Origin of the sequence: Cohnella terricola (assembly GCF_007786475.1) — a bacterium.
Classification (GTDB): Bacteria; Bacillota; Bacilli; order Paenibacillales; family Paenibacillaceae; genus Cohnella; species Cohnella terricola.
In genome coordinates this window covers 180,401-238,071 of record NZ_VNJJ01000004.1, presented here as the reverse complement: position 1 = coordinate 238,071, position 57,671 = coordinate 180,401, and the positions used below count along the sequence as shown (strand labels likewise).

Below are 57,671 nucleotides of genomic sequence, written 5' to 3'. Positions count from 1 at the left end.
GCCAACTGTTATCTCATACCGGACGAGATGAGCGACGTGGAAGCCGCTCTTGTCGAGCCGCTGGGATGCGTGCTTCACGGCTTTAAGAAAATCGATATCCGCCCCAACCACACGGTTCTTATTATCGGCGGCGGATTTATTGGGCAGCTATTCTTGCAGCTCGTTCGGAGCCAGGGTGCTAAACATATAATTGTAAGCGAGCCTGTTGCGGAGAAACATGAGCTGTTGAAAAAGCTTGGTGCAGACGAAGTCATTCGACCCCATGCAGAAGCGGCGCCTCAACAGCTTGCCGGATTTGCCGATGTTGTAATAGAGTGTGTCGGACGTAAGGAGTCCATGGAGTTTGCCGTATCCGGAGCGAGGAAGGGCGGCCAGATCCTCCTGTTCGGAGTATCATCCCCGGAGACGACGATGACGATATCCCCTTTTGAGATTTTCACGAAGGAACTGACAATTAAAGGTTCATTTATTAATCCGTCTACGCATGAAGACGCGATCGCTTTAATTCAAAGGAAAATCGTGAAGGTGGAGGAGTCGGTCAGCCACCGATTTAAGCTGGATGAAGTGCCGCAGATCATGCACGATTACCCGAAAATGAATGTAACTAAAGGCGTTATCCAATATTGAGACTGTTCGTGACAGCTCCCCCTACAGTAGACTGATATACCTTCTACCGTAGGGGGAGCTTTTTCATTTTCGCGGCAGAATCCGAATGTATAACGAATTTTATTTCGATATATCATACATGATGTAGTATAATTAAAAAAAGTTTTCATTGGAGAGGAAAAGATATGACGGAAAAGAATGATAAGAAATTGAGCCGATACGTTCTTACAGATGAGCTATACGACATACTAAAGCAACAAATTCTGTCCCACAGGATGGCGGCCGGCGATAAAATAAATATCGATCGCTTGTCTCGGGAGCTTGGCGTAAGTAATATTCCGATTAGAGAATCCTTGTCCCGTCTGGCTTCGGAAGGTTTCGTAACGCTAATTCCGTTTAAGGGGATGTACGTTGCCGAAATGAGCTTGAAGGACATCGACGAAATTTTTGAGATTCGAAGTCAACTCGAAAATTTATCGATACGAAAAGCGATCGCGCATATTCCGCCTCATCGACTTGAGACTGTTCTTGAGGACCTTCTATCCCACGAACCGGGGGGAGGAGAAACAGAACGGGAAGCCAGAATTTTTAAGATGAATGGCGACTTGCACGGCACAATTCTACATTATGCGAAGAACGAGAATTTGAAGGACATGGTGACAACCGTGATTCAGCGCATTCATCGCTATTTGAATGATACGCGTTGCAACATTGATGTGGAAGCCGAAAAAATCGAGCACGAATTCATTGTCCGTGCGCTTCTTAAGCGCGATACCGAACAGGCGGCAGAGGCCATGCGCAACCATTTAAAGAACGCTCATGAAAGACTTCGTGTCAATTTTGAGAAATAAAAAGGGGTCTAAGCGAATCAGATAGAAAAGCTCGAGCAAGCTTATTTACATCAAAAATCATGTATGATAATATGAAAATCGTACATGATATTGTAAGTGTTTTAATATGAGGATGGGGGGAGCACAAATGCCAATTACCTCCTTGAAAGTAGCTTTAATAGACGGTCCTATGTATGGGCCACTCTATCGAAGCCTTGAGGTATTCGAACAAAGCACAGGGATTACTGTTAACGTCGCATTCAAAGGTACGCATCCGGAGTTGAACGCTTTGTTAAAGGGAGCGTTCGAAGCGAAAGAGTGTCCTTTCGATCTTGTTTCTACCCATTCGAAGTATGCGCCTTCACAGGCGGAGAACCTTCTATCGTTAGACCCTTATTTCGACGAGAGCGCTCTGGCTGATTTCGCTCCGAGTATTGTCGAACTTTGCCGGGTTGGGAGCGAGTTGAAGAGCATTCCACGAAACTTTGACGCCAGATTGATGGTGTACCGAACGGATCGCCTTGCCGAACTGGGCATCGGCGTACCCGAAACCTGGGAACAACTGGGCGAAGCGTCCCGCCGGGCTAAAGCAGCGGGCTATACCGGATTGGTATACCCGGGCAAGGGATCGGGACTGTTCGGCACTTTCTTCGAACTGCTGTCCAGTGAGGACGGCAAGCTGTTCGACGAGCGTCTGCAACCGGCGTTCAACAGTGCAGCCGGCCTTGCGGCGGTACAGCGGCTGAGGGACTGGTATAAGGAAGGATTAACTCCTGAAGGACTGCCGGAGATGGAGTACGACGAGGTATCGACCAACTTCCGCGAAGGGGACAGCACGTTCGTCACGGATTGGCCGGGCTATTTCAGCCTGTACACCGATCCTGCGTTTCCGTTGGCCGGGCGCTTCGACTTGGCCTTAACGCCGGCGGGCTCGCAGGGCAGACGCGCCGTCTACTGCGGCAGTCATTCGTTCGCAGTTCTTGCTGGAACGCAGCATCCGGAACAAGCTGTGCAGTTGCTGCATCATCTGACCTCTCACGAGAGCCAGCTCATCGATGCGAACCACGGTCATGTGCCAGTCAGAACGTCGGTCATGGACAAGCTGAAAATAGCGGCGGCAGAGGATTCATTGGAAGCGCGCAGGTTGTCTCTATTGGAAGAAACGATTCGTACGAGCGTGGTCATTCCTCCGAAGTTCCCGGAATATCCGCTCACGGAAGATATTATCTGGCAGACCTTTCAAAGCGCAATCGTCGGTCGTCTCGAGCCGCAGGAGGCGCTGGATAAGGCGGCCTTCGAAATCGGCAAAGTAGTTGAAGCTTACAGGTAAACGATTTTGGATGAGGAGGTCGGCGGATCTATGATGCTGGAAGATCAGGTGTGCATCATAACGGGCGGAGGTTCAGGTATCGGCGAAGTCGCAGCGGAGCGATTCGCGGAGGAAGGCGCTAGCGTCATCATCGTGGATATCGACGAAGCGGGCGGTCAGCGGGTAGCGGACAGCATCTCGTCCAAGCCGGGTAGAAGGCAGGCCTATGCGATCAAGGCGGATGTGTCATCGGAGCAGGATGTGCAAAGAGCTGTCGCTGAAGTCGAAGAGCGCTTCGGTCGTATCGACATCCTATTCAATAATGCGGCGACCATCTTGCCGAAGGAATTGGAAGATGTAACGGTAGACGAATGGACCCGGGTTATTAATATCAACCTCAAAAGCGTATTTCTGATGATCAAGGCGTGCATCCCTGCGCTTCGCAAGTCGCAAGGGAACATCGTCAATATGGCTTCGTTGAACGGTCTCATCGGTCAGAAGCAAAATGCGGTATACGCTTCGACGAAGGGCGCCATCGTAGCGCTTACGAAAGCGTTAGCACTCGATTATGCGCCGGACGGCGTCAGGGTAAATTGTCTGTGCCCTGCCGGAGTCATGACGCCGCTCTTGGAGAAGTGGAGGCTTGAGCAGGACGATCCGGAGGAGACAACTCGCCTTCTTAATGATATGCATCCGCTTGGCCGGCCCGCCGATTCCGAGGAAATCGCCGATGCTGCGTTATTCCTAGCTTCGCGCGGCTCGCGGTTCGTTACAGGCGTGGCGCTGCCGGTTGACGGCGGAGCTTCTCTTGGATATTAATTTCACCATTATAACTCGAAGGATGATGACTCTATGAAAATTACAAAAGCGGAAAGCTTCATTTTGCATGTCCCGATCACTCCTCCGATTACCGACGCCATTAACGTGGCCACGCATTGGGGAGTCACCGGCGTTCGCATCGAAACAGACGAAGGCATTGTCGGCTACGGCTATACCGGCACGACGGCTAAAGGCGATGAAATGATCGCCGACACGATCGATCGTTATTATGCGCCAGCGCTTATCGGTAAAAATCCGTATAACGTCAAACAAATTTGGGACGAGCTCCGCTTCGGTCCGATGCACTGGATCGGACGCTCCGGCATTGCGCATATGGCGCTTGCAGCCGTCGACATCGCATTGTGGGACATTATGTCCAAGGCGGCCGGAAAACCGCTGTGGCAATACTTAGGCGGACACAAGCCGGATAAGATCAAAGCCTACAATACGAACGGCGGCTGGCTGAACTGGAGCAAGGACCAATTGATTAAAGATATCACCGGGATTCTGGACCAAGGCTTCACGGCAGTCAAGATGAAAGTCGGCAAGCCGGATCCGCGGGAGGACTTCGATCGGGTGCAGGCCGTCCGGCGTGCAATCGGCGATGATGTCGGTCTGATGATCGACGTCAACCAGCAATGGAACATTACGACCGCCATGACTTGGGGCAAGAAGCTGGAGCAGTTCGATTTGATCTGGCTGGAGGAACCGCTAAATCCGGACGACATCTCGGGACACCGCAAGCTTGCGGATGAACTGAACGTTCCTATCGCGCTTGGAGAGCATGTGTACAATAAGTACGCTTTCCGGGACTATATCACGCAAGGAGCCGTCGAGTATGTGCAGGTGGACGTTACTCGGGTAGCCGGAATTACCGAATGGCTGCAGGTTGCAGGCCTTGCTGCTGCTCACGATCTTCCTGTGTGTCCTCACGTCGGGGATATGGGTCAAATTCATCAGCATCTTGTGGCTGCTACGCAGAACGCGATTATGCTGGAATACATCCCTTGGATCAAGCACATTTTCGAAGAACCAATTAACGTAGTCAATGGCTTCTATACGCTACCGCAACAGCCGGGCGCTTCGACGACGATTATCCCTCGCTATTTTGAAGAATATCGGGTCAGGTAATCAGGTCCATCGATAATAGGCCACGAATAGCAGAGCAACTATGACGTAGTTGTTGTAGTTGCTCTGTTTGGCATAACATCCGTATAATGGGGGGGAACTGAAATGAGATTACGCAACAAAACGGTGATCATCACCGGGGCCGGCTCCGGAATCGGCAAAAGCACGGCGCTATTGTTCGCCCGTGAAGGGGCGACCGTGATCGTTAACGATCTTCAAGAGCCTGCCGGCGAGCAGACGGTTAAGGAAATCCGGGATGCCGGCGGCATCGGCCACTTCATCCAGGCCGACGTAACCGACGTGCAGTCGGTTCAAGCGATGGTGGACAAGGCTTTGAATCTTGTCGGCCACATTGACGTGCTGTTCAACAACGCAGGCATTAGCGGAGTCGGCGCGATACACGAGATTGAGCCCGAGCAATGGGACAAGGTCATCAACGTGAATATCCGCGGCGTGTTCTTGCCTACCAAGTACGTGGTGCCTCATATGATGGAACGCAAATCGGGCAGCATTATTCATATGTCCTCTTGTATTGCCGAGATCGGATTGGCGAGAAGAGCTTCTTACGCGGCGACCAAAGGGGCGGTGCTTGCCCTAACAAAGTCCATGCAAGTGGATTATGCGCCTTATAATATTCGAGTCAACGCCTTGTTGCCGGGAACGATTCTAACCCCCTTCGTGGAAAACTATCTTAAAACCTCCTATGCCGACCCTGAGGAAGCTAAGCGTTCGTTGAAATCCAGACAGCTCAGCAATGACCTTGGAAGCCCGGAAGACGTTGCGAATGCGGCCTTGTTTCTCGCTTCCGATGATTCCAAGTTCATGATGGGATCACCTCTCTACATCGACGGGGGAGTCACGTTCGGCAAGAACGCATAACAAAAGGGAGTGAAAAAATAGATGAGATTGGCAACGATTGAACAACAAGGCGAGTATCGCCTCGTCATTGAACAGGACAGCCGTATTGTCGATATCGGTAAAGCGTTGGAGGCTTACCCGGCAAAGGGAATTCCAACCGACGTTATGGAAGTTATTGCAGGCGGAGAACAGGGGCTAGAGCGATTAAAGGCGTACCTTGCAGCGCTTCCAAGCGAAGGATCTTCGGATGCAGGGTATGTTCTGAATAGTAAGGATCTCGTCTATGGCCCGAGCGTAACCCGTCCCGGCAAAATCATCTGTGTCGGCCTGAACTACCGCCGGCATGCGGAAGAGACAAATGCGCCGATTCCGAAATACCCGATTCTTTTCAACAAATTCAGTAATACGTTGACCGGACACGGGCATGATATAGCCCTGCCCAACCGGGTGACCCAAGAGGTGGATTATGAGGCGGAACTCGTAATTGTCATCGGGAAGAAGGCCAAATATGTCGGGAAGGAAGAAGCGTTGGAATATGTGTTCGGGTACACGAACGTGAACGATCTGTCGGCCCGCGACTTGCAGATGAGAACCCACCAATGGCTGCTTGGGAAGTCCTGCGACGACTTCAGCCCGTTGGGACCTTATCTGGTCACTTCCGATGAAGTCGGCAACCCGAATCAGCTGGCTATCCAGTCCACCGTGAACGGAGAAATTCGTCAGCAGTCCAACACGTCCGATATGATTTTTTCCTGTGATGAAATCGTAAGCTACATTTCGCAGCATATGACGCTCGACCCGGGGGATATTATTTTGACAGGAACGCCGGAAGGCGTTGTGCTTGGTTATCCCGAAGACCGGCGCGTTTACTTGAAACATGGTGATGTTGTGACCATTGAAATCGAGAAGCTGGGCAAATTGACCAATCGCATGGTGGACGAGCCGAATTAAAGATTAAACGGTGAAATACACTTTTGTATGACAGCATGGTACAATGCAGATTAGAAGCTTCAAATCGTTCGAAATAAACTTTGAACCGAATAGACGACTCTCATCCAATTTGGGGTTGAAGAGCCGTCTTTTCGCATTGTTATGAAATAAGAAGAATGGCGTCAAACTAAGAACCAGCCCTGTTTGCCGAGGGAGCGGAGGTACACCATGAATCGCTTGAAGCATTTGCTGTCCAGGGCGAACGAGCTGTATTACTCGACTTCGATCCGAAGCCGGCTCAGTCTGTCCTTTGCCCTGCTCTTTGCCGTACTGCTCGTGCTGCTGGTCATTATCGTGAACAATGTCTCCTCGTCGATTCTGATTGGCAAGGCGGTCGATAACACGTCGCAGAGCATCGCGCTCGTCTCCGAGAAATTCGATCTGACGTTCGACAGGGTCGAGGATTATGCGAAGACGGCGATCACGAACAACGATATTCAGGATGTGCTCACCGTCAGTCCGCAGGAGGACGAGTTGTCCCGCTATACGAGCCGGATTAAGGTATTCAGCGCGCTGGACGGCATTATCAACCAGACGCTCATTGACTCCATGCACATATACGATTATCATCGGCGGATGTTCGATTCCGGGAGCGTACAAAATGTGCAGTACCGCCTGCCTGAATTTTACGACTTCTTCCGCACGTTGGAGTCGGCCGGACAGTTACGCTGGATCGACACGCATCCAAGCAACTATACGAAGTTAAGCTCCGTGCAGCATATTGTAACGCTGGTTAGAGGGATTATCGACGCGGGCTCGGGAAGAAGAATCGGGGTGCTCGAGACGAACGTGAGCGAACGGACGATCGCCGGCTTATACGATGGGATCCGGCTGGGGAACAGCGGGAAAATCTTCGTCGTGAACGAGCGGGGAATGATCGTCTCGCATGCGGACAAGCATGAATTGTACGCTTCGGTCGCGGATCAGCCCTACTATGAATGGATCGAGAAAAATAACGGCGGAAAGACTTTCGGAATTAACGGCGAGGAGTTTCTCGTCATCTCCCGGCACTACGAACGGTTGAACTGGACGATCGTCGGCATCGTACCGACAGTAGAAATTTTGCAGGATCAGAAGAGGCTTACGAATCGATTGCTTTCGATTGGCTTTATTTTTCTCGCGATCTCGGTATTCATCACCATTCTGTTATCCAACTCGATCACGAGACCGATTCTGAAGCTGAAGCAGACGATGAAGTTCGTCTCGGGCGGGGATCTGGGAGTCAGAGCCGAAGTGAAATACAAGGACGAAATCGGTACGCTGACGAATGAATTCAACCGAATGATCCGCAACACCTCTGAACTGATGGACGATCTTCTGGACAAACGAAAAAAGGAGGAAGAATACGAGCTTGCGCTGCTGCAATCTCAGGTCAATCCGCACTTTCTGTATAATACGCTCGAAAGCATTAACGGGCTGGCGGAGCTGAACCGCAACGGGGAGATTATTCGCTTGGTGAACGAATTGGCTTTTTTCTATCGGGGCGTGTTAAGCAAGGGGAGCAAGATCATTTCGCTGAAGGAAGAGCTGGATATTACCGAAAGCTATCTGAAAATGCTGAAAATCCGTCATGGAGACCGTCTGAATTATCGGATAGAGGTCGACGAGTCCCTATACGGATACGCTACCGTCAAGCTGCTGCTGCAGCCGCTTGTGGAGAACGCGTTAATTCACGGCCTGCGCAACAAACGCGGCCCGGGAACGATTCGGATTATCGGCGCAGAAGACAGCGACCTGTTGTATCTGTTCGTTATCGACGACGGCATTGGCATGGAGGCCGAGGCGGCGCGAAGTATCCTGTTGGAATCGCCTGAAGGGGAACGCAAATCGGGTTTCGGTCTTGCCAGTACGAACAAAAGAATCAAGTTGTATTTCGGCGAAAGCTATGGCCTGCGAATCGAAAGCGGTCCGGAGGGGACAAAGGTCGAAATCAGCTTGCCCAAGAATGAAATGTGGAAGGACGACGCATCATGATCAAGCTGCTTATCGTGGATGACGAAATTCTCGTTCGGGAACGTTTGAAGGCGTGTTTGGATTGGGAAGAGCTCGGGTATGCGATCATGGGCGAGGCGTCCGATGGGGAGGAGGCTCTCGCAATCGTCGAGCGAATTCGGCCGGATATCGCGATTGTCGATATTCATATGCCTTTCATAAGCGGTCTGGAGTTCTCGGAGATCGTCAAGACGAAATACCCGGATACGAAGGTCGTGATTCTGACCGGCTACAGCGATTTCGAATATGCCAGAACCGCAATGCGAGCTGGCGTTGCCCATTATTTGTTGAAACCGATTAATAAAGACGAGCTGCAATCCGCCATGCTTCAACTGACCTCACTAATCGAGAACGAGAGAGCAAGAAAAACCAATCTCGCTCTGATGGAGATGAACTACAAAGAAAGCCGCAACGTGCTCAAGGAGAAATTTATGCAAACGCTGTTAGAGCCGGCTGCGCGTTCAGGCGAATTTCAACAGGAACTGAGGAAGTACGCCCCCGGAATGGCCAACGTCGAATCGGCTGTCGTCCTGGTCGTGCAGATTGATACCGTACCCGACAGGAAGGTTGAGCAAGCGGAGAATCGACTATGGTATTTTGCCGTTTCAAATATTTTCTCCGAATCGCTGTCTCACAGCTTCGCGGTTGAAAACGCCTACGACTCGTCGCAGCACGCGGTGCTGATCGTGGACATCGGCAGGGAGGGAAGTCTGGAGCAGCTTGAAAAACGAAGCGAAGAAGCCAAAGCGTTTATCGAGAGCCGGCTTCGCTTCACCGTAACTGTCGGAATCGGGAATATAGGCAAGGGGATAGATGGGATATCGGCCAGTTACCGGGAGGCGGTGACGGCCAGAAGGAACCGGGTCGTACTCGGCCGCAACCGGATTATTCCGTATTCAGCCCTCGAAGAGCAGGTCGGCGCGTCGGCCTTCTCCGCCGATAATCGGCAGGATCTGCTGATTCCAATGCGCTCAGGCAACCTGCCATACGCGATCGGGGAAATCGAGCGCGTGTTTCAGGAGATCCGGGATCGCGGTCTGCTCGTCGATCAAGCGATTCTCGTGCTGACGGACCTATTTCTTGTGTTCGCCCAGTTTGCCAAGGAGAACGAGATCGAAGTCCCGGAGCTCGCCAGTCTGGATTTCTCTGTCGGAACGCTGCTGGACGGTCATGAATCGATAGAGGAAACCAAAGCCTGGTTCGTGGGACTGTGCCGGCACGTTCTTGGCGTCTATGGCCGAATTAAGCTGAACGGCTATGCGAGAACGGTCGAGAAGGTCAAGCGATACATCGACGACAACTATGCGAACAAGGAAATCGGGCTAGAGACGATCGCTGCCAATCTTGCGATTAACCCAAGCCATCTGAGCAGCGTGTTCAAGAAGGAAGCAGGCATTACGATCAGCGAGTATCTAATTCGGAAAAGAATGGCGCAAGCCAAGGCGATGATGGATGAAGGCCGCGGCAAGCTGTCCGAAATCGCCGATTCCGTCGGTTTCGGCGATCCTTATTATTTCAGCAAAAGCTTCAAGAAGATGTTCGGCATTTCCCCGTCTCTGTATGCGAAAGCCAAATCGTGAAGCCCGGGGAACCGGGACTTCACCCCAACCAAAAAAATTACCAATCCGCCAAAGATATTCTATGTTCCCATGTTCGGACGGCTCCTATAATCGAAGAAGTAAGACACACCCAAAGTAGACAGGGGGAGCAGACGGCATGTTCAAAAAAATCGCAGTATCGTCCTTAAGCGTAGCCATGCTGGCCGGGGTATTAGCTGGTTGCGGAGGAAGCGGAGAGGGAAAAGAAAACTCGTCTTCAGGTACTTCCGGCTCGAACGAGGGCAAAGTGAAGATTCGGATTTTAACCCGTTTGGCGAGCGAGCAGCCGAACGCCGTAGCGTTTCAGGATAAAGTGAAGGAATTTCAGGAACTGAATCCGAATATCGTAATCGAGGATTTGTCCGTGGAAGACGGAGACACGTTTAATACGAAATTCAAAACAAGCGTCGCTTCGGGCAATTTGCCGGAGATTTTCGCCAACTATGGCGGAGCGGCCTTCGCCGAGTATGCCAAGTCGGGCGTGGCGATGGATTTGACGGAGGTGCTGGAAGGCGACAAGCAATGGTCGGAGCCTTTCCTTGACGTATTCGATAACTGGAGATTCCAGGACGTCCCTGGCACGTACGCGGTGCCTTACGAGTTTTTTGCGATCGGCGTATTCTACAACAAGGATTTGTTCTCCCAAGCGAACATCCAGGTGCCGACGACAATCGGGGAATTCGAAGAGGCGATGCAAAAGCTGAAGGACGCGGGCATCGTTCCGATGGCGCTTGGCGAGAAGGATTCGTGGCGCGGCGGACATCTGTACAGCGTTCTGGCCAACAAGCTGATGGGCGATCAAGTCGCAGACGACATTCTGAATCGCAAAATCAAGTACGATGATCAGCGGTTCATCGACGTGCTTGAACTGATGAAGAGCTGGCAGAAGAAAGGGTTCTTCGGCGACAACATCGTTTCATTGGACACCACCGCGGAGAAGAACATGTTCCACACCGAGAAGACGGCGATGCATATGGACGGAAGCTGGTATATCGGGGAAGCGATAAAATCTCCGATCGGCGACAAAATCGGATTTTTCCCGTTCCCGTACTCTGAGGACAAGCCAGAATACAAGGACGTATGGATGGGCGGCGCCGGGATGGCGTTCTCTATCTCGGGAACATTGGAAGGCGAGAAGAAAGAAGCGGCTATCAAGTTTCTTAAGTTCGTCACTTCCGAGGATGCCTTCAAATACTACCAAGAGGTACAGCAGGGCGGCGTATTCCCGGTGAAAATGGAAGTCGATCCAACCAAGGTGGACCCGCTCAGCGTGAGCTATTCCGAAGCCATCAAGAACGCGACGTTCAGATCTGAACTGTATGCCTACGATCCTTTGCCGCAGATGTTTGACACGGTTCGCAACAACATTCAAGGCATGTTCGCGGGAATGGCCCCGGACAAAGCCGCGAAGAGCATGCAGGACCAAGTCGACAAGCTGCTTAAATAAATAAGGAGGTCCCGGAGGGAAGGGCTGGCTTGACTCTGTCTTAGTCTGTCCGTCCCCTCGGGCACGGAGGTTTCTATGATTAGCAACCGCAGCAAATATACGACCGCAGCACTGTTTCTGCTTCCGGCTTTCGTCGTGTACACGGTGCTGTTGATCTACCCGGTTCTCCAGTCGGTGTACATGTCATTTTACGAGTGGAACGGGATCGCCTCATCGAACCTGGTGTTCGCCGGATTGCGCAACTATGAGACGATGTTTGATATGCCGGAGTTCTGGACAGCGCTGAAGAACGTGCTAAAGTTCGTTCTGATCGGTTTTGCTCTGCAGATGCCCCTTTCCTTTTTCCTGGGCTATCTGATTTCCCTTAAAATGAAAGGCATTCGCTTTTTCAAGACGGCCTTTTTCATGCCGGTAGTACTGCCGATGACGGCAGTTGGGCTGATGTGGACGTTTATTTTGTTTCCGAACGGCGGGCTCTTCAACACGCTGTTGACGGAGATCGGATTGGGCGGGCTCGTTCGCAGCTGGCTCGGCGATACGACGGTCGTCACTTATACGTTGCCTATGATCAATATGTGGGTGTATGCAGGACTTAACATGATCATTTTCTCGGCGGGCATCGTCGGCATTCCGGAACAGCTGTACCAGGCGGCCGCGATCGACGGGGCGACGGGGTGGCGGAAGCTTCGCTACATTACGATTCCACTGCTGAAAGATACGTTTAAGATTTATGCGGTCACTTGCTTGACCGGTTCTCTGCGAGTATTCGACATTATCTTCGTCATGACGTCCGGCGGGCCGAACGGGGCTTCGGATGTACCGGCGACGATGCTGTATTATCAAGGCTTCAAATATATGAACTTCGGTTTGGCGAACAGTATCGGCACGTTTATTCTGGTTGCGGGACTCACCTTGAGCATACTGACCAATCGATACTTGAGCAGCGACAAGTAATTCGTTCCGAAAAGGAACGGGAATGAGAACGGAAGGTGATTCCTCGTGCGTCTGGCGCGTTTTCGCTTGAGCGGTCCGGTGCTGTACCTGATATCGATCCTGTGGGCTCTCGTTACGTTGTATCCGCTTGTGTTTACAGTAATGTCATCCTTCAAAACGACCGACGAAATTTATTCGGCACCTTTTAAGCTGCCTAGTCTCTATAGCTTTTCCAACTATGCAAAAGCGCTATTTGATGCAGGGATGCTGCGCGCGATCGGCAATTCGTTCGGGATCTCGATCGTCTCGACGCTGTCGGTGATCCTGCTGGGCAGTCTGGCCTCCTTTGTCCTTGCCAGGCTGGGGCTGAAATTCGGCAATGCTATTCTGCTGTACTTCCTGCTGGGCATCATGATTCCGATTCACACGACGCTCATCCCTCTGATGAAGATGGTCAGCAGCGTGAACGGCCATAATCACTATTTGACGTTGATTCTGATCTACACCGCTTTCCATCTTCCGTTCGCGATCTTTCTCATTTCCAGTCATATGAGGGGAATCAGCAAGGAGCTGGATGAGTCGGCGACGTTGGACGGATGCGGACCGATTCGGTTGTTTGCCTCGATTCTCTTTCCGTTGACGATGCCGGCCATCGCGACGGCGTTCATTTTGACCTTTCTGTACGTCTATAACGATCTGGTAATCGCCGTCATCTTCATTTCGGACAAATCGATGTTTACGATTCCGCTAACGATGCTGACGTTCGTAGCCAGAAGCTTGACGGAATACGGACCGATATTCGCTTCCATTGTCGTATCCATCATCCCGATGGTAATCGTCTTCCTGGCATTCCAGGAAAGAGTGGTCAGCGGCCTTGCGGCGGGTGCGGTTAAAGAATAAGAGATGAGGTGTCCACTTCCCGATTGGGTTGTAGGACACCTTTTTTATGATCTCGCAGAGCCGCGGATGATGATTGAATGAACAAAAGGAGATAACGCATGAAGGGCGTTATCTCCTTTTGTTTGATGCGGCACATGTGTGCTAACGTAATCGCGATGCGGTTTATGCCCGGTACAGCCAGTTTTCAGGCAACACCTCGAGGTCTGCAGGACGCTGATAACGCTCCCCGATCTCCTTGTAGCGAGCCAGCATGTTGTCGTCGAGCAGTCCGCTTTGGTTCGGCGAGCCGTTCAGGATGAACGATACGTTGTGGTTACTGGAATCGTTGATTTTGTCGAGCACCCATTCTACCGATTTCAACTCCATATCCGGATCGGTCGTTCTCCAGAACCAGGTTTTATTCGTGAGAATGTTGCAGCTCGCTCCTGGTCCGGAGAACGAATCGGCAATTTCTTGGCCGTGGGCGTTCTCATAGAAAACAATATCGGTGTGAGCCAGATCGTCGCAGCCGATGTTCATAAGCAGGCAATCGGGCTGCAATTCCTTCACGAGCTGGTCGATTTCCTCGAATGGAAGATCCTTATAGTAAGGTCCGCCCCATTCGGCATTCCAGCCGTCGATGATCAAGAACGGAATCTCGCCGTATCCCGTCAGCAACTCGCGAATCTGGTTTTTGATAAACTGCTTGTCCTCTGGCGTGCATTTATTCTTGTTGATCTGATGGTGCAGATCCAGCATGGAGAAATACAATCCAGCTTGGATTCCTTCCTTACGGAACGCATCCAGATATTCCTTCACGACGTCGGTTGTGTTGGACGCGTTCCGGACGCTGTGCTCCGTGTATTGGCTAGGCCACAAGCTGAAGCCTTCGTGATGCTTGGCCGTGAATGAGGCGAAGGTCATTCCTGCGGATTTGGCGGCTTTCGCCCACTGCGAGCAATCGAGCTTGTCAGGGTTCCAATCCTTCGGATTGAATACGTATTTGCGCGGCTCGTCGTTGTTCTCGTGTCCGAACTCCCAATCCATAATTTCCGTGTCAGCAAATTGGAACGTCGCGCTATTAAAGTGAATGAACATGCCCAGTCGTTGATTAACGAACCATTTTTGTCTTTCGACCAAATGTTGATTTTTCATAGATGTACCCTCCTGTGTGGTAGAAATCGTAGGATATGTACCAGTATAATGGAGGAGAAACCTTAGATCATCTGACAATAGCGACGTTATACCATACGATTTCGACTATTTTGAAACACCCCCGGCGAGTTTGTCGCCGGGGGTGTTCGTGCGCGTTTATTGCGCCTCGTCTTTGAATTGGCTTAGGAAAGGTTTCGGGATATCCGTCTCGAAACGCAACTGCTTTCCGGTCGTTGGGTGTTCGAACGCGAGTACGCGGGCGTGCAGCCCGAGTCGGTTAAAAGGCTTCGTCTTGGAGCCGTATTTCTTGTCTCCGGCGATCGGGTGTCCGAGATCCTGCATATGAACGCGGATCTGATTTTTGCGGCCCGTCTCGAGCTCGATCCCGAGCAGCGAATAGTTTCGGCTCGCGCGCAGTACTTTATAATGCGTGATCGCATGTTGACCATCGTTGGGTACAGGACTGGAGTACATTTTCAAAGTAGACGTTTCCTTGAGCCAGGACGATATCGTACCGCTCGCTTTCTTGACCAAACCTTCGACGAGCGCGACGTAAGTGCGTTCCTTCACGATATCCTTCCAGTTGTCCTGCATTTTTTTCTGGACTTGTTCGCTTTTGGCGAACATCATGACTCCGGAAGTTTCGCGGTCTAGACGATGGAGAACGAAGATGCGGGCGCGCGGATCGGCGAGCCGGACGTGCGCGGTCAATTGGCGATAAGCGGTAAGCTCGGTTTCCCGTTCGGTCGCGATGGACAGCAGTCCGGCGTCTTTGTGAACAACGATCACCGCATCGTCTTCATGCAGAATTCGCAAGCCGACGAGTTGCGGAACCGCGGAACTACGCTCCTTGCTCACAGATACGATCTGACCGGGACGAAGAGGATGATTATAGAGCTTCTCAGTTCGGTCGTCGACCGAGACTTGCCCGTGGGCCAGCATGGATTTGACGGTGTTCCGTCCTTGCGGAGCGAGCTTATTTAGCAAGAAAGGCAACAGTTCTCCTTCCTCAGTCACTTCAAATCGTCTCGGAGGCGTATGGCTCCGTTTAAAAGCCCCGCCGCGGGGGCGTGACGGCTTATTTCCTTTTTTCATCGGGGATCTATCGTTCCTTTCACGTGTCGTTTGCCATGAGATCCATTATAACCTAAAAGGCCCTCCAATCGCATTACTACCATTGGAAGGCCCTTCAAGCTCGTATTCAATCCCTATCCTCAACGACGGCGATTCCATCTATTTCAAGAAGACAAGATGGACGCGCAAATTCTGAAACGAATAGAACGGTAACCAAAGGCGGATGTTCTAATGGACCAGCTATCTCTTGGAACGCTTTGTAACCGATACGCGGGTCGCTACCGCTAACTAAATAAATATTGAGTTTAACCAGATTAGCGAAGCTTGCATTTTCGGAAGCTAAAATCGATGCGATATTATGTAGCGCCTGTTTGGACTGCAATTCCAAATCGCCTGGTCCAACGAGATCGCCTGTTGAATTAATCGCATTTTGTCCGCCTATATAAATGGTTTTTGCCTTTCCGCTTACGGTAATCGCTTGACTAAATGCTTTGGATACAAATAAGCCTTCCGGATTTTTATGCTCCATTTTGAAAGATGACATGGTTCTCCTCCTTAATGATTCGTGCATTATTTTTTTATTATAAGTAACTTCACTGACAGCTACTGTCAGTGGAGCTGCCGGAAATGTACACGAGTTTTGGGAAAATGGAATATTTTCTCTAAGGTGTTGACGAAATGGCACTCACCTTGTATAGTGTGTATAAGGATATACACACATAAACAGTGTTCGGGGGAGGAACATTTATGACCGAACGGCAGGCCGTAAAATATATCGGGGCCTACTTATGGAGACGGGAACGGTTCGCGATGCTGCTAACGCTGCTGTTTGCCTGTTACTTGGGGACGATGAGCAGCTTTACGGTCGATTCGCTGCTGAGAGGAGAAGAGGGGGTCCCGCGAGCTTTGTACGGGGTGCTCGATTGGATGTATCTCACGATGTTTCCGACTTTCGGCCTTATGATGAACAAGTCCGCTTGGGGGATGTGGCGCGACGATACTTATTCGAAGAGGCTGGCGCTCTGGCGCGCGATGCCGATCCCGGTCGCTTCCATCGTCAAGGCGAGGCTGCTCCAAAGCTTTGTCGGGATTCCAATCATCGGAACGGTGTTTATGCTGCTGCAGTACTCGCTCGCGCCTTTTTTGCGGGAGACGGTTAGTCCCGTTCAATGGGCGGAGAACGGTTTGGTTTGGATCTGTTACTCATTTGCGGCTGTTTCGTTTTATGTATGGGCCGAACTCGGGTTCAGCGGCAAAATATATTGCTTGTTCTATTTCGGTTATATTGCCGTTACGGCTATCCTCTCGGTTGTATTCACTTTGAACGGAATATACCTGTTTCAGGAAGTGCTCGGAGTGATCGAAAGAGGTTATGGAGGGGCGCTGATCGCCGGTATGACTCTGGTGGCTGCGATCGCGATCTGGGTCGCCCATCGCACAACGGTCAACCGCATACGCACAAGATCGCTGACGTTTTAAGAAAAGACACGTGAAAGTGAGGTGAGCTTGTGTGGCTGCCTATACGAATTGATGAACAGCGCCCGGAACCGCTCTATCACCAGATCGAGGTGCAGCTTCGCGGGCTTATCCTTGGAGGACAACTGAAGGAAGGAACGTTGCTTCCTTCAATACGCGAATTGGCAGTGTCGTTGAAATGCAGCGCGATTACGGTAAGACGGGTGTATCAGGATCTGGAGAACGAAGGCTTGATACGCACCAGGCAGGGCACGGGAACGTTCGTGGCCGGCGTCGAAGCCGTCGCCAGAGACGAACATAGGCTGGAGCGCGCGGCGGAAGAGCTTGAACGGGCCGTGGATGCTGCCCTCCAACTGCAATGTACGCCGGAGGAGATAGAGAAGGCGTTCCGGCAAGTGATGAAGAGGAAATCGGAGCATTGGGGAGGGGTATCGACATGACGGCAACGGGTATGGATTATTCGGTCTCCTTGCGAGGCGTCAAGCTGGAGCACGAACGGTTCTCGCTTGGCCCGATCGAATGCGGCATTCCCCGAGGGATGGTGACGGCGATCGTAGGTCCGAACGGTTCGGGGAAGAGCACGCTGTTCCGGGCGCTTCTCGGGCTTGAGCCGATTTCGGCAGGCCAGATCGAGGTGCTCGGGACTCGCTTGAACGGTAATCGGGACGAAAGCTATAAGAATAAGATCGGTTTTCTTGCGGAGAATCCGCACATGCACGACAACCCGTTCACCGCTGACGAGAAGGCAAAGTTCGCTTCGCATTGGTATCCGGGCTGGGATTGGGAGAGATACCGCAAGCTGCTCAGGCATTTCGACGTCGAAGGCGGAATCAAGCTGTCCAAGATGTCCAAAGGGATGCGCCGCAAAGCCGAGCTCGCGATCGCGATGGCTCATGATCCGGAGCTTCTCATGCTCGACGAACCTTCTTCGGGGCTTGACCCGTTCGCTTGGAAAACAATGATCGAAGAGCTTCAGCGTTATATGGAACCCGGCGATCGAACGCTTGTCCTCGCGACTCATATAATGGATGAAATCAAAAGACTCGCGGACTACATTCTCTTTATTTATCGCGGACGCGTTCTTGGCTTGTACGAGAAAGACCAGTTGCTGGACGATTGGAGAACGATCGTCGTGCAAAGCGACTATGCCCAGAAGGGCGGAATGGAATTGCTGCAGAGGACGCCGGGTTTTCAAGGCTTGGCGGAAGCGGGGCCGGGCCTATACCGACTAGAGGTCAACGATCCCGAGCAAGGAGAAGCGTATTGCGAAGAGAACGGATTCCAGGTGTTGGCCGTCCAGCGCATGGAATTGGAAGATATACTTAGCTGTTTAATCCGGAAGGAGGAAGCAAGACGATGAATTCACTTCAAGTTGACAAAATAATTAAAAACTACGGCGACAAAACGGCCGTGAGCGGCCTCAGCTTCGAGGTGGCGGCAGGGGAAATTTACGGTCTGCTCGGCGCCAACGGCGCGGGCAAAACGACGACGATGCGCATGATCCTGGGACTCATTCTGCCGGATGCGGGTGACATTCGTTACCTTGGCAAGCCGTATAGCAAGGAGCAACTGAGCATGCTGGGATACTTGCCCGAAGAACGGGGGATGTACCCGAAGATCAAGGTGAGCGATCAGATCCTTTATCTGGCCCAATTGCGCGGAATGTCCCGCAAGGACGCAGACCAGAACCTGAAACGCTGGCTGGAGAAGTTCCAGGTGCCGGAATATTACAACAAGAAGGTCGAAGAGCTGTCCAAAGGAAACCAACAGAAAATCCAGTTTATCGCGGCCGTTATCCATAATCCGAAAATACTTATTCTCGACGAAGCGTTCAGCGGGCTCGACCCGGTAAACGTGGAACTATTGAAGACAACGGTCAAGGAGCTTCGCGACGGGGGCACGAGTATCGTGTTCTCAACCCACCGAATGGAGCACGTTGAAGAGCTATGCCGCAACATCACGATCATGCATAAATCGAATCCGGTTCTGCAAGGAAGCATCAAGGATATCAAAACGAAATTCCCGAAAGAAAGAGTCATTGTCGCTGCGGAAGGGAAAATCGAGGGATTGGATACGATTCCTGGCGTTCAGCGGGTCGTCACGCATGAGCACGGCGGTTACGAGCTGAGGGTCGATTCGCCTGAGGTCGGCCAAAGCATTCTAAAGCATGCTTTAGTTCAAGGGCCGGTGAACCGCTTTGAAGTGCTGGAACCGACGCTTAACGAAATCTTCATCAAAACGGTAGGTGAGAGCCATGAATAACAGCTTATGGACGGTAATGATCTTTACGATGCGCAACAAGCTGCGCAGCAAATCCTTTATCATCATGACGATTGTGCTCGCGCTATTGCTCGTCGTGGCGGGCAACTTGCCTTATCTGATCGATAAGCTCGGCGGTGGCGACAAGATCACAAAGGTCGGCTTCGCTCAAGGGCAGCAAGCGACGATCGTCGAAGGACTGAAAGAATATTACGCTAAGCTCCCTGAACCGGGCGTCGAGTTGGTCTCCATCGCTTCCGAAGGAGAGTTGAAAAGCGCGCTTGAAGCCGGGGATATTAACGGATACTTATCGTTCGCGGAAGCCAATGCCGGCGGTTTCCCCCAAGCGACTTATCATTCGAAGAGCGCGTTCGAAGGCGGGACCGCATCGTCGTTGACGGCAGCGCTGCAACAGGTCAAGACGGATCTGGTGATCAAGGACGTCGGCTTGTCGGATGAGCAAAGAGCGCAGCTGTTCGCGCCTGTGAAGCTCATGACCGAGAAAGTCAGCTTCGCGAACGAGAAGGGCAAGACCGAAGAAGAGCAGGGAATGGCCATCGGTCTCACCTACGTCATGATTATTCTGTTATTCATGTCGGTCATGATTACGGGGCAGTTGATTGCGACCGAGATCACGGCCGAGAAGAGCTCGCGCGTCATGGAGATCATCGTGACCAGCGTATCCCCGCTGAAGCAAATGTGGGGTAAGATTCTAGGGACGTTTATCGTGGCCGTCATCCAAATCGCTGTCCTGATCGGCGCTTTGGTCGCCAATCTCACGATGCCGCAGAATGCGGACATCCTGAAGAACTTCGGCGTCGACTTGAGTACGATAGATCCAAAGTTGCTCGTCTTCGCGGTGTTCTTCTTCTTGGCCGGCTTCTTCCTCTACGCGACGTTGTTCGCCGCGGTTGGGTCGATCGTCAGCCGGACGGAGGATCTGGGCCAAGCGGTTATGCCGATTACGCTGCTGACGCTCGTCGGTTTCTACGTGGCGATGTTCGGATTAAACCAACCGGATAGCACGTTAATGATCGTGTGCCAATACATCCCGTTTTTCTCGCCGTTCCTCATGTTCTTGCGGATCGGACTCGCGGAGCCGGCTTGGTGGGAGATCGCCCTGTCCGTCGGCATTCTGATCGCTTCGACTCTATTGATCGGATGGATCTCCGCGAAGATCTACCGCGTGGGCGTGCTGATGTATGGCAAACGTCCTTCCATCAAAGAAATCGTTAAAGCGATGAAAGCTTATAAAGTGTAAGGGAGCGATCGATACGGCCGGCACGAACGTCGAACGGCAAACGAACATCGGCGGCATCACGGTGAAAATACTCAAGCTTCAATGGGGCAAGCCGAGTGCATCCTCGACGATCAAGAACGGCAAGCTTACCCAGCAAAAGGTGGTCTACAATCGTGGAGACTACGCGCTCTCATTTATTTTTAACGACGTCACGCATCTCGACTATATCAATCTGACGAAAAGAGCGGGCAAATAAGATGGCGCGTCTAGCGCTCGCATGTTAACGAAAACGGCAGGGACGACCGTCCTTGCCGTTTTCGTTTGCTTCGCGAAAATGACGGCGGCAAAATGCATGATCGAAAATAAGAAACGCCCTTCGAGCGTGCATGCGCGATTCAGTCCGCCGACGTGTTGAACGCGCAGTCCCCTCCCATTGTCGTAAAAAGTGACAATGGCGAGGCCAATTCCGCGCAGCACCCTCCCATTGTCGTAAAAAGCGACAATGGCGAGGCCAACCCCGCGCAGCCCCCTCCCATTGTCGTAAAAAGCGACAATGGCGAGGCCAACCCCGTGCAGCACCCTCCTATTGTCGTAAAAAGCGACAATGGCGAGGCCAACCCCGCGCAGCACCCTCCTATTGTCGTAAAAAGCGACAATGACAGGAGCGATGTCCGAACGGCCGATCCGGACCGATTTGACTTCTTTAAACTCCCGTCTGTATAGTGGAGGCAACCGAAACTATAATAAATGCGCTAGGAAGTGAGATCAAGATGATCGATATTCATACGCATATTTTACCGGGAGTGGACGACGGCGCGGTGAGTTGGGAGCTTACGATCGAGATGGCGCGAGCGGCGGCGGCCGAAGGGATTACGGTGTTGATCGCTACGCCGCATCATGCCAACGGAAGGTATCTCAATCCGGCGGCAGAAGTCGAGGCGGTTGTTCTTCAGGCTAACGAACGGCTGACGGCCGCAGGCCTGAACATCACGATCCGGCCGGGACAAGAGATCCGGGTTCATGACGGACTGCTGGACGCTTGGGATCAGAAGGAATTGCTGACACTGGCCGGTTCCGATTATATGTTGATCGAACTTCCCTCCTCCCGTATCCCAAAGGGGATGGGCGAGTTGATACATGAGCTGAATATGTTGAAGTTGAAGCCGATTATTGCCCACCCCGAACGCAACGCGGAGATCGCCGAACATCCGGAGCGGCTCTCCGAATTGCTGGAGGAAGGAGCTTATGCGCAAGTGACGACCCATTCGTTGCTTGGAGGTTTTGGAAGAGGCGTCGAGCGGACGGCCTGGTCGCTATGCGCACAAGGTCTCATTCATCTCGTCTCATCGGACGCGCATCATCCGCAGCGCAGAGGATTCCGCCTGCGCGAAGCTTACGGCACCATACGCGATCGTCTGGGAGAGGAATGGGAAACCTGGTATATGGACAACGCGCGATGCGTGATCGAGAATCATTCTTTCGGCGAGAGACCCGCAATCGCGACTTCTCCTCCGGGAGGAGTGCGGCGTTTGTTGTCCTATTTTCGGAAAAAAACGTTTTGACTAGTCGGATAGTCCCTTCATCGGCTTCCTGATTCTCTAATCTTACATCATTAATAATTGCAGTAATGCACCCCGAATCCTTTGAATTGTAGGAAAGAGAGAGTCGGGAAGACGATTCGGGAATGAGTCCGAAGGCGGAATGAAGCGGCAACTTATGTTTCCGCTTTCATTCCGCTTTTGGCGTTTAAACCGGTGAATTGGGGTTGCGGACGTTCAACCGAATTAGGCGTCTGTACTTATGGAAATCGTTATTAAAATGAGCAGTATTGTCTAAGCGTCACTGTGTCTTTATTCCCTCAAGAATTTCCAATGGATGTGTCATACTAGAAGCCAAAGAGGAAGCATGATAGTCAAGTCGCCTCAAGCCTGCCGAACGAATGCCTTGATGATTGGAGGACTTGAAAGATGGACGAATCGATCCGGGAGCGGAAGCAAGCAAGGCTGAAGCAATTCTTGAAAATGCTATCCAAGGATCCCGGACTCCTCAATCCGGACGAGCGGATGGAATCGAGCTCGTTGTCCGACTTTATGAAGTATGCGGATTATCGTCCTCGGAATGAACCGATCGACGTAGCCGAACTGGTATCGTTGCTGCTGAAGAAAAAGGGATTTGAAGCGGGTTCCGAAGATATGATGGAGTACATCGTGAACGGCGGAACAGTCGACGATTTTATGAAAGGGAGACAGTTATGATTTTTTTATGCCCAAAAGTTCTCGTTTTGAATAACAATTTAAATTTTATTATTCCATTGGAATAATTTTAGGGTTGGGCGAGATGGTGACTTATCCAGAAACGGGGGAAACGATTTGGAACTGAAACAATATTGGACCATTGTCAAAAGAAGGTTGCTACTGATTGTGTTGCTCGTCGCGGTATGCTGCCTGACCGTCGGTATCTATTCGTCCTACTTCGTCAAGCCGCAGTACGAAGCTTCGGCTAAACTGATCGTCATCCAGTATAAGGACAGCAGCTCGCTTCTTCCCAGCATAGACGTCGGTTCTATCAACTCTACGATCGGTTTGATTAAAACGTACAAAGAAATCATCAGAACACCGCGGATCATGAAAGAAGTCGTCGAGGAGTATCCGAATCTTCAAGTGACACACGGCCAGTTGATCCGCAAGGTTAGCGTTAGCTCGGTTAACGAAACCCAGGTCATGTCCATCTCCGTCAAGGATGAATCTTATGAGAATGCGGCGAATATCGCCAATGCCGTCGCGGTCGTTTTTCAAAAAGCGGTCCCCGAGCTGATGAAGGTGGATAACGTATCCATTCTGGATACCGCCGATCCGCAGGAGGCTCGCGGTCCGGTAGCGCCTAATCCGAAGATGAACGTTGCCGTTGCGTTCCTGCTGGCTTTAATGGCGGGGGTCGGCCTAGCTTTCTTGCTGGATTATCTGGACGACACGATCAAGTCGGAAGAAGACATTGAGACGCTGCTGGGGGTTCCGGTGCTGACGTCCATTCCGAAGTTCGAGAAGAACGACGCGAAGCGGGACAATCCTGCTTCGTTAAAGCCAAAGGTCGGGAGGGAAAGCCATGTCTCGTTCGATTCCTAATTGGAGTCTGATCACGGAGAACAATCCGAAATCGCCGATCTCCGAGGGCTATCGGATGCTGCGTACGAACATCGAATTTTCGACAATCGACCAGAAACTGCAAGTGCTCATGGTGACCTCGTCCAAGCCAAGCGAAGGCAAGAGCACCACGTGCGCCAATCTGGCCGTCGCGTTCGCCCAAGCGGACAAAAAGGTATTGCTGATCGACGCCGATCTGCGGAAACCTTCGCAGCATCATATTTTCGGCAAATCCAACCGCAAAGGCTTAACGACGGCATTGTTTAATCCGCAGGAGCTAACGAGCGTTATCCAAAGTACCGGAACGGACAACCTCTCTGTGATCCATGCGGGTCCGACGCCGCCCAACCCGTCCGAGCTGCTATCGTCCAAGACGATGTCGTCGCTGCTCGCGTCAACCCGGGAATTGTACGACGTGATCATTATCGATACGCCGCCGATCATGTCCGTCACGGATGCCCAGATCGTGGCGACCCAGAGCGACGGAGTCGTACTCGTCATCGACTCGGGCAAAGTGAAGAAAGAAATCGCGCAGAAAGCGAAGGCGCTGCTGGACCATGTGAACGCCAGACTGCTCGGCGTCGTTCTGAACAAAATCGACCGCAAGCATTCGGATACTTATTCCTATTATTACGGAGTAAGTAACGAAGCATAGCGCCAACTTCCCGCTCGCCGGAAGAAGGCGATGTTAAGGTGATGCCTCCTGAACCTTTATCACCGGAGGCACTCGGTCATGCTGTGGGTCAGCCGACCTTAGACGTGAATCGTCGATGGGATGACGTGAGGACGGGTTAGATGCCCATGTAAGGAAGGGTTATTTGGCATGAATTTAGCATCCGTTACAAGGCAAATAAAAATTACAGGATAGGGTGAACAGCAGATGAAAAAAGTGACCAAAGCCATTATTCCTGCCGCCGGACTCGGAACCCGTTTTTTGCCGGCTACGAAAGCAATGCCGAAAGAGATGCTTCCTATCGTCGATAAGCCGACGATTCAGTACATCGTGGAAGAGGCCATCGAATCGGGTGTCGAAGACATCATCGTCGTTACCGGTAAAGGCAAGCGCGCGATCGAGGATCATTTCGACATCGCGTTCGAACTGGAACATATTTTGGAGGAAAAAGGCAAACTCGACACGTTGGAGAAGGTCAGAAAATCTTCGCACGTGAATCTTCATTACATTCGCCAGAAAGAAGCGAAAGGGCTGGGACATGCCGTCTGGTGCGCACGGAACTTCATCGGCAACGAGCCGTTCGCCGTTCTGCTCGGAGACGATATCGTGGAAGCCGAAGTGCCATGCACGAGGCAGCTCATCGAGCAATACGAGCGAACAGGCCGATCGGTCATCGGGGTTCAGACCGTGTGCGTGAATCAGACCCACCGATACGGCATTGTCGATCCGGGGGAGAGAACAGGCAATCTGTACCAGGTCAATCGGTTCGTCGAGAAACCTCCCGTAGGCCAGGCGCCTTCCAATCTGGCGATTATGGGCCGTTACGTGCTGACGCCCGAAATCTTTGAATATTTGGAAAGGCACGAGCTCGGCGCGGGCGGAGAAATCCAGCTCACGGACGCGATCCAGAAGCTGAACGAGTCGCAAGGCGTGTACGCATATGATTTCCAAGGCACCCGTTACGACGTGGGAGAGAAGCTGGGCTTTATTATGACGACGATCGATTTCGCGCTGCGCAACAACGAGCTTAGACATCAACTTGTCGCCGAGCTAGGCGAAATTATGGAACGCGAGCTAGTCCAACAATTAATGGTAGGCGGGGGGGATCGATTATGAATTCTCCGCAACGTCAGGATGAGTGGGTACCGGTCCTCGGCGTTACGGAATACGGTTCGAATACGGCGGAGCGCCCGCGAACGCGCGGGGACGCGACCGCCTATTCGATCACGAAACGCGCCATGGATCTGATCGGGGCATCGGCCGGATTGATTCTATTAAGTCCGCTACTTATTCTTGTCGCGATTCTGATCAAGGCGGAGGACCCGAAGGGACCCGTTCTATTCCGCCAGACGAGAGTCGGAAAGGACGAGAAGCCGTTTCGGATGTACAAATTCCGCTCCATGTCGACGGATGCGGAAAAGAGGCTCAAGGAACTGCTCGCCCGAAATGAGATCGATGGGGCGATGTTCAAGATCAAGGATGATCCGCGCATTACGAAAGTCGGCAAGTATATTCGGAAGACAAGCATCGACGAATTGCCGCAATTATTAAATGTTCTTAGAGGAGAAATGTCTCTCGTCGGTCCCAGACCCCCGCTCGAAAGGGAAGTCAAGGCGTATACGACACACGACAAGAAGCGGCTGTCCGTGACGCCGGGTTGCACGGGGTTATGGCAGGTCAGCGGCAGAAATAATCTGTGTTTCAAACAAATGGTCGAATTGGACATGGCTTATATCGAGAAGAGAGGCATCTGGTTCGATATCAAAATCATGTTCAAAACGTTCAAAACCGTCGTAAGCGCCAAGGATGCGTTCTAACTAGATTCGGAGGCGAGAACATGGCGAGAATATTGCATTTGTCGGAGTTTACGAAGGGCGGCATCGAAACCCATCTGAACGAAGTATTGAAGCGCCAATCGGAAAATCACGATCTTTATCTGATGGTGGCCGATCGGAATTCCAACCGGGATTCGCTGCATATCCGTTCAGACCGGCTAATCATGTATCCGTACCAAAGAAAGCCGAGTTATTTTCTCAAAGCGATAAAAGCGATCCGCAAGACGGTTAAGGAAATCGATCCGGACATTATTCACGTTCACGGCACGTTCGCGGGAGTTTTCCTGCGGACGTTGTTTTTTTTCCGCAGGCGGAGGCCAGTCGTGATCTATTGTTCGCACGGATGGGCTTTTCTCATGGACACGCAGTCGTGGAAAAGAAAGATCTATGCGTGGGTGGAGAAGGCGTTGTCGCTGCGAACGGATTACGTGATCCACATTTCAAAATACGAATACGAGATGGCGATGCAATACGGGCTGCCGCGTGACAAGTCGGTCATCGTGTACAACGGAGTGTCGGACGCCACTCTCTCCGAGGGGGCGCCGCTGCCAGTCAACAAAGAGAAAATCAACCTTCTATTCGTCGGACGATTCGACCGGCAAAAGGGCTTCGATCTGCTGCTGGACGTGTTCAACAAGCATCAGTTTGCGAACGTCGATTTGTATTTGGTCGGCGATACCGTATTGAAGGACGTCGAGTACCATTATCCGGATAATGCCATCAAGATTGGCTGGGTAGACCACGCGGACATCGATCGTTACATGAAGGCATGCGATGCGGTTATCGTCCCGTCGCGATGGGAGGGCTTCGGCATCGTCGCGATCGAGGCGCTGCGTAACAAGAAACCGGTCATCGCGAGCAATCGGGGAGCGTTGCCGGAAATTATCCACGATGGCGTCAACGGGTATATTTTTGATTTCGACAACAAGGAGGAATTGGCCGGCATTATCCGGTCGCTGGACAGAAGCGTACTGAACGCGATGGGGCAGTCGGGGGAAAAGATTTTCCGCGACCGATTTCATTCGGACGACATGAACGAGCAGATCGAGCATTTGTATGAGGCTGCCGCGAAAATAACGAAATCCCGATATTCCGCCACGGTTAACGAGTATGTCTAGATTAGCCGTAAAGGGAGATAAACCGCGCTTTTTTCTGGGGCTTTATCTCTGCATGCTGTTGGCGCTGACCGTTTATCAGGATTTTCCCTTGGTCAACGTCATCGGGGAGATCGGGAGATCGCCGATGATCTTGCTTTTCCCTTTATTCGTATTTTGCGAGATCGCGATGCTGGCTAAATACAAGAAAGTCATACACGCGTCGAAGCTGCAGAAATATTTGTTCATGTTCATCCTTTATTTGAGCTTTATCAGCTTGGCTTACCTTCTCTTGCAATTTCTGCACGGAAGCTACAGCTTCGGGGATGAGAACCTGCTCGGCAAAGCGGTCAAGGTGCTGATTTACTTTATTTTAATTCTGTTCTACATCAGGCACGTGCAGCTTGTGCTCGCGAAGATCGGCAGCTTCAAAGCACTGTACGGCTGCTTTCTCGCCGCGGTGACGCTTCTGGCGGGCATTATGGCCGTGGAGCTCGCGAGCATTCCGAACGCACTCGCCTCGTTGCATTCCGGCAGCCATCCCTATTGGAGGGTAAGGCTGCTCACCTCGGAGAGCAGCACGACCGGATCGATCGTCGTCGTATACACGGCGATATTGGTCTACTTGTCGCGTTATTTGAGCGGCGCGGCCAAGACGCTGTCCGTAGTCTACGCGGGCGCGTTTTTTCTGTTTTATTTGTTCGTGACGGGCTCGAAAGGGTTTCTGATCGTCAGTTTGCTGACGCTGGTCGTGACAATGGTTAAATTCATGGATTTCAGAAAAAAGAGAAACTTCGTCATTCTTCTCGCCGTCGTTCTGGCCATGTATATGTTCATCGCTTACTTCGCGGCGGGGTTGTTGAGCTCGTTTAATAACGATATCGAGAACTATACTTCGTCCTATACGCGAATGGGGACGATCATTATCGCGCTCGCCACCGTCTTTCACCATCCGCTCGGAGTCGGCACGGGTGCCTATTTGGTCTATTTCGATCGTTATTTGAACGATGCCGTCAGCATGATGTCGCGGTTTTATTACGATACGTTCGGCATCAGCCAGATAAACGCCGGGGAACTGCTGAAATACTCGGACACGACGAAAAACCTGGGCGTCAAATCGGGCTTCTTCCAATGGGTGATGTTCGGCGGTGTCTTCTCGGTCGTGTTTTTCTACCTGCTTGCCAAAAATCTGATCGCCAAAGCGAACTCCAGCATCATTCTGTTTCTGGCTCTCATTTTTATTTTGTTTTCCTTGCTCTTTATCGCGCTTGAGATCAAGTACGAGGTTTGGCTGCTTTTTGCCTTCATCAGCCTCTTCTTAGGCCGTAACGAGACTGACCACCAATCCAATATACCGAGGGTAGCTTGATGAAAATACTTGTCGTATGCAGCGATTTTCCGTATCCCGCCGATCATGGCGCCAGAGTGGATACGTGGGGCAGGGTGATGGCGCTGGCCGAGCTCGGCTGGAAAGTCCATCTTCTCGTATGCGGTAAGCATATGCCGTCCGAAGCGGACATGAGAGCCGTGTATGCCTTCGTCGACGACATTAAGCTATGCGAGAGAAAGAACAGGCTGACGGATGTTCTGAGCGTCGTCCCGATGCAAGTCCGATCGAGATCGGAGCTGCGGCGCGTCGACGTCGACGAGGATTACGATTACGTTCTGCTCGAGGGCGATTACGTATATCCGGTCTTGGATAATCCGAGGCTCGATCGTGTCGATGCCATTCTGCGCGTTCATAACGACGAGGCCGCTTACTTTAAAGCGCTCGCCAGAAGCGCCCGCAGCGTGCTTCACAAACTGTATTACCGAATGGAAAGCGTAAAATTCGCGTGGCTTTGGAAGAAAATGCTCAAGAGAATAGCCCACTATCTGTTTATCTCGAGCAAGGAATTCGAAAGCTTCCGCAAGCGTAATCCGCGGGCGAACAGCCTGTTCCTGCCGCCTCCGGTCACCAAAGCCGAGTTCGGAACAAGCGGGTTCCAACGCAAGAACGTCGTATTTATCGGTTCGCTGTTCATGCCGAACAATCGGGAAGCGATCGAATGGTACCTGGAGCATATCCATCCGTCGATGCTCGAAGACCCGGGTTACCGGTTCATCGTCGCGGGCAACAGCAGGAAGACGAGCTTAAGCTGGCTCGAACCGTACGATCTGACGCGCGTCGTCGTGCACGACACGCCCGAGAGCCTGGACGACATCTATGAAAGCGGGTATGTATTCGTCAATCCGATGCGCAACGGCGCGGGCGTGAAGCTCAAGACGATCGAAGCGATTCAGAACGGTCTACCCGTCGTATCGACGTCAATCGGTTGCGAGGGAACTGGACTCATCGACAACGAGCATATTCTTGTTGCCGATCAGCCGAAGGAATTCCGCCGCAGCATCAAGCAGCTATTCGACGACCCGCTAAGAGCCAGAGCGCTTCTGGAATCGTCGCAACGTTACATCCGGAAGCATTACGACCATAAAGCGGCGCTGCAAGCGTTTATTCATGCGATGCCCGCCAGTTCATCAATCGAAGCAGGTGCTGTGAATGGACAAGGGTAAAATCAACGTCATGTTCGTGACCCACTCGGATAAAAAGGGAGGAGCGGAACAAAGCCTGATTCATCTCATGAATCATTTGGACGCGTCCAAGTACCGGATTTATTTATTAAGCCCAGCCAACACGTCCTATTTGCACGAGATCAAGGCGGAATACGAGCATTTTCCGCTTCGTCTGAACAGCATCAAGAAGAAAGTCGGTTTCGGGTACTTGGAGACTGTCTTGAGGATCAAAGCATTCGCGAAGAACAAACAAATCGATATTATCCACGCGAACGGCTGGCGCGCTCCCTGGTATGCGGCGCCGCTCAAGTACTTGACCGATTGCAAGCTCGTATGGCACCACCGGGATTATTCGCAGTCGGGCATGTTCAACCGCGTGCTGCCCCGTTTTTTCGATCAGGTCATCTGCATCTCGCAGTTCGTGGCGAATTCGATCCGTGGAGACAACAAGACGGTCATCTACAACGGAGTAGATCCGGATTCGGTTGCGCCTGGGAAAAACCGCGCTTTTATGCAGGACGGTACGCTCGTCATCGGGATGTTCGGAAGGATCGTGGAGTGGAAAAGATATCATCTTGCGATCGAAGCGGCGAAGAGGTTGACCGATAGCGGGAGGAGATCCTGGAAGCTGCTTATCGTCGGAGATACGTCGGTCGACGGGTCGGAACAATATTTGCAGGAGATGAACGGCAAAGTCGCCGAATACGGTCTAGAGCATCAAGTGGTGTTTCACGGATACAGCGACAAACCGCTCGAGCTGATGAAGGAGTGCGATCTGACGATCAACTTCTCGCTCAACGAACCGTTCGGCAGGGTCATTATCGAATCGATGCTCGCGCATACCCCGGTCGTTGTGGCCGATTCCGGCGGGGCGCCAGAGATCGTTCGCCGCGCACACGGCGGGTTTATCGTAAAAGACGGTGACGCAGAGGAACTCTGCAGCACGATTGCCCGGTTCTACGACAAATCGGTAGATTACGAGGAACTGTCCAATCAAGGGTATACAGGTGTCCTGAACAACTTCAACATGAACGCGATCGCCCGCCATGTTGAGGACGCCTACGACTTGATGCGTGCTTATCAGGCCGAACCGGTAATGGGAGTAAAGCAATGAAAGTATGGATGTGGCCGAAATCGAGCGATTTCAATGCATACAACGATCTATTATCTGAATCGCTGGGAGACGAGGGAGTCGAAGTTCGGGACTTGAAGCACGGCAAGCTGATGCTCGGGGTAGGTCGGGCGCGGCGAGGAGACATCGTTCACGTCCACTGGATGCATCATGCATACCAGGGCCGAAATCCTGCGGCGTTTATCGTGAAATCGTTCATTTTCACGCTGACATTGATCTATTTGAAGCTGGCCGGAGTACGGCTCGTCTGGACGGTTCACAACCTGTACCCGCACGCAACGAAATATCGTCGGGCAGAGCGATTCATGCGGACGCTGATCTGCCGTTTCTGCCATCGTCTGATCGTCGCATCCGAATCGATCAAACGGAAGGTGATGGCGGAATTCGACGTCCCGGCAAGGAAGCTGATCGTCGTGAAGCACGGGCATTACGTCGGGGTGTACAAGCCGAAAGGGCTCGATTGCAGACGACGTTACGGCATCGGCGAGGATGCGGACGTCTATCTGTTTCTCGGCGCGATCAAAGCATACAAAGGCGTGCAAAATTTAGTCGCCGCATTTAATGCGATCAAGACGGATCGGACCTTCCTGATTATCGCGGGCAAGGCGGATCAGGAGATGGAAACCTATCTGCGGAGCATTGAGGACGGCGCGAATATCGTGGTGGATTTGCGCTTTATTCCGGATGGAGAGATTGCCGATCTGATGAACGCCGCCGATGCGCTCGTCATGCCTTACGAGGAGATCACGACCTCGGGCTCCGCGATTCTCGGGTTATCGTTCCGAAAGCCGATTGTTATGCCGGACAATGACTTCATCGACGAATATTTTCGGGACGGGATGGTCGCGAAGTACGACCCGTGCGACAAGCACGGACTCGCGAAAGCGATGAAGGCGGTGACGGACAAAATCAATAGACCAACGGCGACCGAGTACGATCGGGCGTTAAAGGAATTGAATTGGAACGGAATCGCGCGAAAAACCAAATACGCGTATGAAGGAAGGGGATGAACGATGAAGGCGACGGTGGCGATCTGCACCCATAACCGGGCCAAGGATACGAAAGAGGCGATCGAGAGCGTGCTTGCCCAGAACTTCGATCCGGACGAGCTCGAGATCGTCGTGATCGACAACCGGTCGACGGACGATACGGCGCGAGTCGTGAACGGGCTAAAACGGCAGCATGGCTCGAGGGTGAGCTACGTTTTCGAAACCAGGCTGGGGCTGTCGGCGGCGCGCAACAGGGCGATCCGGGAGGCTCGAGGCGAATACATTCTTTTTCTGGATGACGATGCGCTGGCTTCGAGAGATTGGGTCCGTCATATTGTGGACGTGTTCGAGAGCGACGAAGAGATCGGCTGCGTCGGCGGCAAGATCGATCCGATCTGGGAAGCGGGAGAACCGAAGTGGGTACCGGAAGAGAACCGCGGCGTGTTCACCATTCTCGATTATTCGGACAGCGTGACGGAGATGCCCGCACCCGCGATTCCTTACGGAGCGAATATTGCGTTCCGGACAAGCGTGTTCGGCACGATTCGGCCGTTCCGCGAGGATTTGGGACGCGTCGGCGGCAACCTGCTGTCGAGCGAAGAAAGCGAGCTGGTCGCGAGACTGCGCGCAAGCTATAAAGTCTACTATACGCCGTTCGCGCAGGTGCGTCATAAGATCGCCAAAGAACGAACGACCCGAAGATGGTTCCTCAGGCGGATTTTCTGGCAGGGGGTAAGCGACGCGGTAAAGCGGCGGGACAAGAGCCCGGTCGCCGCCGCGAAACATTCGGTTCGCATCGCGCAGGCGCTCGTCCTGTCGCTGCTTTCCATCTTTCATTTCAGGGCATTCATGAAGCAGATCGTGACCATTTGTTACCGCAACGGCTCGCTTGTCGGCGTCCTGCGATACAGCGGCAGGAGTTGACGGGAAGTTATGGCACAGATCGCCATTCATCGGGTGCGGAAAAGAACCGGGCTTGTTCAGGCGATTGTTCGTACGAGCGCGACGAATCTATCGGTGATGGTTATCGCTACGCTGACCTCGATCGTCACCGCCCGCATGTTCGGCGTCGCCGGCAAAGGAGAGTTCTCGGCGATTATTTTCTGGCCGACGCTGCTTGCCGGATTGGTCGGATTTGGGCTGCCAACCTCGCTTATCTATAACATGAAGCGGAACATAGGCAGCGGCGGAGATTACGTCAGAGCAGGTTTCCTGTTCCAGATTCCGGTCAGCCTGCTGACGGGAATCGTGGCTTGGACCTGGATGCCGGCTTGGCTGGGCAATTATCCGGAACAAGTCGTCCATATCGCGAAATGGTATACAGTATCGATGCTTCCGGTTCTGCTTATGGTGAATCTCGTCTCGGCGCTGGCGCAAAGCACGGGCAGATTCAACCTATATAACGGCGTTCGACTGTATATCCCGTTGTTGAACTTGGCCGGCTTAATTCTACTGTGGGCAACAGGCAGTCTCAGCCTTCGAGACGCCGCGTTGGTATTCCTAACGACAAGCGTGCTGGTTATCGGCTGGTGCTTATACGGCATTCGGGAAGAGCTTCGGATCGACTGGTTCAAGGGGGCTGGAAACCGGCTTGCGGCCAAGGCCCTGTTCGGATACGGCAGTAAAGTATTCGGGGTGGAGCTGCTCGGCACGTTATACGGACAATTCGATAAAATCGTCATCCTGTCGATGCTGAGCGCGAGGGAGTTAGGCTTGTACACGGTCGTTTACGCGCTGTCCCGCGTATTCAATGCGGTGCAGACGGCGATCACCAGCGTCATCTTTCCGAAAGTCGCCGGCATGGAGAAGGAAGCCGTTCTCGCAACGGTCGGCCGGGCGTTCCGGCTATCCATGCTTCTAATGGGGGTCGTCGCGATCCCAAGCATGTTTATCGGGCGTTTCCTGCTGGGCATTCTGTTCGGTACGCCGTTCCTCGAAGCGAGCGGAACGTTCTACCTCCTTTCTATTGAATGCATCCTTGGAGGAGGGTCATGGATTCTGGCCTCCTCGTTTAACGCGATGGGGCGGCCGGGGCTTGTGCTCATTCGGCAGATCATCGCCCTCGCGGCGACGATCGGGCTGATCATCGCTCTGACGCCGGCGTACGGGTTGAACGGAATCGCGCTTGCTCTATTGATCGGTGCCGTCATTCGCCTGGCGGTGACGCTGGCCGCGATGAGGGTCGTATTCCGGGCAAGGTTGAGAAGTTTGCTGTTCGACGCCGGAGATTTCGGTTTCCTGATTGAACGCATTAAAAACAAAGTCCATCGCAAAGGAGCCCATGCAAGTGCAGACTGAACCGAACGTTCATCCGATGGAGACGCTGAAAGAGCGGCTCCGTCAAATCCTGCAAGCGATCCCGCCGGGCTCGAGCATCGACTATATCGATTACCCGGTGTACAACAACGGCGGAGATCTATTGATTATGAAAGGCGCGGAGGCGTTCTTCAGGGACAACAACATTCGCGTTTGCTCGCGCTACAGCGTCCTTGATTTTCCCGATCGGCTGACGATCCCTCTGAATCGGATCATCGTCCTGCAGGGCGGGGGGAACTTCGGGGATCTGTATCCGGTTCATCAGAAGCTGCGCGAGAAAATCGTCGCCAGCTATCCCAGTAACCGGATCGTGATCCTGCCGCAGACGATATTTTACAAGAAAGAATCGGAGTTCGAGCGAACGGCGCATATTTTCAACAAACATAACGATCTTCACCTCTTCGTGCGGGATCCGGTTTCTTACGAGATGGCGACGCGGATGTTTCTCCGCTGCTCCGTCTATTTATCGCCGGACATGGCTCACCAGCTCTGGCCGATCCGTTCCAGAAGCGCCCCGGACAAAAGCTTGCTCCGTTTTCTGCGAACGGATATCGAGAAAACAAACGAGCAGGATCGGCTTGAGGGGGCGGAAGGCGGCGACGATCTGGATTGGGGCAACTTGTACAACAAGGTCGAGAAAAAAGCGATCGGCGTGATCGGCAGAATGATGTCGGGAGGAAGCGGGGTACTGCCGATGCAAACGATCTGGGCCAAATACAGTGATTATTTGGTGAATAAGGCGATCGAACGTTTCGGCGAATATCGGACCGTGCATACGTCCAGGCTTCACGGCCATATTCTGTCCTGCTTAATGGACAAGCCGAATACGCTGCTCGATAATTCGTACGGCAAAAATTCCAACTACTATCAAACCTGGACGAGCGGTATCCAATCCGCCCGGCTAGTCGGGCGGAAAGATGAACCGTCGCAAGCTGCGAACGTGATGCATATCGGCTGACTGCCTACGGCAAAGGAGGAATTCCTATGAAAATCGTGCTGCTGTCGGGCGGTTCGGGCAAACGCCTGTGGCCGCTGTCCAACGACTCGCGTTCCAAGCAATTTCTGAAAGTGCTGAGCAATTCCGCCGGAGAGCGGGAGTCAATGCTGCAACGGGTATGGAGACAGCTCGCAGGCGCCGGATTGCGCGAACATACTTATATTGCCACCGGCAGATCTCAGGTAGAGACGATTCACGGCCAACTCGGAAGCGAGGCCGAGATCATCGTCGAACCGACGAGAAGAGATACGTTCCCGGCGATCGCACTTGCGGTCGCTTATTTGTATTCGGTGCAAGGCGTCGGCTTGAACGAGACCGTCGTCGTGATGCCGGTAGACCCCTATGTGGACGAATCGTTCTTCCATAAGATCAAGGAGCTGGAGCGGGTGCTGGACGAATCCGGCGCCGATCTGGCACTTATGGGTGTCAAACCTTCGCATCCCTCCGAGAAATACGGCTATATCGTCCCGGATCGGGACGGGTTGGACGGAGCGTCTTTCGTGGGCGTGCATAGCTTTAAGGAAAAACCCCGCGAGGAAGAAGCCGCCCTCTTGATCGAGCAGGCCGCGCTTTGGAACTGCGGGGTTTTCGCGTTTAAGCTGGATTTTCTGATCAATATTTTGATCTCCTACAATTTTCCGATTCAGTTCGACGAGATGTCGAAGCAATACGGCAAGTTGCCGAAGACCAGCTTCGACTACGAGATCGTGGAGAAATCCAATCGCATCGTGGCGCTTCCTTACGCGGGATCCTGGAAGGATCTCGGAACTTGGAACACGCTGACGGAGGAGATCGCGACACCGTTAATCGGCAAAGGTATTATCGCCGGAGAGTCGCAAGATACGCACGTCATCAACGAGCTCGAGATTCCGATTACGCTGCTGAACCTGTCGGGCGTGGTCGTCGCGGCGAGTCCGGACGGTATTCTCGTGTCGGACAAAGCGGCAAGTCCGATGATTAAAGACGTGATGAAGCACTCGGAGCAGCGTCCGATGTATGAGGAGCGGCGTTGGGGACGTTATCGCGTGCTCGATTACATGAAATATCCGAACGGGAAGGAAGTGCTGACGAAACGAATTCGCGTCGTGCCGGGCCGCAATCTGAGCTATCAGTACCATCAACTGCGGGATGAAGTATGGACGATCGTCTCCGGTCGCGGAGTGATGGCGCTGGACGGCAGGCGCTTGGCAGTCGAGGCGGGAGACGTAGTCGTCATCGCCAAGGACAGCAGGCATAGCCTCATGGCGGAGACGGAGATGGACATCATCGAAGTGCAGACCGGAACGGAACTCGTGGAAGAGGACATCGTCAGGCTCGCCTTCGATTGGGATGAAATTATGGAAATCTGCCGGAAAAGCTCCGGCGGAGCGATAGCCAGCTTCTGATACAAGGGGGGACTAGAATGAACATCGCGGTTATCGGGACCGGATACGTCGGGCTTGTATCGGGCGTCTGTTATGCGCAGTTGGGCAATCAGGTCGTCTGCGTGGACAAGGATCCGGGCAAGATCGGCATTCTGAATGCCGGAGGAATCCCGATCTACGAGCCGGGACTTCGGGAGATGGCCTCGGCCAACCGATCGGCAGGCCGGTTGACGTTCACGACCGATCTGGCCGGCGCCGTGCGCGGGTCGGACATCGTCATTCTGGCGGTCGGGACGCCCCCGCTGCCGAGCGGGGAAGCGAATCTCGCTTATATCGATCAAGCCGCATGCGAGATCGCGGAGGCGATGAACGGCTACAAAATCGTCGCCGTCAAAAGCACCGTCCCTGTCGGGACGAACGAGAGGATCGCCAGGCTGATCCGTTCCCGTACGGACCAGCCCTTCGCGAGCATTTCGCTGCCCGAGTTTCTGCGGGAAGGTTCGGCGATTCATGATACGCTTCATCCCGACCGGATTGTCATCGGAGCGGACTGCCCAAGCGCGGGGGATACGATGGTTCAGCTGCATCGGCCGCTGACGGAACGAATCGTCGTTACGGATATCCGCAGCGCGGAGATGATCAAGTACGCGTCGAACGCGTTTCTCGCGACGAAGATATCGTTTATTAACGAGATCGCCAACATCTGCGAGAAGGTAGGCGCGGACGTAACTCGGGTGGCGGAAGGAATGGGCTATGACCAAAGGATCGGTCCCGCATTCCTGAAGGCGGGGATCGGCTACGGAGGCTCCTGCTTTCCGAAGGATACGCACGCGCTCATCCAGATCGCCGGGCACGTCGATTACGAGTTTAAGCTGCTGAGGTCGGTCGTGGAAGTGAACCGGGATCAGCGCTTCAACGTGATCCGGAAGCTGGAAGCGATTTTCAACGGCGAACTGCGCGGTAAGACGGTCGCCGTATGGGGGCTCGCGTTTAAGCCGAACACCGACGACGTGCGTGAGTCGCCCGCGTTGGAGATCATTCGCCATCTCGTCGACCACGGCGCGAAAGTGAAAGCCTACGATCCCGTGGCGATGAGCAACTTTCGAGGATTGTTCGGCCACGGCGGCGGCGTCATCTGGTGCAAAGATGCGCTGGAGACGGCGCGCGGCGCGGACGCGCTCTGCCTGCTGACGGAATGGGACGAGTTCGCCCGGATCGACCTCGGGCTGCTGCGACAATCGTTGAACCGTCCGATTCTCATCGACGGGCGCAACGTGTTTCATGAAGAAAGCCTGCTCGGCACGGATTTTATTTATTATTCCGTCGGCCGACCGAGCTTAAATCAAGGTGCAAAAGAGCAGATGCCTGTGCTGCAGTTCTAAACATCAATTATTCCTAATCAGAGGTGAATGAAATGACCATTGGTAAAAAGATCGCGATATCCGTAATGGCGGTGTCCACCCTTGCGACGACTCTTGCAGAAGTGCCGTTAAACCGACAATCGATCGGGGAACGTTACGGATGGACGAACGTCGCGAACGCGGAACAAACGCCCGCCGTTGACGATTCTCTGTTAACGGAAGAGCCCCCTGTCATCGACGAGACGTATCTGCCCGGAGAAGAGTCAGTGATCGGCGACCCTGATCTGGAGGTAGAACCGCCATTGATCAACTTCCCGATTGTGCCTTGGGATCCTATAATGGTACCGGTAAGCGCTCTGCCTTCAGGAGCGTTTCTGGATCGCATGAACGAGCTGTACGCGGCGCTCATCGCCGGCGATCCGGCCGACGTTCAGGATGTGCGGAACTTGCGGGATGAGATCGCCGGACTCGACGAGACGGCGAATTTGCATCTGATCGATCCGATCTGGAACAAGATTAGCGCCAAACTGCCGCCGTCCGTCGACCAAACGGAAATGAAAGCAAGCTTATTCAGGCTTGTAAAGGCGGTTGGTTCGATCCGCTACGACGCAGGGGCTTCGGACTTGGAAGCGATCCGAACGAATCCGGAGTTTCGCGCAGTGATGAAGACGATTGCGGCGGCTGCCGGAGAAAACATCCAGATGGACGATTTTCTCGTGTTCATGTTCGGCGACGGCGGCAGCCGGAAAGGCGTCGAAGGCACGATCGCGGACTTGCTTGCGGGCAAATCCTCCATGGAACTGCTCCTGTTGCTCGGGAATAAGCAAGGGATCGTGGAAGTATTGCTGCAAGCGACTGAAAGGCTGCTTAACGATACCAACGCCTATACGTTCAGCTCGATCCTTCAGCGTTTTGGAGTGACACCGCAAGACGTGCGATCCACGGTACTGAACTTTCAGGCCAAGCTGAAGACATCTCAGCCCGCGATCAACGCGATGACGGTCGCCTATATTCGGTCCGCGGCGAAAGCAAACGCCAAGATCAGCCTTGAGGGACGCATGCATGAATATACATTGAGCGTATACGGAGTGGAAGTGCCGTCCTTGGTGCTTCAATGGACGAAGGTGTCCGGAAGCCCGGACGTGAAGGTGCTGCCTAACGGTATCGTTACGCTCGCGGACACCGCGGCCAACGCGTCGGTGGTCATTCAGGCGAGGCTCATGAATCCTCTCGGAGGTTCGTCCAAAGTCATTTTCGAGAAAGAAGTGACGTTAACGGCTGAAGTCGGAGAAGAAAGCCATTTTCCGGTTGAGCTATTCCTGGAACGGATGAGCAAGGTACATGCAGCCCTTGCCGCGGGAGATCCGTCCGATCTGGAGAGCGTCCGCCAATTGCGCGCTGAAATCGTCGGACTCGATCTCGCTTCGAATGAGGCTTTAATCGCGCCAGTGTGGAACAAAATCGCGTCCAAGCTTCCGGCTTCCGCCGATCAACAAGCATTAAAGGCGGGGCTGTTCGAAATCATGAAAGCGATCGCGGCATTGCCTTACGATCCGGATCCGGCGCGGATCGAAGCCATTCGCACGAATCCCGAATTCCGGGCTACGCTTAAGGCAATCGGGACGGCTGGAGGCGAGAGGTATTTCGTTATTGACGATCTGCTGATCTACATGTTCGGCGATTTCGACACCCGGCAAGGTGCGGAAGGACTTATGCGGAACAAGCTGGCGGGTATGACGCCGAGCGAATTGGCAGGGCTGCTGGGGGATAAGCAAGGATTTGCGGCATTGCTGCTTCAAGCTGCAGCGGAATTGCTGAGCGATACGGGGACGTATAAAACGAGCTCGGTCGCCGGTGCGATGGGAATTACGGCGCAGGATATCGGAGCCGCGGCGCTGAACTTCCAGCTTAAGCTGCCGCATGCCGAAGCGGCCAGTTTGGCGTTGACCGTCGCGTACTTGCGTTCCGAAACGGAGGCTTCCGTGGTCGTAAGCGAGGACGGACAGCAGCTTCAATACGGTTTGAAGGTGTTTGGCATTGAACTCCCGGCTGACGTACTTGAGTGGAGCAAAGTTTCCGGCAGTCCGCTCGTGAACGTGGAGCCGAACGGTACTGTTTGGATAGCTGATGGCGTCGACAGTGCTTCGGCCGTTATTCGAGCGAAGCTCGTCGGCCCGAACGGCGGCATAGGGAAAACTATCTTTGAGCAAGAGGTTACGCTAACGGCTAAAGAAACGAAAGGCGACGTATTCCCGGTGGAGCAATACTTGAAGCGGATGGCGAAGATTCGCGAGGCGCTAACGGTCGGCGATCCGGCGGATACGAAAGATCTTCAAAAACTGCGTGACGAGATCGCCCGACTAGATCCGGTTAAGGATCAAGCGCTTATCGATCCTTTATGGAAAAAAATCGCTCCGAATCTCCCGGCGTCCGTCGACAAAACGCAGCTCAAGCGCAGCCTGTTCGACATTTTCAAAGCCGTCGGTTCGTTCGTGTACGATCCTGAGGCGGCGGAGTTGGATGCGATAAGGACGAACCCGGAATACCTGGCGACGCTGAAGACGATCGCATCGGCCGCTGGCGTTAAGAACGTATCGATGGACGATTGGTTGATCGTTCTGTTCGGCAACGGCAAAGGCCGTGAAGGCGTCGACGGTACGATTCGCGACATCGCCCGGGGAATGAATCTGAAGGAGCTATCGCAACTGTTCGGCAATAAGAAAACCATCTATGCCGTCATTGATGAAGCGATCGTTAAAGTATTGTCCGACAAGGAAGGTTACGCGTTTAGCAAAGTATTATCCAATCTGGGCGTCGTGCCGTCTGATGTATTAGCTGTCGTTCACCAATTCCAGAATAAGCTGAAGAATGATGAACCAGCCTTCTCTGCCATGTCCGCGGCTTATGTCCGTTCGGAAGCGGAAGCGACGGTGAAAGTATCCCAAGACGGATATCAGCATGAGTACGGATTAACGTTCCAAGGCATCGCGATCCCTTCGTCCTCGCTGAAATGGAAGAAAGTATCCGGCAGCAAAGACATCAAGGTGAATGCGAACGGGACAGTCACGCTGGCCAAGAAAGCCTTGCAAGGAACCGCCATTATTCAAGCTAGTCTGGTTAATCCGTTCGGAGGCAAGGCGAAGGTCGTATTCGAGCGGGAAATCTCGCTCGGTCATGGCCCGGAGGAGCAGATTCGGCAGATCATCCAAGATCTTGAGGCCAAATTGGTCTTAATCGAAAACAAGCTCCGGACCTCCAAAAACGATTCGCAGAAAGTAAAGTTGATCTTAGACGCGATTCAGGCAGGCAATCAATCCGCCGACGCGGTCAAAAAGGTGAACATATCGAACGAAGCCAAGGAAGAAGCGATCAATGAAATCAAATCCCGCGTACAGACAGTGCTGAGCCTGATTCTCGCAGATTTAATCAAATTCTGATAAGAGTCCCGCGCGGATAAAGGCGGTGTTGAACCAACGATGGGAGAAAAACGTATTCGCAAGAAAAGGCGACGTCGCCGGATCCGTAAACCCGATACCGTTATCGTCGTCTTGGCTTCGTTATGCGTCCTTCTGACGGCCATCTGGGGCGGGTTATATTGGAAGGAGAACTCTGAACGGGCGTTGAGGGCGGCAGGAACGGGGCGAACGATCGATTCGCAGAAGATGAAAGAGGCGGCGAACTTGCCGCCTTTTTCTTTCGGCGCGACCTCCGATCCAGCTACCGAAGAGCTGCTGCCAACTGACGATTCCGTCCCTCGACAAGAAGAGGCGGAGAAGCCGACATCCCGGAATCTGGCAAAGCCGGATAAGGCGAATGGCTCCGGTTCCGGTGCGATAGGGCGGACGGCGCCGGAAGAAGCGGATTCGATCGATGCCGTTGAAACGAATCCGATTGCTTCGGAAGAACCGATTCCACCGCAATCCACTGGCATAAGCGGGTCCCAAACGGAATCGACGAACGCGACCGATGCCGATTCGCCCGATAATGCGACGGAAAAATACGAACATGAAATTTTGCGCGTTCAAGCGATGTGCGAAGAGGATATGGACGAGTTCGTAGACGGAGCTAAATCGAGCTTTCAAAGGTTGGATAAGAGAGATCCCGCGGCCATGCTGGCCTGGAATGACAAGGCGACGAAAGAAATGGCTGCCGCGACGTCCGATTGCGAAGGCAAGTTCGATGAAGCGATTCGAAACGCGGAGAAAGATTCAGTAATACCTGTCATCATTCAAGAGTGGAAACAAGATTTCATATCGTTGAAGGAGAAACTCCAAGAAGAGTCGAAACAAAAGCTGCAACAATTAAACGCTGGTTAGCTAATCTTCCTTTGGAGGGGTGCGATCGCGGAGTACACGTTCGAGCAAATTGCGAATCAGCTCCAGGTCGCCCTTTTCCAAAGGAACTCCATCCCAATGCAACTGTTCGTAATTCAAATATTCTTTGGCATTATGATTTAACTCTGCTGGCGGTTCGGGATAATCGCTGAGCCCCAGGAGATAGTCGGTCGACGTGCGAAGTTTGCGGGATATCGTCTGAATGGATTCCAAGGTGGGCTGGCGGTATCCCGATTCATACCCTGCGTACGTGCTTTTGGCAACCCCGACGTAGTCGGCCACTTCCTGCATCGTCAATTTCCGCTTTTTTCTTAACTCCTTGAGTCGCTTTGCGAACATGCGCTCTCCCCCCTCTGGACGCCTGCTGCGGTGTTTTCCTTTATTTTACCGAAACCTTAATGTTCTCGTTAACAAATGCAGACCTAATTATAGCATGTTTACCAAGTGCTTGCACCCGGTGTATCCGGCCTTCCACACTTTGGCAAGGTACTGCGCTTATTTCGATTTTGAGATCCAGACGCCCGCGAAGACGATCGCAAGACCGAGCGCGGTTTTCCAGTTCGGCGTTTCTTTTAGAAAAATGAATCCCATCAGCACCGATACGAGAAGTTCGATTCCTTTAGACAAAATCAAGGCAAAGGTTAACGTGCCGAGTGCCTTGACCGTGAATTTAATCCCGTATCCAACCATGACGTTGGCCGCGAAGAAAAGTGGCAGCAGCTTCGCTTGATACCAGACCGTCGACCAGAAGGCGGGATCGATATGTTTGCTTTGATACGCGAATACGGTATTGATGGCAAGAAGTCCCCCAAGCAGGAGCGCAATCGCATATACAATCGTCAAACCAAAGCCCCCCAGGATCGATTTCATCGTCAACACTAATCTCATGTTTCCCAAGGAAAACATTTTTAGCCGTTCACAAATCCCGTTAGAGCACCCGCAAAAGGCAATCGCGCGGCTGTAACGGTCTGAGAGACCGTAAGAGAGTGCGCGGACAGGGTTCTGGTGGCTGTAACGGTCTGATTAGCGGATTCCAGGGGAAGCGGTCCTCGACTCAAGTCCAGTGAGCTTTCGGCCGCAGGGCCGTAGAAAGCGGAAGCTCCTTGCCACTATAATGAGGTAAAATATGGACGCGGGGGAACGGAATGATGAGAAAAAACCACCAAATCGCTAAACTATTCGCGGTTGCCGTATTGGCGGCTGCATTAACGACCGGGTGCGGAAGCAAGGTGAAGTCGGTAACGGATAAGTTCGAGAATTCCGTCATCGGCGAAGATTCGGGTTCGGGGAAGCTTGTATCTCTGGGGAAAAAATCTTTCGGGCAAGGCGAATTCGACAAACTTCTTATTCGTACGGACGCGATGGAAATCGAAATTGCGGAAAATTCGGGAAACTTTGCGGAAGTAGAGCTGTTGGTTGACGACAACATCGCCAATCAGTTTACGTTCGATGGAGACATCCGCTCGCGGGAATTAAATATCGACGTGAAGGAGAAATCGAAGCTATCCGTCAAAGATCAAACAGGCCAAAGAAAGCTGCGAATCTCGCTTCCGGACAAGACTTATCGCCAGTTGACGGTTAGGAACGCCTTCGGAGTCGTGCAAGCCTCGGATGTCAAAGCCGAGCTCATAGAAGTGAAAGTCGATGCGGGCGCGATTAGATTAAACGGGGTTTCCGGGAAAATGGATCTGAAAACGAGCGCAGGGGAAGTCACCGTGGAAGGGATTCGCCTTGACTATGATCTGAACGCCAAGGCGGATGTAGGCAACGTTACCGTCCACTTGAGCGAATCCCCGAGCAATGCAGAAGTCCGTCTCGAAAGCGAGGTCGGGAAAGCTGCCGCGGATTTGGAGCGGATCGAATACAGCGTGAACAAGTCGAACAAAAAAGTGGGGACAATCGGGTCCGGAGGCGTTCGTTTATCGGTCAACTCATCGGTTGGCGAAATTTTGGTCGATGTCCAAAGTTAAGTTGTTCTTAGCAGTGAGAGGGCTGTCCCATAACGGGACAGCTTATTTGTTGTTTGGGCGAACGGCTAGCATTTTCTCTCATACTAAAAAAATGAAATATAGTTATAGAAAAATCAAACTTGTTTACGCTTACTTTACCAATTTACAATAGAATTGCGCGCAACAAAATGTATCATTGTCTTTGAACATACGGCCGAAATCATACTGTCGAATCGGATCCGAGAGACCCAAAGGAGGCAATTGATTGAAAAAGAAATTACTGTCCGTCATTGTCGCACTAACCGTTATGCTTAGTTTGTTCACGATTCGACCCGCCGAATCCCATGCAGCGGGAGCTCCGGTCAGCGATGCTACAAACAGTATCTTCGGTCCTAATGTTTATGTGTTTGATCCTTCCATGCCGATAGCGGATATTCAGGCGGCCGCCGATTCCGTTTTCAGCGCACAGGAAAAGGCGGAATTCGGCACTAACCGGTATGCGCTTCTGTTTAAACCGGGAACCTACGATAAACTGAATGTGAGAGTTGGCTTCTACACGCAAGTATCCGGATTGGGACAGAACCCGGACGATGTCACGATTAACGGCGGGGTCAACGCGGATGCCAAATGGGATAACGGAAACGCCACTAGAAACTTCTGGCGTTCGATTGAAAACTTGAAGATCAATCCGCTTGACCTGACCAAGAACCCGCCCGCTAAGGTGGAAGCGAAATTCGCCGTTTCGCAGGCGGCGCCCATGCGCCGCGTACACGTAGCCGGGAACCTCTTCCTGTTTGATTTCGATAATAACTGGAATGCGGGTTGGGCCAGCGGAGGCTACATTGGCGATTCGATCGTAGACGGAACCATTATCCCTGCTTCTCAGCAGCAATTTTTATCGCGAAACGATCAATACGGTTCGTGGTCGAACGGCGTGTGGAATATGGTGTTCGTCGGAGATTCGAATCCGCCTGCCGGAAAATTCCCGACCGATCCCTATACGGTCATCGATAAAACGCCGGTGATGAAGGAGAAGCCTTATCTCTATATGACCGACGCCGGGGAATACCGCGTCTTTGTTCCGTCCTTGCAGAAGGATGCGAAAGGCGTCAGCTGGGCTAACGGCCCAACGCCAGGCAAATCGATATCGATCGACCAATTCTACATTGCAAAGCCGGACACATCTTCGGCTTCGGACATTAATAACGCATTGAGTCAAGGCAAGCACTTGATCTTCACTCCGGGCATCTACCATCTGAACCAGACGATTCATATCACCAAGCCGGATACGATTGTTATGGGGCTCGGCTATGCGACTATCATTCCGGATAATGGGCAAGTGGCGATGAAGGTGGACGATGTGGACGGCGTTAGCGTTTCTGGACTGCTTTTCTTAGCCGGACAAAATAAATCTTCCTCTCTGATGGAAGTCGGTACGGTCGGCAATGCAACCAGCCATGCCGCAAATCCTACGCTTCTATCCGATCTATTTTTCGGTATTGGCGGACTCGCGGCGGGATCGGCGGATATCGGCCTGCAAATCAACAGCAACGACGTGATCGGCGATCATTTCTGGATTTGGCGAGCGGACCACGGCGCCGGAGCGGGCTGGGACACCAATGTCAGTAAGAACGGGTTGATCGTCAACGGAAATGATATCACCATCTATGGTTTATTCAACGAACATCACGAGGAGTATCAAACGCTGTGGAACGGCAATGGCGGCCGATTATATTTCTATCAATCGGAAATCCCATACGATCCGCAGAGGCAGGAAGATTGGATGAGCCACAACGGAACGGTTAACGGATACGCTTCCTATAAGGTGGCCGACAGCGTAACGACTCATGAAGCTTGGGGGCTCGGCATTTATTCCTACTTCAGAGATGCCGCTGTCAAACTGCAAAACGCAATGGAGGTCCCCAGAACGGAAGGCGTTAAGATCCATCATATTACGACGATCTGGCTGAACGGGGTAGCCGGAAGCGAAATCACGCATATCATCAACGACACCGGTGGCCGAGTGTATGCCAATTCGCCGGAAAGCGCGATGCGGCAAACGGTGACCGACTATGTATCGGGAGACACGGAGCCGCCTACCGCACCGTCTAACCTGCAGGCAACGGCGGTATCCGGCAAGGAGGTTAGCCTCGCTTGGACCGCGTCGACGGACAACGTTGGCGTTGAAGGCTACGATGTTTACCGTGACGGAACGCTGATCGGTTCCACGACTTCAACCACCTATAGCGACTCGGGCGTCCAAGCCAAAACGACATATTCCTACACGGTCATTGCCAGAGATTCTGCGGGCAACCGGTCCGCGTCCAGCAATGCCGCGAGCGTAACGACGCCCAAAGAGTATGTATCCTACAATCAGGGCGACTGGACAGCGACAACCGCATTGCGCAGCGCCGATGCCTATAAGCTGATTGACGGCAATCCGGCCACGGTATGGCAGACGGGCACGCCGATGAAGCCGGATGAGGACCAATTCTTTATCGTAGATATGAAGCAGGCTCGAAAGTTCAACAGGCTGGTCATCAGTTCGCTTGCCGGAGACTATGCCCGCGGTTATCAAATTTTCGTGTCGGACGACGGGACAAACTGGGGAAATCCAATCCTGTCCAACGACGCGAACACTGCAGCATTGTTAACGTTGGATCTTGACCAGACGATAAATACCCGTTACATCAAAGTGCAACAGACGGGAACATCGACGAGTTGGTGGTCGGTGAACGGATTCGCCGTCTACACAGATACGGAGAAGTCTCTGAATCGAAGCGCCTGGACGGCGACGACAAATCCGGCTAACGACAATCCTGCCAATATGTTCGACGGCAATATGTCCACCCGCTGGTCTTCGGGCGCGCCGATGGTTCCGGATCAATCTATCGTCATCGATATGAAGAAGGTTCAGAAATTCAACAAGCTCATCATGGATTCGGGTACTAGTTCCGACTATGCCCGAAGTTTTGAAATCTACGTTTCGAACGATGGCGTCGAATGGGGCAACGCGATCGTCACCCAATCGGCGACAGGGCCGTACGTCGTTGCGGATTTTGCGGATCAGACGGCCAGATACATCAAGATCGTGCAGAAGGGCACAAATTCGAGCTGGTGGTCGATCTTTGAATTGAACGTCTATAGCGACAGTTCAACATCGATACCGGTTACCGGCATCGCCGTAACCGGCGCGAACGGCGCGAACGCGATTACGACCAATGGCGGCACGTTGCAGATGCGCGCGGAAGTGCTGCCGGCCGATGCAGACAATACGTCGGTAAGCTGGTCGGCAGCGAATGCGGACGGTACGCCGACCGACAAGGCGACGATCTCGAGCAGCGGCTTGCTGACCGCAGCCAATAACGGTCAGGTGAAGGTCATCGCGACGGCAAACGACGGATCGAACACGAAAGGCGAAGCGTTGATCTCGATCAGCGGACAGAACGCAACCGCAATCGCTGCGACGTTGCTCGGTCCCGAGGCTGTTCTGCGGCAGCAGCCGTTCGATCTGACCGTCGGTGTAAGCAGATTGGCTTCGAAGTTTACGACGCTTAATGTCGTCCTGAATTACGATCCGGACAAGTTGGAATTCGACACCGTCACGAACAGCGATCAAACCCTCATCTTGGCGGATAGCGCTTTGACTTCGCTTAAAGACCATTTCGTCGTGCTGGGCACAGCGCTCAAGGCGGATAAGGGTCAAATTCTGATCATCATGGCCAGCGAAGGAGACAGTCATGCGATCCAGACGGTCGGAGACCTACTGGCTGTCCATGCTAAGGCCAAGGCCGGAGCCGCATCAGGAGAAACGACGGTTTCGTTGTCGGATTTCCAAGTTTCCTACGCGGGTTCTGCCGAACCGGTTGACGGAGTCTCTCTCGGCATTCAAATTACAGACGCGGATAAGGCCGCGCTGATCTCCGCGATTAATGCCGCGCAGAGCAAACATGACACAGCGACGGAAGGCAGCGCGATCGGCCAATATCCGAGCGGAGCGAAAGCGAAGTTGCAAGCGGCGATCGACAGCGCCAAGGCGGTGCGTGACAATGCCGCGGCAACCGAGCAACAGGTCGCAGATGCGCTGATTGCACTGAATGCGGCGGTCAAGGCGTTCGATAATTCGAAAAACCCCGACCCCGGCAACATAGACAAAAAGGCGCTGACAGCAGCTATTGCAGCTGCCCAAAGCAAATACAATGCAGCGGTTGAAGGCACGAAGCTCGGCAAGTATCCGGCGGAAGCGAAAGCGGCATTGCTGGCGGCTATTAACTCCGCGAACGCGGTGCTGAACAGTACGGCGGCAACGCAATCGCAAGTGAACAATGCGACTGCGGCTATCAATTCCGCACTGCAAACGTTCTTGACGAAGATTGTTACGCTGGTACCAGGCCAAACGAGGGTCACAATCAGCGACCTGTCCATCATTGCCAAGTATTACGGAACGACGTCGTCGGATGCGAACTGGAGCGAGATCCAGGCTGCCGATATTTTCAATAGCGGCAAAATCGACATCCAGACGCTGGCGGCTGCGGCTAGAATGATTCTCGACGGTTGGTTGCAGGAAAACTAATATCCCGATCGGGGAGGATGGCGTAACTTCCATCCTCCCTGATTCGATGGAAAGAGGAATGAAGCCGATGACTCGCAAATTAGCAAGTCTATCTATGGCGTTGTTGCTATGCCTGCCTTGGATGCTGCCGCAAACGACGCGAGCCGCGGCTCCCTCCTATGCCCTGATCGCGAGCGATAAAGCCGATCTGGGCAGCGAAATTCAGATCAGCGTTAAGGGAACGAATCTTTCGGATGTATACGCCTACGAATTTAACCTGGAGTTCGATGCCAGCCGGCTGAAGTTTAAGGAAGCGAACGGAGCACCCCAAGGATTCACCGTACCGCCCATCGTCAAAGGAAACCGTCTCACCTTCGCCCATACGAAAGTCGGCGAAAAGCCCGGCGACAACGGGAACTTGAAATTTTTTACGTTAACGTTCAAAACCATCGGCGGGGGAAATGCCGCGATCGAGATCAAGGATGTGTCACTGGTCAATTCTAAACTTGAGAAAACGACGCAAAACGCTGGCGTGCGAATTTCCGTCGCGATCGGCAAAGCCCTGCTGAAAGATATGGCCGGGCATTGGGCGGAAGCGGCTATTCAAAGAGCAGTTAAACTCGGCATAGTCACCGGCTATAGCGACGGGACTTTCCGGCCGCAGGCGCAGATAACCCGCACCGAGTTCGTCGCGATATTGGCGCGCGCGAAACAATTGACGTTAGAAGAAACCCCAGAGCTGTCGTTCGCCGATGCGAGCCAAATACCGGCATGGGCAAGATCTTCCGTTTCGGCTGCGGTCAAGGCTCAATTCATTAGCGGATACGAGGATAACACCTTCCGCGGCAATCAGCCGATTTCCCGAGCCGAGATGGTCACGATCTTCGCTCGCGCATTTGGTCTCGCGACAGATGCGGCAGCGAAGCCGGCTTTTGCCGATGCGGATCAAATTCCGGTCTATGCGCAGAGATATGTTACGGCAGCGGCCGAAGCGGGTCTGATCTCAGGTAAAGCGAATAATCTGTTCGCATCCAATGACAAGGCTACCCGGGCGGAAGCGGTCGTTACGATTCTTCGGCTAATCAAATCATGAAGTTGTTTGCTCGGCATAATGCCGACGGTATTGTGCCGGTGTCAAACCAGTTGTTTCTTTGAATATGCGGTGGAACCGCTTGAGATCGGGAAGGCCGGAGCGCGAAGCGATATCGGCCACCGTAAGGGAAGCCAGGAAAGGATCGGTCAGCAGCTGACGGCTGCGGTCGATCCTTTCTTTACGCAGAAGCGCGGTGAATGAGAGCCCCATCCGCGCCGTCAGGTCGCGTTGCAGCTGCCTTTCGCCGATGCCAGCGTGCTTGGCTACGCATGCCAAGGTCGGTTTCTCGTGAAGGCGATCTCGGATGTACAGCAGCGCGCGATCGGTCCGGTCGGAATCGGCATTGTCTTCGGCGGAAGCGTTACCCTGTTCCAAGGTTCGCTCCATGCCGATTAACAGTTGCAGCAGGAGGCCGACGAGCATCGTCTCGAAGCCGGTGCGCTTGTTCTCGAACTCGGCGTGAAGCGAGTCGAACAGCCTGCAGAATTCGCCGGCTTTCTCCCGCATATGCAGCCATCGCCCGGGCTCGGAGACGAGATGGAGAAATCGGTAAAGGCCGTATTCGGCGGGCAGGACCGAAGTCAGGAAGCGGAAGATTTTCTCGTCGAAAATACAATTGACGATCATAAGCGGTTCCTTCGCCTCGGGAGACGACGGTCGAAATATATGGCTGATGCCGACCGGCAGGAAAAACAAATCCCCCTGGGAAACGCGGATCGTCTCGTCGCCGATGTAATGAAAACCGCTTCCCGACCAGACGTAACAGATTTCGATGAAATCGTGCTCGTGCTCCGGAAGGTCGAATCGCTCGTTGACCCTGTTGACGTAAATGTTCAGTCCGTTATGGAAAAACAGTTCCCCCTTTTCTAACCAGACAGCCGATTTCCTCATAATTCGCCCCTATTCCGTTTTCGTTTGATGAAGTCATCATATATCCATTCGATGTCGTGATCAACCCATAACGTTCGGCGCCTGATTTTTTACAATGAAGAGAGGAAGACAACGACTAAGGATGTGTTGAGATGAGCTGGAAAGCTTTGTGGATATGGGGCGACGGGGAAGCCAGCCCGCGAAACGAATGGAGATGCTTCCGAAGAACGTTCGACGTCCCCGCGACGGGGGCGGAAGCAGCATCGCTGCGTATCTCCGCGGATTCGAGATACGTGCTCTACGTCAACGGAACGCAGGTGGGACGAGGCCCGGTGCGGTCTTGGCCGTTTGAGCAGTCCTTCGATACTTACGAAATCGGCCATCTGCTCCGTCCGGGAGAGAAAAATACGATTGCGGCGCTCGTGCTGCATTTCGGCGTGTCCACTTTCTATTATATTCGCGGTCGCGGCGGTCTCTTGGCCCAGCTCGACTACGGGTCGGGCGAAGTCGGCTTGAAGACGGACGCTTCTTGGCTGACTTCGATCCACCTCGGGCAGCATCCACGATCGCCCCGGATGTCTTGTCAGCAGGCGTTCGCCGAATACGTGGACGCGCAAGTCTGGGACGGCGATTGGATGAACCCTGGTTACGACGATTCGGGCTGGACGCTCGCCGCCGAACTCGGCGAAGTCGGCATGGCGCCGTGGACGGCCCTGAAGCCGCGCGATATTCCGATGCTGACGGAAGAAACCGTCTATCCGGTTCGCGTCGAATCGCTCGCCAAGGTGAACTCGTTCAAGCTGTCGACAGTCATCGATGTGCGCGCCGTTATGGCTCCGGGCAGCGAGGACCACGCGGACATCGTGCAATTCACCGGTTACGTGGCGACGTCGATTCGCGCAAGCAAGGCAGGACCGGCGACGCTCGGGTTCCTGGCTTGGGGCGAGTGCTTAAAAGCCTGTTCCTTAAACGGGGGAATCTGTGAGATGAACCGTTTCTACGGAGTCGATCCGGAGCGTTACCTGGATGTCGAATTGGTCGAAGGGGACAACTTGCTCTTGATCGACATCTCGACGATCCACGTGCATCACGGCAAGCTGGAAATCGGCGTCTACGCGGAAGATCCGATCGAGCTGATCTTTGCCTTCCCGACGGAAGGAGAAGCGGAATCCCCGTTCCTGGCGGTCGGTCCTTACGACCATTCCGTTATCTACGACCATAAGCCCTCCCGGGAAGTGGACTGGGAGGACGAGGCGTACAAGTCCGTCCTCGGTGCGGTCAAGAGCGCGAAGGATCTGGCACGGTATGCGGATAAATCCAAGCCGGTCCTGCCGAAATACATATCCGAAGCCGACGTCTTCGGCCTCTGCGTATGGCGGAAGGATAACGTGCCGCTCGCCGTTCCCGCGCAGCTTCAGAACGCGATCATCCCGAACGCCGAAGCGGGTGTCGTTCCGGTGTTCGAAGGATTCGATACCGAAGTGCTGCTCGATTTCGGCAAGGAGTATTCGGGTTACCTGTCTTTCGAGATCGAAGCGGGAGCGGGAACGGTGCTCGATTGGTACGGCTTCGAGTATATGGACGGGAATTATCGCCAGCAGACGTACGGCCTTGACCATACGATCCGGTACGTCGCCCGTTCGGGCCGCCAGGCTTACGCGACGCCTATTCGCAGAGGGTTCCGCTATTTAGCTTTGAACGTGAGGAACGCTGCGGCGCCCGTGAAGATTTACGGAGTCTCGTTCTCGCAGAGCAACTACCCGATCGCGGAAGTGGGCCGTTTCGAATGCTCCGATTCGCTGTTGAACGACATCTGGGAGATCAGCAAGCATACGACGAAGCTGTGCATGGAGGATACGTTCGTCGATTGCCCGGCTTACGAACAGGCTTTCTGGGTCGGGGACAGCCGTAATGAAGCGCTGGTCGGCAATTATTTGTTCGGCGCGCAGGACATCGTAAAGCGATGCCTCAGACTCGTGCCCGGATCGAAATTTCAATCTCCGCTGTACGCGGACCAAGTGCCGAGCGGGTGGAGCAGCGTCATCCCGAACTGGACGTTTTTCTGGGCGATCGCCTGCAAGGAGTATTACGAGCAGACGAACGACAAGGCGTTCGCGGTAGAAATGTACGGCCACATAAGGTATACGATGGAGCATTACCTGCTGAAGATCGACGAGAACGGCTTGTTTAACGTTAAAGGATGGAACTTGCTGGACTGGTCGCCGATCGATCAGCCAAACGAAGGTATCGTTACGCACCAGAACTTGTTCCTCGCGCAAACGCTTCGCGTCGCGTCCGAGATGGGCGAGCTTACGGGGGACGCCGAGAGCGCGGCCAAATTCGCCGAAGCTGCGGACCGGCTAGCGGCTGCGATCAACGCGCACCTCTGGAATGAAGAGAAACAAGCGTATATCGACTGCATTCACGCGGACGGTCGCCGTTCGAACGTGCTCAGCATGCAGACTCAGGTCGTCGCTTCGCTGACGGGTGTCGCCCAAGGCGAGCGCAAGCGGACCATGGACGCTTATCTGTTCTCGACGCCGGCGGATTTTGTGCAGATCGGCAGCCCGTTCATGTCCTTCTTCTATTATGAAGCTTTGGCCAAAGTCGGCGGAGTGAACGTCATTCTAGACGATATCCGCAAGAACTACGGCAACATGATTCGCCATGGGGCGACGACTTGTTGGGAGCAGTATCCGAACTTCCTCGAGAACCGCGCCAATCCGGACCAACTCACGCGCAGTCATTGCCACGCCTGGTCGTCGGCGCCGGGCTATTTTCTAGGCCGCGAGACGCTCGGCGTACGCAGCCTCGCTCCGGGCTGGACCGAGGTCGAGATTGCCCCGGTTCCTTGTGGGCTCTCGTGGGCGCGCGGAAGCGTGCCGCATCCGGCGGGCGGTCGGATCGACGTCAGTTGGACGATGGACGAAGCGGCGGGACGGATGCAGTTGGACGTCTCGTATCCGGCGGACGTGATCGTTCAGATCAAGCTTCCGGAAGGCATCGCGGGCGAGATCAAGGAAACGAAGCTGGAACGATTGATCTAATCGAGATCGCAAGTCGCCAAGGCGGGCCTATGCCCGCCTTTTTGGCTTGTCCGATTCTATCGTTTGCAGAATCCGGGTATCGAGTTTATAAAATTTTTATACTTTTTTAGAAGCGGTTAAGGACCGATTTACGGGGAGTTTAGGTCCGCGGGCTAAGATGGATTCAGGAAGCCGAGAGGATTTCCAAAAAAGAGTCCAAGGAGGATAAGAAAATGAACAAGAAGTTGGCGATGATCGGAGCGGGAGTTGTAGCGGGAAGCGTATTGTTGGTGTCGTCGGTCTATGCGGGCATCGGGAAAGCTCCGGGGTACGAGGCGTTCAAATCCGCCGTCAAGAACACGGTTGCCATCGAGAACGTGACGCATCGGGCGAGCCTGTCCATCGTGGATAACGGCAAAATGCTGATCGAAGCGAATTCCACAATGAAGACGGGAGACGGGAGCCGTAGCAGCGTCGATCTGACCGTACAGAGCGGTGACGAAAAGCAGCGCATTCAAGTTTACGGGCAGGAAGGGACGACGGTCGTGAAGACAAGCGGGTCCGACGTCTATCGCATCATAGAAAAGTCCGGCGAAAAGCGCGACTGGCGGGAGAGCAAGGAAGGTTTCGGTCAGCACGATCCGGCATTCGCCCAAGAAGCGGAGAAAGTGCTGGACGCGCTCGTCGGCAATCTCAAGAACGAAGTGATCCTACAGGATCAGGGTGACGGAAAGGAAATCTCGCTGCGCCTGGAGGGGAGCCGGATTCCTACGCTCGTTAATGCCATCGGCTCGCTGTTGATCCGCGAAAGCGGAAGAGACCGCGGCGGCCTGCCGGCCTCGACTCCCGCGGACACGTTCGGCGTCGACCTGCTCAGCCTAAAGGATAGCCTTCCCAAGCTGGCGCAGGACATCCGGATCGAAGCCGTGAACCTCGACGCCGACGTGAACGCCGATAATCGGTTCTCGAAACAAGAAGCCGAGATTCGCGTTAGCGGCAAGGATGCCCAAGGCGCGAGCCACGACGTCGTCGTGAAGCTGGGCGCGGGTTTCTCCGATTACGGCAGTACGGTAGCCGACGTCGTTGACTTGACCGGCAAGAAGACGGAGACTGTGAAGCCGCTGTCCGAAGATTTCGGCCGTTGGCATAAGAAATAATCAACGTGGAGAGAAGAACGGAGCGGAGCATGAAATCTGGAACCGCGTCGCTCTTCCTCTTCCGAATCCCCCATAAGGGGCAAGGAGGTTTAGCGCATGGATACGATCGTGGAGATCGAAGGATTAACGAAAACGTTCCGCAACAGAAGAGGTATTCGCGACATCAGCCTGAGCGTGCGGAGGGGCGACGTCTATGGCTTCTTCGGACCAAACGGAGCGGGTAAGACGACGGTCATGAAGATCATGGCCGGATTGAGCAGGGCGGATCGGGGCAAGGTCCGGTTGTTCGGGCACGACGTGGCCGCGAATTATGAACAGGCCATGGCCAAAGTCGGCGTGCTGATCGAGACGGCGGAGGCTTACGGCTACATGAGCGGGAGAAAAAATCTGGAGATGGCCGCGAGATTTTACCCAGGCCTTCCGGCCTCGCGCGTAGACGAGGTGCTTGAGCTCGTCGGCCTAAGCAACGTTCAGCGGGAGAGAGTCGACCAGTACTCGCTCGGCATGAAGCAGCGGCTCGGCCTGGCGGCAGCCGTTCTGTCGAAGCCGGAGCTGCTCGTTCTCGACGAGCCGACGAATGGTCTCGATATCGAAGGCACGGTTCATATTCGCGAGATTATCCTGCGGCTGGCCCGCGAGGAGCGCACGACCTTTTTCCTCTCTAGCCACCTTGTGCACGAGATGGAACTGATGTGCAATCGCATCGGCATTCTGCACGAGGGCAAGCTGATTCGGGAAGGTCCGCGTTCTGAGCTGCTGGGAGGCCGCTTCGCTACATTGGAGGAATTGTTCCTTCACGAGGTGCGGGAAGAAAGGAGAGCGATCGCCCATGTCTAGCTTATTCGCGAACGTCTTGAACGAATTATCGAAGATCGCCTATCGGAAAAAAACTTGGTTTTTCCTGGCCGCGACCTTGCTACTTTCGATCGGCGGGGGGCTGCTTCTCGCGAACGCTCAGAGCGGTTTCGGCATCGGCGCCGTGACTTCGGGCGATTATCCGATCAAGCTGCTCGGCTTGTTCACCGTTTTTTTCCTCCCCCTCTTCGTCTTCATGGGGGCCGCGGACCTGTTCTCGGGGGAACAAGGAGACCGCACGATGAAGATCCTGCTGACAAGACCGCTCTCGCGCTTCAAAGTATTCGCGTCGAAGCAAATCTCGCTTTGCCTGGTCATCGCCGCTTATTTGATCCTCGCGCTAGTCGGATCGGCGATCGCGTCCTTGTTTCTAAGCGGCGGACTTACGCCGAACGCCGTACTCGACTGGGCGGTCGCTTACGGGGCGGCATTCGTGCCGCTGGCGGCGCTGAGCTTCATCGCCGTCTTTCTGGCGCAATTTTTCTCGACCGCAAGCGGGGCTCTTACCGTAAGCTTGTTGCTGTACGTCGCGGCGAAGGCCGGCGCGCTCTTCTTTCCGCAAGCGTCCTCGTATTCCCCCGCGACCTACCTGGATTGGCATACGCTCTGGCTGGGGAACCCGATGGCAATGGGGCAGACTTTGAACGTGTTTATGTTTCTGGTGGCATGTAGTATATTGTTTTTTACGGCAGGGTTTTATTTCTTCGATAAAAAGGAGCTCTGAAAGTGTCTATTCGCGTAAGGCTTGTCTTGTCCTATGTGGCCATGCTCGTCGTCCCGTTCCTACTGACGGTGGTGGTCGTCGCCGCGGTCTCGCATTGGGGAGGATTACGGGATGCCCCGATATCGAAAGCTATGGATCGGGGAGAGCAAATGTACTCTGAGATCAAGCAGATGGGCTTGCGTGAGCCGGAGGTGTTCCTGCGGGATGTCTTTGTCGAAGATTTGAGCCTGCGCTTGGGCGAAATGGGCATGGGCCTGATCGTCCGCGTCGGCGGGGAGATTTTATACGCACCGCCAGGCTTGGACCGCGACCAAGCGAACCGGAAGCTTCCCGAATTCGCGTCGTTCCATGAATTTAAAGGGGATTTTTACGGCAATCGCTGGATCGTCGTCCAGGAGGATTTCCTGCTGGCGGACCGGCGGGAGCTATCGGTATTCGTCGTCTCGGACGAGAATCCTATTCCCGAATACTGGCAGAACTACTTGATCGGCATGGTCGGCGCTTTCCTGCTGATCCTGGCGTTGACGAACGGGGTATTGACGTATTTGGTTTCCCGCAGCATTATTCGCCCTCTGCAAACGTTGCAGAAAGCGACGGAAGAGATCAAGGAGGGAAATCTCGATCACGAGGTGAAGCCGCGGTCCAAGGACGAGATCGGCAAGCTTAGCGTGGCGTTCGAAGAGATGCGTAAGAAACTGAAGGAATCGGTCGAAGTGCAACTGCAATACGAAGAAAACCGCAAGGAGCTCGTCTCGAACATTTCGCACGATTTGAAAACGCCGGTAACCGCGATCAAAGGTTACGTCGAAGGCATCATGGACGGGGTGACGAATTCCCCCGAGAAGCTGGACCGGTACGTGAAGACGATCTATGCCAAAGCGACGGACATGGACAGGATGATCGACGAGCTGTTCCTCATTTCCAAGCTGGATATGGGCAAGCTGCCGTTCGATTTCGAGCGGGTGGATATCGGCGGTTATTTGCTCGATTGCGCCCGGGAACTGCAGGTCGACATGGAAAAGAAGGGCATCAAGCTGGAGCTGGCCGCGCTGCCGGAGGAACCG

General features: G+C 53.4%; 51 protein-coding genes (2 of these 51 running past the window's edge). 44 read left to right on the top strand and 7 right to left on the bottom strand.

Translation table 11 applies throughout. The features are described from left to right. From FPZ45_RS09040 to FPZ45_RS08985, 12 genes are all read left to right on the top strand, one after another. Positions 1–627, top strand: partial view of a zinc-dependent alcohol dehydrogenase family protein gene (locus FPZ45_RS09040; protein WP_144700461.1) — the 3' portion only. Its footprint begins 390 nt before the window's first position; 627 of the gene's 1,017 nt are visible here — the last part of the coding sequence; the start codon falls outside the window, past its left edge; the stop codon is at positions 625–627. Between the two features lie 164 nt (positions 628–791). Then, complete coding sequence (locus tag FPZ45_RS09035; protein ID WP_144700459.1) at positions 792–1,457, top strand: GntR family transcriptional regulator; 666 nt, start codon at positions 792–794, stop codon at positions 1,455–1,457. 127 nt (positions 1,458–1,584) lie between these two features. Next, positions 1,585–2,766, top strand: a complete 1,182-nt coding sequence (locus FPZ45_RS09030) for an extracellular solute-binding protein (protein ID WP_186438304.1) — start codon at positions 1,585–1,587, stop codon at positions 2,764–2,766. Positions 2,767–2,796: 30 nt separating this feature from the next. Beyond that, on the top strand, positions 2,797–3,564 hold the full coding sequence (locus FPZ45_RS09025; protein ID WP_144700455.1) for an SDR family NAD(P)-dependent oxidoreductase: 768 nt from the start codon (positions 2,797–2,799) through the stop codon (positions 3,562–3,564). Positions 3,565–3,597: 33 nt separating this feature from the next. Then, entirely contained in the window at positions 3,598–4,695 is a 1,098-nt protein-coding gene (locus FPZ45_RS09020; protein WP_144700453.1) for a mandelate racemase/muconate lactonizing enzyme family protein, read from the top strand. Positions 4,696–4,797: 102 nt separating this feature from the next. Then, the gene (locus FPZ45_RS09015; protein WP_144700451.1) at positions 4,798–5,571 is read left to right on the top strand and encodes an SDR family NAD(P)-dependent oxidoreductase; all 774 of its coding nucleotides are present in this window, start codon (positions 4,798–4,800) and stop codon (positions 5,569–5,571) included. A 21-nt stretch (positions 5,572–5,592) separates the two neighbouring features. Then, positions 5,593–6,501 (top strand): fumarylacetoacetate hydrolase family protein, encoded by a 909-nt coding sequence (locus FPZ45_RS09010; protein WP_144700449.1) that lies wholly within the window; start codon positions 5,593–5,595, stop codon positions 6,499–6,501. Between the two features lie 207 nt (positions 6,502–6,708). Further along, on the top strand, positions 6,709–8,514 hold the full coding sequence (locus tag FPZ45_RS09005) for a sensor histidine kinase (RefSeq protein WP_144700447.1): 1,806 nt from the start codon (positions 6,709–6,711) through the stop codon (positions 8,512–8,514). Continuing rightward, complete coding sequence (locus tag FPZ45_RS09000) at positions 8,511–10,112, top strand: response regulator (RefSeq protein ID WP_144700445.1); 1,602 nt, start codon at positions 8,511–8,513, stop codon at positions 10,110–10,112. Before FPZ45_RS09005 ends, FPZ45_RS09000 begins: the two co-directional genes overlap by 4 nt. A gap of 136 nt (positions 10,113–10,248) precedes the next feature. After that, entirely contained in the window at positions 10,249–11,577 is a 1,329-nt protein-coding gene (locus FPZ45_RS08995; RefSeq protein ID WP_144700443.1) for an ABC transporter substrate-binding protein, read from the top strand. Between the two features lie 75 nt (positions 11,578–11,652). Next, positions 11,653–12,531 carry a carbohydrate ABC transporter permease gene (locus tag FPZ45_RS08990; RefSeq protein ID WP_144700441.1) on the top strand — a complete coding sequence of 293 codons (879 nt, stop codon included), beginning with the start codon at positions 11,653–11,655 and terminating at the stop codon, positions 12,529–12,531. 45 nt (positions 12,532–12,576) lie between these two features. Continuing rightward, a complete protein-coding gene (locus FPZ45_RS08985) occupies positions 12,577–13,410 on the top strand; it encodes a carbohydrate ABC transporter permease (protein ID WP_144700439.1) in 834 nt (277 codons plus the stop codon). Positions 13,411–13,572: 162 nt separating this feature from the next. On the opposite strand, the gene FPZ45_RS08980 is transcribed toward FPZ45_RS08985, so the two are convergent. From FPZ45_RS08980 to FPZ45_RS08970, 3 genes are all read right to left on the bottom strand, one after another. Beyond that, positions 13,573–14,544: an alpha-L-fucosidase gene (locus FPZ45_RS08980; RefSeq protein ID WP_144700437.1), complete on the bottom strand. Its 972-nt coding sequence runs from the start codon at positions 14,542–14,544 to the stop codon at positions 13,573–13,575. A gap of 156 nt (positions 14,545–14,700) precedes the next feature. Then, positions 14,701–15,639, bottom strand: a complete 939-nt coding sequence (locus tag FPZ45_RS08975; RefSeq protein WP_144700435.1) for an RluA family pseudouridine synthase — start codon at positions 15,637–15,639, stop codon at positions 14,701–14,703. A gap of 106 nt (positions 15,640–15,745) precedes the next feature. Then, a complete protein-coding gene (locus FPZ45_RS08970) occupies positions 15,746–16,162 on the bottom strand; it encodes a RidA family protein (RefSeq protein WP_144700433.1) in 417 nt (138 codons plus the stop codon). A gap of 203 nt (positions 16,163–16,365) precedes the next feature. On the opposite strand from FPZ45_RS08970, the gene FPZ45_RS08965 reads away from it, so the two are divergent. From FPZ45_RS08965 to FPZ45_RS08940, 6 genes are all read left to right on the top strand, one after another. Beyond that, positions 16,366–17,097 carry a hypothetical protein gene (locus FPZ45_RS08965; RefSeq protein ID WP_144700431.1) on the top strand — a complete coding sequence of 244 codons (732 nt, stop codon included), beginning with the start codon at positions 16,366–16,368 and terminating at the stop codon, positions 17,095–17,097. A 29-nt stretch (positions 17,098–17,126) separates the two neighbouring features. Continuing rightward, a complete protein-coding gene (locus FPZ45_RS08960; RefSeq protein WP_144700429.1) occupies positions 17,127–17,534 on the top strand; it encodes a GntR family transcriptional regulator in 408 nt (135 codons plus the stop codon). Then, positions 17,531–18,454: an ABC transporter ATP-binding protein gene (locus FPZ45_RS08955; protein ID WP_246120387.1), complete on the top strand. Its 924-nt coding sequence runs from the start codon at positions 17,531–17,533 to the stop codon at positions 18,452–18,454. Before FPZ45_RS08960 ends, FPZ45_RS08955 begins: the two co-directional genes overlap by 4 nt. Beyond that, the gene (locus FPZ45_RS08950; protein ID WP_144700427.1) at positions 18,451–19,356 is read left to right on the top strand and encodes an ABC transporter ATP-binding protein; all 906 of its coding nucleotides are present in this window, start codon (positions 18,451–18,453) and stop codon (positions 19,354–19,356) included. Before FPZ45_RS08955 ends, FPZ45_RS08950 begins: the two co-directional genes overlap by 4 nt. Then, positions 19,349–20,614 (top strand): ABC transporter permease, encoded by a 1,266-nt coding sequence (locus tag FPZ45_RS08945; RefSeq protein ID WP_144700425.1) that lies wholly within the window; start codon positions 19,349–19,351, stop codon positions 20,612–20,614. Before FPZ45_RS08950 ends, FPZ45_RS08945 begins: the two co-directional genes overlap by 8 nt. 61 nt (positions 20,615–20,675) lie before the next feature. Continuing rightward, positions 20,676–20,849: a DUF4309 domain-containing protein gene (locus FPZ45_RS08940; protein WP_246120386.1), complete on the top strand. Its 174-nt coding sequence runs from the start codon at positions 20,676–20,678 to the stop codon at positions 20,847–20,849. On the opposite strand, the gene FPZ45_RS08935 is transcribed toward FPZ45_RS08940, so the two are convergent. After that, positions 20,816–21,223 (bottom strand): hypothetical protein, encoded by a 408-nt coding sequence (locus FPZ45_RS08935; RefSeq protein ID WP_144700421.1) that lies wholly within the window; start codon positions 21,221–21,223, stop codon positions 20,816–20,818. The two genes, FPZ45_RS08940 and FPZ45_RS08935, sit on opposite strands and share 34 nt — an antisense overlap. A 140-nt stretch (positions 21,224–21,363) precedes the next feature. Here FPZ45_RS08935 and FPZ45_RS08930 point away from each other — a divergent pair, with 140 nt between their 5' ends. The 18 genes from FPZ45_RS08930 (at position 21,364) to FPZ45_RS08845 (ending at position 42,363) form a co-directional block, all read left to right on the top strand. Further along, positions 21,364–22,155, top strand: a complete 792-nt coding sequence (locus FPZ45_RS08930) for a tyrosine-protein phosphatase (RefSeq protein WP_144700419.1) — start codon at positions 21,364–21,366, stop codon at positions 22,153–22,155. Positions 22,156–22,560: 405 nt separating this feature from the next. After that, positions 22,561–22,848 (top strand): hypothetical protein, encoded by a 288-nt coding sequence (locus tag FPZ45_RS08925; protein WP_144700417.1) that lies wholly within the window; start codon positions 22,561–22,563, stop codon positions 22,846–22,848. A 114-nt stretch (positions 22,849–22,962) separates the two neighbouring features. Continuing rightward, positions 22,963–23,715 carry a YveK family protein gene (locus FPZ45_RS08920; RefSeq protein ID WP_144700415.1) on the top strand — a complete coding sequence of 251 codons (753 nt, stop codon included), beginning with the start codon at positions 22,963–22,965 and terminating at the stop codon, positions 23,713–23,715. Continuing rightward, positions 23,696–24,388 (top strand): CpsD/CapB family tyrosine-protein kinase, encoded by a 693-nt coding sequence (locus FPZ45_RS08915; RefSeq protein WP_144700413.1) that lies wholly within the window; start codon positions 23,696–23,698, stop codon positions 24,386–24,388. The genes FPZ45_RS08920 and FPZ45_RS08915 overlap by 20 nt, the downstream gene beginning before the upstream one ends. Before the next feature lie 225 nt (positions 24,389–24,613). Next, entirely contained in the window at positions 24,614–25,522 is a 909-nt protein-coding gene (gene galU / locus FPZ45_RS08910; protein WP_144700411.1) for a UTP--glucose-1-phosphate uridylyltransferase GalU, read from the top strand. Then, positions 25,519–26,223: a sugar transferase gene (locus tag FPZ45_RS08905; protein ID WP_144700409.1), complete on the top strand. Its 705-nt coding sequence runs from the start codon at positions 25,519–25,521 to the stop codon at positions 26,221–26,223. The genes galU and FPZ45_RS08905 overlap by 4 nt, the downstream gene beginning before the upstream one ends. Before the next feature lie 20 nt (positions 26,224–26,243). After that, on the top strand, positions 26,244–27,359 hold the full coding sequence (locus tag FPZ45_RS08900) for a glycosyltransferase (RefSeq protein WP_144700407.1): 1,116 nt from the start codon (positions 26,244–26,246) through the stop codon (positions 27,357–27,359). Further along, a complete protein-coding gene (locus FPZ45_RS08895; protein WP_144700405.1) occupies positions 27,352–28,704 on the top strand; it encodes a hypothetical protein in 1,353 nt (450 codons plus the stop codon). Before FPZ45_RS08900 ends, FPZ45_RS08895 begins: the two co-directional genes overlap by 8 nt. After that, entirely contained in the window at positions 28,704–29,888 is a 1,185-nt protein-coding gene (locus tag FPZ45_RS08890) for a glycosyltransferase family 4 protein (RefSeq protein WP_144700403.1), read from the top strand. Before FPZ45_RS08895 ends, FPZ45_RS08890 begins: the two co-directional genes overlap by 1 nt. Further along, on the top strand, positions 29,875–31,002 hold the full coding sequence (locus FPZ45_RS08885; protein WP_144700401.1) for a glycosyltransferase: 1,128 nt from the start codon (positions 29,875–29,877) through the stop codon (positions 31,000–31,002). Before FPZ45_RS08890 ends, FPZ45_RS08885 begins: the two co-directional genes overlap by 14 nt. Further along, on the top strand, positions 30,999–32,030 hold the full coding sequence (locus FPZ45_RS08880; protein ID WP_144700399.1) for a glycosyltransferase family 4 protein: 1,032 nt from the start codon (positions 30,999–31,001) through the stop codon (positions 32,028–32,030). Before FPZ45_RS08885 ends, FPZ45_RS08880 begins: the two co-directional genes overlap by 4 nt. A 3-nt stretch (positions 32,031–32,033) precedes the next feature. Beyond that, positions 32,034–32,933, top strand: a complete 900-nt coding sequence (locus tag FPZ45_RS08875; RefSeq protein WP_144700397.1) for a glycosyltransferase family 2 protein — start codon at positions 32,034–32,036, stop codon at positions 32,931–32,933. 9 nt (positions 32,934–32,942) lie between these two features. Continuing rightward, on the top strand, positions 32,943–34,307 hold the full coding sequence (locus FPZ45_RS08870) for a lipopolysaccharide biosynthesis protein (RefSeq protein WP_144700395.1): 1,365 nt from the start codon (positions 32,943–32,945) through the stop codon (positions 34,305–34,307). 16 nt (positions 34,308–34,323) lie between these two features. Further along, complete coding sequence (locus tag FPZ45_RS08865; RefSeq protein WP_425456999.1) at positions 34,324–35,283, top strand: polysaccharide pyruvyl transferase family protein; 960 nt, start codon at positions 34,324–34,326, stop codon at positions 35,281–35,283. 26 nt (positions 35,284–35,309) lie between these two features. Beyond that, entirely contained in the window at positions 35,310–36,707 is a 1,398-nt protein-coding gene (locus FPZ45_RS08860; protein ID WP_144700391.1) for a sugar phosphate nucleotidyltransferase, read from the top strand. 17 nt (positions 36,708–36,724) lie between these two features. After that, positions 36,725–38,068, top strand: coding sequence for a UDP-glucose dehydrogenase family protein (locus FPZ45_RS08855; RefSeq protein ID WP_144700389.1), 1,344 nt, complete (start codon positions 36,725–36,727; stop codon positions 38,066–38,068). Positions 38,069–38,100: 32 nt separating this feature from the next. Beyond that, on the top strand, positions 38,101–41,484 hold the full coding sequence (locus tag FPZ45_RS08850) for a hypothetical protein (protein ID WP_144700387.1): 3,384 nt from the start codon (positions 38,101–38,103) through the stop codon (positions 41,482–41,484). Positions 41,485–41,523: 39 nt separating this feature from the next. Beyond that, positions 41,524–42,363, top strand: a complete 840-nt coding sequence (locus tag FPZ45_RS08845) for a hypothetical protein (protein ID WP_144700385.1) — start codon at positions 41,524–41,526, stop codon at positions 42,361–42,363. On the opposite strand, the gene FPZ45_RS08840 is transcribed toward FPZ45_RS08845, so the two are convergent. After that, the gene (locus FPZ45_RS08840; protein ID WP_144700383.1) at positions 42,364–42,720 is read right to left on the bottom strand and encodes a helix-turn-helix domain-containing protein; all 357 of its coding nucleotides are present in this window, start codon (positions 42,718–42,720) and stop codon (positions 42,364–42,366) included. A gap of 156 nt (positions 42,721–42,876) precedes the next feature. Next, the gene (locus FPZ45_RS08835; protein ID WP_144700381.1) at positions 42,877–43,224 is read right to left on the bottom strand and encodes a hypothetical protein; all 348 of its coding nucleotides are present in this window, start codon (positions 43,222–43,224) and stop codon (positions 42,877–42,879) included. Positions 43,225–43,526: 302 nt separating this feature from the next. On the opposite strand from FPZ45_RS08835, the gene FPZ45_RS08830 reads away from it, so the two are divergent. The 3 genes from FPZ45_RS08830 to FPZ45_RS08820 all read left to right on the top strand — a co-directional run bounded on the left by FPZ45_RS08830 (position 43,527) and on the right by FPZ45_RS08820 (position 49,975). Further along, positions 43,527–44,351 carry a DUF4097 family beta strand repeat-containing protein gene (locus FPZ45_RS08830; protein WP_144700379.1) on the top strand — a complete coding sequence of 275 codons (825 nt, stop codon included), beginning with the start codon at positions 43,527–43,529 and terminating at the stop codon, positions 44,349–44,351. 244 nt (positions 44,352–44,595) lie between these two features. After that, a complete protein-coding gene (locus FPZ45_RS08825) occupies positions 44,596–48,903 on the top strand; it encodes a discoidin domain-containing protein (protein ID WP_144700377.1) in 4,308 nt (1,435 codons plus the stop codon). Between the two features lie 67 nt (positions 48,904–48,970). Continuing rightward, positions 48,971–49,975 (top strand): S-layer homology domain-containing protein, encoded by a 1,005-nt coding sequence (locus FPZ45_RS08820; protein WP_186438303.1) that lies wholly within the window; start codon positions 48,971–48,973, stop codon positions 49,973–49,975. Here the strand turns inward: FPZ45_RS08820 and FPZ45_RS08815 are convergent. After that, a complete protein-coding gene (locus FPZ45_RS08815) occupies positions 49,970–50,866 on the bottom strand; it encodes a helix-turn-helix domain-containing protein (RefSeq protein WP_144700373.1) in 897 nt (298 codons plus the stop codon). The two genes, FPZ45_RS08820 and FPZ45_RS08815, sit on opposite strands and share 6 nt — an antisense overlap. A gap of 131 nt (positions 50,867–50,997) precedes the next feature. On the opposite strand from FPZ45_RS08815, the gene FPZ45_RS08810 reads away from it, so the two are divergent. The 5 genes from FPZ45_RS08810 to FPZ45_RS08790 all read left to right on the top strand — a co-directional run. After that, positions 50,998–53,892, top strand: coding sequence for a family 78 glycoside hydrolase catalytic domain (locus FPZ45_RS08810; RefSeq protein WP_144700371.1), 2,895 nt, complete (start codon positions 50,998–51,000; stop codon positions 53,890–53,892). Positions 53,893–54,104: 212 nt separating this feature from the next. After that, complete coding sequence (locus FPZ45_RS08805; RefSeq protein ID WP_144700369.1) at positions 54,105–55,028, top strand: hypothetical protein; 924 nt, start codon at positions 54,105–54,107, stop codon at positions 55,026–55,028. A gap of 96 nt (positions 55,029–55,124) precedes the next feature. Further along, positions 55,125–55,865 (top strand): ABC transporter ATP-binding protein, encoded by a 741-nt coding sequence (locus tag FPZ45_RS08800; protein ID WP_144700367.1) that lies wholly within the window; start codon positions 55,125–55,127, stop codon positions 55,863–55,865. Then, the gene (locus FPZ45_RS08795; RefSeq protein ID WP_144700365.1) at positions 55,858–56,607 is read left to right on the top strand and encodes an ABC transporter permease; all 750 of its coding nucleotides are present in this window, start codon (positions 55,858–55,860) and stop codon (positions 56,605–56,607) included. Before FPZ45_RS08800 ends, FPZ45_RS08795 begins: the two co-directional genes overlap by 8 nt. Positions 56,608–56,609: 2 nt before the next feature. Further along, positions 56,610–57,671, top strand: the 5' portion of a protein-coding gene (locus FPZ45_RS08790) for a sensor histidine kinase (RefSeq protein ID WP_144700363.1). It continues 384 nt past the right edge of the window; the window shows 1,062 of its 1,446 coding nt (coding positions 1–1,062); the start codon lies at positions 56,610–56,612; its stop codon lies off the right edge, out of view.

Coding starts and splice junctions, on each gene's coding strand:
- FPZ45_RS08830 (WP_144700379.1), top strand. CDS start 43,527: ATGATGAGAAAAAACCACCAAATCGCTAAACTATTCGCGGTTGCCGTA.
- FPZ45_RS08805 (WP_144700369.1), top strand. CDS start 54,105: ATGAACAAGAAGTTGGCGATGATCGGAGCGGGAGTTGTAGCGGGAAGC.
- FPZ45_RS08975 (WP_144700435.1), bottom strand. CDS start 15,639: ATGAAAAAAGGAAATAAGCCGTCACGCCCCCGCGGCGGGGCTTTTAAA.
- FPZ45_RS08915 (WP_144700413.1), top strand. CDS start 23,696: ATGTCTCGTTCGATTCCTAATTGGAGTCTGATCACGGAGAACAATCCG.
- FPZ45_RS09035 (WP_144700459.1), top strand. CDS start 792: ATGACGGAAAAGAATGATAAGAAATTGAGCCGATACGTTCTTACAGAT.
- FPZ45_RS08995 (WP_144700443.1), top strand. CDS start 10,249: ATGTTCAAAAAAATCGCAGTATCGTCCTTAAGCGTAGCCATGCTGGCC.
- FPZ45_RS08845 (WP_144700385.1), top strand. CDS start 41,524: ATGGGAGAAAAACGTATTCGCAAGAAAAGGCGACGTCGCCGGATCCGT.
- FPZ45_RS08810 (WP_144700371.1), top strand. CDS start 50,998: ATGAGCTGGAAAGCTTTGTGGATATGGGGCGACGGGGAAGCCAGCCCG.
- FPZ45_RS09005 (WP_144700447.1), top strand. CDS start 6,709: ATGAATCGCTTGAAGCATTTGCTGTCCAGGGCGAACGAGCTGTATTAC.
- FPZ45_RS08895 (WP_144700405.1), top strand. CDS start 27,352: ATGTCTAGATTAGCCGTAAAGGGAGATAAACCGCGCTTTTTTCTGGGG.
- FPZ45_RS08880 (WP_144700399.1), top strand. CDS start 30,999: ATGAAAGTATGGATGTGGCCGAAATCGAGCGATTTCAATGCATACAAC.
- FPZ45_RS08950 (WP_144700427.1), top strand. CDS start 18,451: ATGAATTCACTTCAAGTTGACAAAATAATTAAAAACTACGGCGACAAA.
- FPZ45_RS08855 (WP_144700389.1), top strand. CDS start 36,725: ATGAACATCGCGGTTATCGGGACCGGATACGTCGGGCTTGTATCGGGC.
- FPZ45_RS08800 (WP_144700367.1), top strand. CDS start 55,125: ATGGATACGATCGTGGAGATCGAAGGATTAACGAAAACGTTCCGCAAC.
- FPZ45_RS08820 (WP_186438303.1), top strand. CDS start 48,971: ATGACTCGCAAATTAGCAAGTCTATCTATGGCGTTGTTGCTATGCCTG.
- FPZ45_RS08980 (WP_144700437.1), bottom strand. CDS start 14,544: ATGAAAAATCAACATTTGGTCGAAAGACAAAAATGGTTCGTTAATCAA.
- FPZ45_RS08840 (WP_144700383.1), bottom strand. CDS start 42,720: ATGTTCGCAAAGCGACTCAAGGAGTTAAGAAAAAAGCGGAAATTGACG.
- FPZ45_RS09015 (WP_144700451.1), top strand. CDS start 4,798: ATGAGATTACGCAACAAAACGGTGATCATCACCGGGGCCGGCTCCGGA.
- FPZ45_RS08850 (WP_144700387.1), top strand. CDS start 38,101: ATGACCATTGGTAAAAAGATCGCGATATCCGTAATGGCGGTGTCCACC.
- FPZ45_RS09020 (WP_144700453.1), top strand. CDS start 3,598: ATGAAAATTACAAAAGCGGAAAGCTTCATTTTGCATGTCCCGATCACT.
- FPZ45_RS08875 (WP_144700397.1), top strand. CDS start 32,034: ATGAAGGCGACGGTGGCGATCTGCACCCATAACCGGGCCAAGGATACG.
- FPZ45_RS09030 (WP_186438304.1), top strand. CDS start 1,585: ATGCCAATTACCTCCTTGAAAGTAGCTTTAATAGACGGTCCTATGTAT.
- FPZ45_RS08945 (WP_144700425.1), top strand. CDS start 19,349: ATGAATAACAGCTTATGGACGGTAATGATCTTTACGATGCGCAACAAG.
- FPZ45_RS08925 (WP_144700417.1), top strand. CDS start 22,561: ATGGACGAATCGATCCGGGAGCGGAAGCAAGCAAGGCTGAAGCAATTC.
- FPZ45_RS08815 (WP_144700373.1), bottom strand. CDS start 50,866: ATGAGGAAATCGGCTGTCTGGTTAGAAAAGGGGGAACTGTTTTTCCAT.
- FPZ45_RS09000 (WP_144700445.1), top strand. CDS start 8,511: ATGATCAAGCTGCTTATCGTGGATGACGAAATTCTCGTTCGGGAACGT.
- FPZ45_RS09010 (WP_144700449.1), top strand. CDS start 5,593: ATGAGATTGGCAACGATTGAACAACAAGGCGAGTATCGCCTCGTCATT.
- FPZ45_RS08860 (WP_144700391.1), top strand. CDS start 35,310: ATGAAAATCGTGCTGCTGTCGGGCGGTTCGGGCAAACGCCTGTGGCCG.
- FPZ45_RS08990 (WP_144700441.1), top strand. CDS start 11,653: ATGATTAGCAACCGCAGCAAATATACGACCGCAGCACTGTTTCTGCTT.
- galU (WP_144700411.1), top strand. CDS start 24,614: ATGAAAAAAGTGACCAAAGCCATTATTCCTGCCGCCGGACTCGGAACC.
- FPZ45_RS08865 (WP_425456999.1), top strand. CDS start 34,324: ATGGAGACGCTGAAAGAGCGGCTCCGTCAAATCCTGCAAGCGATCCCG.
- FPZ45_RS08890 (WP_144700403.1), top strand. CDS start 28,704: ATGAAAATACTTGTCGTATGCAGCGATTTTCCGTATCCCGCCGATCAT.
- FPZ45_RS08885 (WP_144700401.1), top strand. CDS start 29,875: ATGGACAAGGGTAAAATCAACGTCATGTTCGTGACCCACTCGGATAAA.
- FPZ45_RS08870 (WP_144700395.1), top strand. CDS start 32,943: ATGGCACAGATCGCCATTCATCGGGTGCGGAAAAGAACCGGGCTTGTT.
- FPZ45_RS08795 (WP_144700365.1), top strand. CDS start 55,858: ATGTCTAGCTTATTCGCGAACGTCTTGAACGAATTATCGAAGATCGCC.
- FPZ45_RS08965 (WP_144700431.1), top strand. CDS start 16,366: ATGACCGAACGGCAGGCCGTAAAATATATCGGGGCCTACTTATGGAGA.
- FPZ45_RS08930 (WP_144700419.1), top strand. CDS start 21,364: ATGATCGATATTCATACGCATATTTTACCGGGAGTGGACGACGGCGCG.
- FPZ45_RS08905 (WP_144700409.1), top strand. CDS start 25,519: ATGAATTCTCCGCAACGTCAGGATGAGTGGGTACCGGTCCTCGGCGTT.
- FPZ45_RS09025 (WP_144700455.1), top strand. CDS start 2,797: ATGATGCTGGAAGATCAGGTGTGCATCATAACGGGCGGAGGTTCAGGT.
- FPZ45_RS08900 (WP_144700407.1), top strand. CDS start 26,244: ATGGCGAGAATATTGCATTTGTCGGAGTTTACGAAGGGCGGCATCGAA.
- FPZ45_RS08955 (WP_246120387.1), top strand. CDS start 17,531: ATGACGGCAACGGGTATGGATTATTCGGTCTCCTTGCGAGGCGTCAAG.
- FPZ45_RS08970 (WP_144700433.1), bottom strand. CDS start 16,162: ATGTCATCTTTCAAAATGGAGCATAAAAATCCGGAAGGCTTATTTGTA.